At 67.9% G+C, this 55,187-nt stretch carries 60 protein-coding genes (2 of these 60 only partly in view); 36 read left to right on the forward strand and 24 right to left on the reverse strand.

The window, feature by feature from the left end; all coding sequences use genetic code 11:
• Positions 1–216: the 3' portion of a GntR family transcriptional regulator gene (locus DEJ19_RS15045; RefSeq protein WP_181441489.1), read on the forward strand. It extends 429 nt beyond the left edge of the window; only the last 216 of its 645 coding nucleotides appear in the window; its start codon lies beyond the left edge, outside the window; it ends in the stop codon at positions 214–216.
• A gap of 82 nt (positions 217–298) precedes the next feature.
• Here the strand turns inward: DEJ19_RS15045 and DEJ19_RS15050 are convergent, their stop codons facing one another.
• Positions 299–877, reverse strand: a complete 579-nt coding sequence (locus DEJ19_RS15050) for a TetR/AcrR family transcriptional regulator (RefSeq protein ID WP_111100402.1) — start codon at positions 875–877, stop codon at positions 299–301.
• Between the two features lie 146 nt (positions 878–1,023).
• Entirely contained in the window at positions 1,024–1,473 is a 450-nt protein-coding gene (locus DEJ19_RS15055; protein WP_146250632.1) for a hypothetical protein, read from the reverse strand.
• A 316-nt stretch (positions 1,474–1,789) separates the two neighbouring features.
• On the opposite strand from DEJ19_RS15055, the gene DEJ19_RS15060 reads away from it, so the two are divergent.
• The 7 genes from DEJ19_RS15060 to DEJ19_RS15090 all read left to right on the forward strand — a co-directional run bounded on the left by DEJ19_RS15060 (position 1,790) and on the right by DEJ19_RS15090 (position 7,372).
• Positions 1,790–2,689 carry an ATP-binding cassette domain-containing protein gene (locus DEJ19_RS15060; protein WP_181437976.1) on the forward strand — a complete coding sequence of 300 codons (900 nt, stop codon included), beginning with the start codon at positions 1,790–1,792 and terminating at the stop codon, positions 2,687–2,689.
• 185 nt (positions 2,690–2,874) lie between these two features.
• Entirely contained in the window at positions 2,875–3,411 is a 537-nt protein-coding gene (locus DEJ19_RS15065) for a hypothetical protein (RefSeq protein WP_146244688.1), read from the forward strand.
• Positions 3,412–3,481: 70 nt separating this feature from the next.
• On the forward strand, positions 3,482–3,637 hold the full coding sequence (locus DEJ19_RS15070; protein ID WP_181441488.1) for a hypothetical protein: 156 nt from the start codon (positions 3,482–3,484) through the stop codon (positions 3,635–3,637).
• The gene (locus DEJ19_RS15075) at positions 3,634–3,951 is read left to right on the forward strand and encodes a hypothetical protein (protein ID WP_111100405.1); all 318 of its coding nucleotides are present in this window, start codon (positions 3,634–3,636) and stop codon (positions 3,949–3,951) included. Before DEJ19_RS15070 ends, DEJ19_RS15075 begins: the two co-directional genes overlap by 4 nt.
• 208 nt (positions 3,952–4,159) lie before the next feature.
• A complete protein-coding gene (locus tag DEJ19_RS15080) occupies positions 4,160–5,626 on the forward strand; it encodes a DUF6421 family protein (RefSeq protein WP_111232871.1) in 1,467 nt (488 codons plus the stop codon).
• A gap of 11 nt (positions 5,627–5,637) precedes the next feature.
• Positions 5,638–6,294, forward strand: coding sequence for an SDR family NAD(P)-dependent oxidoreductase (locus DEJ19_RS15085; RefSeq protein ID WP_111232930.1), 657 nt, complete (start codon positions 5,638–5,640; stop codon positions 6,292–6,294).
• 4 nt (positions 6,295–6,298) lie between these two features.
• On the forward strand, positions 6,299–7,372 hold the full coding sequence (locus DEJ19_RS15090; protein ID WP_071245082.1) for a threonine aldolase family protein: 1,074 nt from the start codon (positions 6,299–6,301) through the stop codon (positions 7,370–7,372).
• Between the two features lie 65 nt (positions 7,373–7,437).
• On the opposite strand, the gene DEJ19_RS15095 is transcribed toward DEJ19_RS15090, so the two are convergent.
• Positions 7,438–8,931 carry a CitMHS family transporter gene (locus tag DEJ19_RS15095; RefSeq protein ID WP_111232870.1) on the reverse strand — a complete coding sequence of 498 codons (1,494 nt, stop codon included), beginning with the start codon at positions 8,929–8,931 and terminating at the stop codon, positions 7,438–7,440.
• A 153-nt stretch (positions 8,932–9,084) separates the two neighbouring features.
• On the opposite strand from DEJ19_RS15095, the gene DEJ19_RS15100 reads away from it, so the two are divergent.
• The 3 genes from DEJ19_RS15100 to DEJ19_RS15110 all read left to right on the forward strand — a co-directional run bounded on the left by DEJ19_RS15100 (position 9,085) and on the right by DEJ19_RS15110 (position 11,871).
• Positions 9,085–10,794, forward strand: coding sequence for a sensor histidine kinase (locus DEJ19_RS15100; RefSeq protein ID WP_111232869.1), 1,710 nt, complete (start codon positions 9,085–9,087; stop codon positions 10,792–10,794).
• Positions 10,791–11,447, forward strand: a complete 657-nt coding sequence (locus DEJ19_RS15105; RefSeq protein WP_111232868.1) for a response regulator — start codon at positions 10,791–10,793, stop codon at positions 11,445–11,447. Before DEJ19_RS15100 ends, DEJ19_RS15105 begins: the two co-directional genes overlap by 4 nt.
• Before the next feature lie 109 nt (positions 11,448–11,556).
• Entirely contained in the window at positions 11,557–11,871 is a 315-nt protein-coding gene (locus tag DEJ19_RS15110; RefSeq protein ID WP_110864167.1) for an SdpI family protein, read from the forward strand.
• Between the two features lie 143 nt (positions 11,872–12,014).
• Here the strand turns inward: DEJ19_RS15110 and DEJ19_RS15115 are convergent, their stop codons facing one another.
• The 3 genes from DEJ19_RS15115 to DEJ19_RS15125 all read right to left on the reverse strand — a co-directional run bounded on the left by DEJ19_RS15115 (position 12,015) and on the right by DEJ19_RS15125 (position 14,417).
• A complete protein-coding gene (locus DEJ19_RS15115; protein ID WP_284176498.1) occupies positions 12,015–12,452 on the reverse strand; it encodes a hypothetical protein in 438 nt (145 codons plus the stop codon).
• 158 nt (positions 12,453–12,610) lie between these two features.
• Positions 12,611–13,858, reverse strand: a complete 1,248-nt coding sequence (locus tag DEJ19_RS15120) for an endo-1,4-beta-xylanase (protein ID WP_111232866.1) — start codon at positions 13,856–13,858, stop codon at positions 12,611–12,613.
• Between the two features lie 109 nt (positions 13,859–13,967).
• Positions 13,968–14,417 carry a MarR family winged helix-turn-helix transcriptional regulator gene (locus tag DEJ19_RS15125; RefSeq protein WP_111232865.1) on the reverse strand — a complete coding sequence of 150 codons (450 nt, stop codon included), beginning with the start codon at positions 14,415–14,417 and terminating at the stop codon, positions 13,968–13,970.
• Between the two features lie 83 nt (positions 14,418–14,500).
• Here DEJ19_RS15125 and DEJ19_RS15130 point away from each other — a divergent pair, with 83 nt between their 5' ends.
• Complete coding sequence (locus DEJ19_RS15130; protein ID WP_111232864.1) at positions 14,501–15,244, forward strand: SDR family oxidoreductase; 744 nt, start codon at positions 14,501–14,503, stop codon at positions 15,242–15,244.
• Positions 15,245–15,321: 77 nt separating this feature from the next.
• Here DEJ19_RS15130 and DEJ19_RS15135 read toward each other — a convergent pair whose 3' ends face one another.
• From DEJ19_RS15135 to DEJ19_RS15155, 5 genes are all read right to left on the reverse strand, one after another.
• Positions 15,322–17,475: a beta-galactosidase gene (locus tag DEJ19_RS15135; protein WP_258377360.1), complete on the reverse strand. Its 2,154-nt coding sequence runs from the start codon at positions 17,473–17,475 to the stop codon at positions 15,322–15,324.
• Positions 17,472–18,380 carry a carbohydrate ABC transporter permease gene (locus DEJ19_RS15140; protein ID WP_111232863.1) on the reverse strand — a complete coding sequence of 303 codons (909 nt, stop codon included), beginning with the start codon at positions 18,378–18,380 and terminating at the stop codon, positions 17,472–17,474. The genes DEJ19_RS15135 and DEJ19_RS15140 overlap by 4 nt, the downstream gene beginning before the upstream one ends.
• Complete coding sequence (locus tag DEJ19_RS15145) at positions 18,377–19,330, reverse strand: carbohydrate ABC transporter permease (RefSeq protein ID WP_209136492.1); 954 nt, start codon at positions 19,328–19,330, stop codon at positions 18,377–18,379. The genes DEJ19_RS15140 and DEJ19_RS15145 overlap by 4 nt, the downstream gene beginning before the upstream one ends.
• 11 nt (positions 19,331–19,341) lie before the next feature.
• A complete protein-coding gene (locus tag DEJ19_RS15150; protein ID WP_110864172.1) occupies positions 19,342–20,679 on the reverse strand; it encodes an ABC transporter substrate-binding protein in 1,338 nt (445 codons plus the stop codon).
• Between the two features lie 147 nt (positions 20,680–20,826).
• On the reverse strand, positions 20,827–21,888 hold the full coding sequence (locus tag DEJ19_RS15155; protein ID WP_209050904.1) for a LacI family DNA-binding transcriptional regulator: 1,062 nt from the start codon (positions 21,886–21,888) through the stop codon (positions 20,827–20,829).
• A 284-nt stretch (positions 21,889–22,172) separates the two neighbouring features.
• On the opposite strand from DEJ19_RS15155, the gene DEJ19_RS15160 reads away from it, so the two are divergent.
• Together DEJ19_RS15160 and DEJ19_RS15165 are read left to right on the forward strand one after the other, a co-directional pair.
• On the forward strand, positions 22,173–22,697 hold the full coding sequence (locus DEJ19_RS15160) for a hypothetical protein (RefSeq protein WP_111100418.1): 525 nt from the start codon (positions 22,173–22,175) through the stop codon (positions 22,695–22,697).
• Between the two features lie 131 nt (positions 22,698–22,828).
• On the forward strand, positions 22,829–24,280 hold the full coding sequence (locus tag DEJ19_RS15165) for a family 20 glycosylhydrolase (RefSeq protein WP_146250631.1): 1,452 nt from the start codon (positions 22,829–22,831) through the stop codon (positions 24,278–24,280).
• A 55-nt stretch (positions 24,281–24,335) separates the two neighbouring features.
• Here DEJ19_RS15165 and DEJ19_RS15170 read toward each other — a convergent pair whose 3' ends face one another.
• The gene (locus DEJ19_RS15170; protein ID WP_017886883.1) at positions 24,336–25,277 is read right to left on the reverse strand and encodes a LysR family transcriptional regulator; all 942 of its coding nucleotides are present in this window, start codon (positions 25,275–25,277) and stop codon (positions 24,336–24,338) included.
• 119 nt (positions 25,278–25,396) lie between these two features.
• On the opposite strand from DEJ19_RS15170, the gene DEJ19_RS15175 reads away from it, so the two are divergent.
• The 11 genes from DEJ19_RS15175 (at position 25,397) to DEJ19_RS15220 (ending at position 35,091) form a co-directional block, all read left to right on the forward strand.
• Positions 25,397–26,356, forward strand: coding sequence for a putative oxygenase MesX (locus DEJ19_RS15175; protein ID WP_111232861.1), 960 nt, complete (start codon positions 25,397–25,399; stop codon positions 26,354–26,356).
• Positions 26,357–26,393: 37 nt separating this feature from the next.
• On the forward strand, positions 26,394–27,443 hold the full coding sequence (locus tag DEJ19_RS15180; RefSeq protein ID WP_111232860.1) for a methionine synthase: 1,050 nt from the start codon (positions 26,394–26,396) through the stop codon (positions 27,441–27,443).
• Positions 27,444–27,744: 301 nt separating this feature from the next.
• Positions 27,745–28,302, forward strand: a complete 558-nt coding sequence (locus DEJ19_RS15185; protein WP_111232859.1) for a sporulation delaying protein family toxin — start codon at positions 27,745–27,747, stop codon at positions 28,300–28,302.
• A gap of 27 nt (positions 28,303–28,329) precedes the next feature.
• Positions 28,330–28,875 carry a sporulation delaying protein family toxin gene (locus DEJ19_RS15190; RefSeq protein WP_111232858.1) on the forward strand — a complete coding sequence of 182 codons (546 nt, stop codon included), beginning with the start codon at positions 28,330–28,332 and terminating at the stop codon, positions 28,873–28,875.
• Positions 28,875–29,429: an SdpA family antimicrobial peptide system protein gene (locus DEJ19_RS15195; protein ID WP_111232857.1), complete on the forward strand. Its 555-nt coding sequence runs from the start codon at positions 28,875–28,877 to the stop codon at positions 29,427–29,429. Before DEJ19_RS15190 ends, DEJ19_RS15195 begins: the two co-directional genes overlap by 1 nt.
• Positions 29,420–30,382 carry a sporulation-delaying protein SdpB family protein gene (locus DEJ19_RS15200; RefSeq protein ID WP_111232856.1) on the forward strand — a complete coding sequence of 321 codons (963 nt, stop codon included), beginning with the start codon at positions 29,420–29,422 and terminating at the stop codon, positions 30,380–30,382. Before DEJ19_RS15195 ends, DEJ19_RS15200 begins: the two co-directional genes overlap by 10 nt.
• 11 nt (positions 30,383–30,393) lie before the next feature.
• Positions 30,394–30,807, forward strand: coding sequence for a DUF1648 domain-containing protein (locus tag DEJ19_RS22025; RefSeq protein ID WP_502869792.1), 414 nt, complete (start codon positions 30,394–30,396; stop codon positions 30,805–30,807).
• A complete protein-coding gene (locus tag DEJ19_RS15205) occupies positions 30,804–31,820 on the forward strand; it encodes a CPBP family intramembrane glutamic endopeptidase (RefSeq protein ID WP_111232854.1) in 1,017 nt (338 codons plus the stop codon). Before DEJ19_RS22025 ends, DEJ19_RS15205 begins: the two co-directional genes overlap by 4 nt.
• Positions 31,821–31,916: 96 nt before the next feature.
• Positions 31,917–32,342 carry a hypothetical protein gene (locus DEJ19_RS15210; protein ID WP_111232853.1) on the forward strand — a complete coding sequence of 142 codons (426 nt, stop codon included), beginning with the start codon at positions 31,917–31,919 and terminating at the stop codon, positions 32,340–32,342.
• Positions 32,343–32,758: 416 nt separating this feature from the next.
• Positions 32,759–33,994: an acyl-CoA dehydrogenase family protein gene (locus DEJ19_RS15215; RefSeq protein ID WP_111232852.1), complete on the forward strand. Its 1,236-nt coding sequence runs from the start codon at positions 32,759–32,761 to the stop codon at positions 33,992–33,994.
• Between the two features lie 122 nt (positions 33,995–34,116).
• Positions 34,117–35,091 carry a carboxypeptidase-like regulatory domain-containing protein gene (locus tag DEJ19_RS15220; RefSeq protein ID WP_111232851.1) on the forward strand — a complete coding sequence of 325 codons (975 nt, stop codon included), beginning with the start codon at positions 34,117–34,119 and terminating at the stop codon, positions 35,089–35,091.
• 170 nt (positions 35,092–35,261) lie between these two features.
• Here the strand turns inward: DEJ19_RS15220 and DEJ19_RS15225 are convergent, their stop codons facing one another.
• Entirely contained in the window at positions 35,262–35,726 is a 465-nt protein-coding gene (locus tag DEJ19_RS15225; RefSeq protein ID WP_111232850.1) for a hypothetical protein, read from the reverse strand.
• A complete protein-coding gene (locus DEJ19_RS15230) occupies positions 35,723–35,932 on the reverse strand; it encodes a hypothetical protein (protein WP_146250630.1) in 210 nt (69 codons plus the stop codon). Before DEJ19_RS15230 ends, DEJ19_RS15225 begins: the two co-directional genes overlap by 4 nt.
• 145 nt (positions 35,933–36,077) lie before the next feature.
• Between DEJ19_RS15230 and DEJ19_RS15235 the strand changes: the two genes are divergently transcribed.
• Entirely contained in the window at positions 36,078–36,716 is a 639-nt protein-coding gene (locus tag DEJ19_RS15235) for a Type 1 glutamine amidotransferase-like domain-containing protein (RefSeq protein WP_181441486.1), read from the forward strand.
• A gap of 332 nt (positions 36,717–37,048) precedes the next feature.
• Here the strand turns inward: DEJ19_RS15235 and DEJ19_RS15240 are convergent, their stop codons facing one another.
• Positions 37,049–37,885 carry a hypothetical protein gene (locus tag DEJ19_RS15240; protein ID WP_146250629.1) on the reverse strand — a complete coding sequence of 279 codons (837 nt, stop codon included), beginning with the start codon at positions 37,883–37,885 and terminating at the stop codon, positions 37,049–37,051.
• A 38-nt stretch (positions 37,886–37,923) separates the two neighbouring features.
• Positions 37,924–38,631 (reverse strand): DUF4839 domain-containing protein, encoded by a 708-nt coding sequence (locus DEJ19_RS15245; RefSeq protein ID WP_181441485.1) that lies wholly within the window; start codon positions 38,629–38,631, stop codon positions 37,924–37,926.
• Between the two features lie 410 nt (positions 38,632–39,041).
• Here DEJ19_RS15245 and DEJ19_RS15250 point away from each other — a divergent pair, with 410 nt between their 5' ends.
• Together DEJ19_RS15250 and DEJ19_RS15255 are read left to right on the forward strand one after the other, a co-directional pair.
• A complete protein-coding gene (locus tag DEJ19_RS15250) occupies positions 39,042–39,170 on the forward strand; it encodes a hypothetical protein (protein WP_258377359.1) in 129 nt (42 codons plus the stop codon).
• A 225-nt stretch (positions 39,171–39,395) separates the two neighbouring features.
• Positions 39,396–39,908: a GNAT family N-acetyltransferase gene (locus DEJ19_RS15255; protein ID WP_111039819.1), complete on the forward strand. Its 513-nt coding sequence runs from the start codon at positions 39,396–39,398 to the stop codon at positions 39,906–39,908.
• 8 nt (positions 39,909–39,916) lie between these two features.
• Here the strand turns inward: DEJ19_RS15255 and DEJ19_RS15260 are convergent, their stop codons facing one another.
• Positions 39,917–40,462 (reverse strand): cysteine hydrolase family protein, encoded by a 546-nt coding sequence (locus DEJ19_RS15260; RefSeq protein WP_111232846.1) that lies wholly within the window; start codon positions 40,460–40,462, stop codon positions 39,917–39,919.
• A 104-nt stretch (positions 40,463–40,566) separates the two neighbouring features.
• Between DEJ19_RS15260 and DEJ19_RS15265 the strand changes: the two genes are divergently transcribed.
• Complete coding sequence (locus tag DEJ19_RS15265; RefSeq protein WP_146250628.1) at positions 40,567–40,920, forward strand: hypothetical protein; 354 nt, start codon at positions 40,567–40,569, stop codon at positions 40,918–40,920.
• Between the two features lie 322 nt (positions 40,921–41,242).
• Complete coding sequence (locus tag DEJ19_RS15270; protein WP_111232845.1) at positions 41,243–43,582, forward strand: AAA family ATPase; 2,340 nt, start codon at positions 41,243–41,245, stop codon at positions 43,580–43,582.
• A 215-nt stretch (positions 43,583–43,797) separates the two neighbouring features.
• On the opposite strand, the gene DEJ19_RS15275 is transcribed toward DEJ19_RS15270, so the two are convergent.
• The 6 genes from DEJ19_RS15275 to nrdH form a co-directional block, all read right to left on the reverse strand.
• A complete protein-coding gene (locus tag DEJ19_RS15275) occupies positions 43,798–44,082 on the reverse strand; it encodes a hypothetical protein (protein WP_146250627.1) in 285 nt (94 codons plus the stop codon).
• A gap of 176 nt (positions 44,083–44,258) precedes the next feature.
• The gene (locus tag DEJ19_RS15280) at positions 44,259–46,007 is read right to left on the reverse strand and encodes an IS30 family transposase (protein ID WP_220035300.1); all 1,749 of its coding nucleotides are present in this window, start codon (positions 46,005–46,007) and stop codon (positions 44,259–44,261) included.
• Between the two features lie 141 nt (positions 46,008–46,148).
• Entirely contained in the window at positions 46,149–47,123 is a 975-nt protein-coding gene (gene nrdF / locus DEJ19_RS15285) for a class 1b ribonucleoside-diphosphate reductase subunit beta (protein WP_017886894.1), read from the reverse strand.
• A gap of 90 nt (positions 47,124–47,213) precedes the next feature.
• On the reverse strand, positions 47,214–49,319 hold the full coding sequence (gene nrdE, locus DEJ19_RS15290; protein ID WP_110864196.1) for a class 1b ribonucleoside-diphosphate reductase subunit alpha: 2,106 nt from the start codon (positions 49,317–49,319) through the stop codon (positions 47,214–47,216).
• Positions 49,320–49,336: 17 nt separating this feature from the next.
• A complete protein-coding gene (nrdI, locus tag DEJ19_RS15295; RefSeq protein ID WP_027465945.1) occupies positions 49,337–49,753 on the reverse strand; it encodes a class Ib ribonucleoside-diphosphate reductase assembly flavoprotein NrdI in 417 nt (138 codons plus the stop codon).
• A gap of 111 nt (positions 49,754–49,864) precedes the next feature.
• On the reverse strand, positions 49,865–50,098 hold the full coding sequence (gene nrdH / locus DEJ19_RS15300; RefSeq protein WP_017886897.1) for a glutaredoxin-like protein NrdH: 234 nt from the start codon (positions 50,096–50,098) through the stop codon (positions 49,865–49,867).
• Between the two features lie 355 nt (positions 50,099–50,453).
• On the opposite strand from nrdH, the gene DEJ19_RS15305 reads away from it, so the two are divergent.
• Together DEJ19_RS15305 and DEJ19_RS15310 are read left to right on the forward strand one after the other, a co-directional pair.
• Positions 50,454–51,659, forward strand: coding sequence for an MFS transporter (locus tag DEJ19_RS15305; protein WP_111232844.1), 1,206 nt, complete (start codon positions 50,454–50,456; stop codon positions 51,657–51,659).
• Between the two features lie 238 nt (positions 51,660–51,897).
• Positions 51,898–52,716: an aldo/keto reductase gene (locus tag DEJ19_RS15310; RefSeq protein WP_111232843.1), complete on the forward strand. Its 819-nt coding sequence runs from the start codon at positions 51,898–51,900 to the stop codon at positions 52,714–52,716.
• Between the two features lie 5 nt (positions 52,717–52,721).
• On the opposite strand, the gene DEJ19_RS15315 is transcribed toward DEJ19_RS15310, so the two are convergent.
• Positions 52,722–53,060, reverse strand: a complete 339-nt coding sequence (locus DEJ19_RS15315; protein ID WP_111232842.1) for a hypothetical protein — start codon at positions 53,058–53,060, stop codon at positions 52,722–52,724.
• Positions 53,061–53,178: 118 nt separating this feature from the next.
• Between DEJ19_RS15315 and DEJ19_RS15320 the strand changes: the two genes are divergently transcribed.
• The 4 genes from DEJ19_RS15320 to DEJ19_RS15335 all read left to right on the forward strand — a co-directional run.
• The gene (locus DEJ19_RS15320; RefSeq protein ID WP_146250626.1) at positions 53,179–54,009 is read left to right on the forward strand and encodes a hypothetical protein; all 831 of its coding nucleotides are present in this window, start codon (positions 53,179–53,181) and stop codon (positions 54,007–54,009) included.
• Positions 54,010–54,103: 94 nt separating this feature from the next.
• On the forward strand, positions 54,104–54,625 hold the full coding sequence (locus tag DEJ19_RS15325) for a ribonuclease H family protein (protein ID WP_111232840.1): 522 nt from the start codon (positions 54,104–54,106) through the stop codon (positions 54,623–54,625).
• A 58-nt stretch (positions 54,626–54,683) separates the two neighbouring features.
• Complete coding sequence (locus DEJ19_RS15330) at positions 54,684–54,884, forward strand: type II toxin-antitoxin system VapB family antitoxin (protein WP_111232839.1); 201 nt, start codon at positions 54,684–54,686, stop codon at positions 54,882–54,884.
• Positions 54,884–55,187 carry the 5' portion of a PIN domain-containing protein gene (locus DEJ19_RS15335; RefSeq protein WP_027465940.1) on the forward strand. Its footprint extends 101 nt past the window's final position, so the window shows 304 of its 405 coding nt (coding positions 1–304); it begins with the start codon at positions 54,884–54,886; its stop codon lies off the right edge, out of view. The genes DEJ19_RS15330 and DEJ19_RS15335 overlap by 1 nt, the downstream gene beginning before the upstream one ends.

The raw sequence follows: 55,187 nt of genomic DNA on the forward strand, positions 1-55,187 counted from the left end.
ATCCACGCTCTGATGGACGGCCTGCTCGCCGAGATGCGGCTCGCCTTCCTGACCACCGCGGACCCGGCCTCGTTCCACGCCGACTTCGTCGAACGCAACGACGCGATCGTGTCCGCGTTGCGCGGTGGCGACCAGGACGCCGCCTCGGCGCTGCTCGCCGACTACCTCGACGACGCGGAGCGGACGCTGCGGGTCGCCGCCGGCGCAGCCGACTGAGGGACGGCCAGGAGGCCCGGTGCGGCTCTGCCCCGCACGCGCAATCCGAGCGCGCTCACGCTGGCGCCCGCGGATCGCTCGGTCAGGACTTCCCGCCGAGCAGGGCCGTGACCGCGTCGACCACGACCTGGCGACGCCGCGGCGGCGTCACGGCCTGCACCAGCGGCTCGTACTCCGGAGCGGTCGCGCTCCAGAACGCAGCGGCGTGCAGGACGAGCCCGAGGAGCACCGCCGGACGGAACGCCCGCGGCAGGACCCCGGCGCGCTGGGCGTGCTCGACCTCGGCCACCGCGTCGGCGTAGCTGGTCGCGACGGACTCGAGCGGGACGTCGGCACGCTCCAGCCGGTGCCAGGTCGCGAGCCGCTGGGCCCAGGGGCGACGGACGTACGAGTCGTGCACCCGGCCGGCCCAGGCGGCGAGGTCGGCGGTGTCGAGTGGAGCCTCGGCGAACGTCTCGGTCACGGTCTCCGCGACGAGGGCGTCGAACAGCCCCTCCTTGCTGCCGAAGTAGTGGAAGACCTGCGCCTTGTTGCTCGACGCCGCGGCACCGATCCGTTCGACCCTGCCGGCGGCCAGTCCGACCGCGGCGAACTCGTCCCGCGCGGCGAGCAGGAGCCGGGCGCGCATCGCGTCAGCGGCTGGGGGCGTGAATCGGGCCATAGCGACCACCGTACCGATCGATGAGCGTGTTCGTCATATACCAAAACTTTGCACATCAGCAGGTGAAACGTTGGTAGCGTGCTGCCCGTACAGCGTGCCGGTCGACCAGGACCGGCACATACGGATCGCGAAGGAGCAATCATGTATCAGCGCAAGCGGCGGAGCTGGGCAGCGTCGACAGGAGTCGTAGCCTGCGTCACGGCAGCAGCTGTCCTCGGCACATCCGTGCCCGCGACGGCTGCGGTGGCCCCGGCATCGAGGCCGGTCTCCGCGTCGAGCAGCGCACCGACCCACGGCCCGACAACCACTCGCAGCGCGGCCGCGACCGGTGCCCCCGCTTGGGCGCGGCCCCTCTCCAACACCGCAGCACCGGCGGGGTCATCCGATCGTGTCGGCGAGACCGAGCGGAGCTGGATATCGCTCATCCGCACTGCGATCAATGCGTTGAAGAAGGTCCCCGCACTGTGGAAGAAGCTCTCGGACGGTGTCAAGAAGTCGTTCGCAACCTTCCAGCGCACTGCGTGGCCCGCGATCAAGGCTGCCGTAGGGACGATCAGCACGCTCATCACGGCCTGGGACATCTGGAAGTACTTCAACTGACCCAGCTTCGAAGGGGTGGTGGCTGCACCACCCCTTCGAAGCCCCAACGTAAGGAGGGGTTGTGGCTGCAAGGAAATCTCGTTTACGACCACTGCTCAGCGCTGGACTCGCAGCGATGGCCGTCCTGCTCGGGGCCACCTGTGTCGTCCTCGTTGCCGCCGGGTGGCCGCTCTCGGTGGCGGCCGGAGCGGCCGGCCTCAGCGCAGCGGGCTTTGCTGGAATCGTCGAACCGAGGAGCAAGGTGGCACCAGCCGCCTTCTTGGTCTGCGTCGGAGCGATCGGGGCAGCACTTCTGCTCGATCAGCTGATGTCGTGACCGATCCGATCGAACTCCGTCGGGTCGGTAAGACCTACGGCAAACGCATCGCGCTCGATGACGTCTCCTTCTCCTGTCCCGAGGGGACGATCACAGCGTTCTGTGGGCCGAACGGCGCCGGCAAGTCCACCGCCTTGAAGATCCTCACCGGAATCACCCGAGCCGATGTCGGAGCCGCGTTCGTGAACGGGCAGGAACTCCAACAGCTCTCCGATCCGGCCCGCTTCCTCGGTTGCCTGCTGGACGCGTCAGCCTTCCACCCAGGTCGATCCGTCCGCGAGACTCTTCGGCTCACAGCTTTCACGATCGGCGAGCCCTTCCGAAGGGTCGATCAGTGTCTCGAGATGGTTGGCCTGTCAGAGGTTGCCGCCAGACGAGTCGGGAAACTCTCCCTTGGCATGCGTCAGCGACTCGGTTTGGCGCACGCGCTACTCGGGCACCCGCGTGCCCTCGTGCTGGACGAACCGTCCAACGGCCTGGATCCCGAAGGAATGCGTTGGCTCGACAACCTGCTGCTCCACTTCGCGGAGCAGGGAGGAACAGTCCTCGTCTCCACTCATCAACTCGCGGCAGTGGAACGGACCGCCGACCGCCTGGTCGTGATCTCCCGCGGACGGATCGTGGATGAAACCCGACTCGATGATCTTCGGACACAAGCCGGACGCACCTTCGTCGTCGCTGAAGATCTTCCGCGCTTTGAGCAGGCACTCCGACGCGTCGGCAGCCACCCCTTCCCCACGGGAGCAGGCTTGCTCGTGGACCTTGCACCAGAGGAGGTCGGTCGTGCTGCGCGGGATGCACGAATCGCGCTCCTCGAGCTCAGGAGCGAGGACATCCGGCTCGACGCGTACCTGGCATCCCTCACCGCCACGGAGTACGAGGGGAGGATGGCGTGATCCGTTTGGTGCTCGTCGAGATGCGACGCGCTCTCGACACACGCGGCCCCCGATGGGCATTCGCAGTCGCAGCTGTCAGCGGAGTGGTGCTGTCCTTCCTTATCGGGTGGGAAACGAAGACGTTCGTCGCTTTCGTGGCGGGACTCAGCGTGGCTCTTCCCCTGCTCATGGGTCTCCTGGCTGTCATGGCGTTCACGGCCGAATGGACCACGCGTGCGGCGTTGACGACGTTCTCGATCACGCCACGACGCCAGCGGATCCTCGGCGCCCGCTACGTCGCGGTCTTGATCCTCGGCGTCTCGACGCTCGTCGTCATCCATCTCCTCGCTGCCGTGGTCTTCGCCGTCACACGGCCCACCTCAGCCGCTTCTGTCTTCGACATCGCGGTACTCCGGCAGTTCTGGGAGATGCTCGCGACGACCATCGCCGCGACGCTCACCGCGACGGCTGTGGCGGGCCTGGTGCTACGAACAGCGCCCGCACTCGTCATCGCTGTGTTCGGTCCGTTGTTCCTCACGATCGGCCTCGCGTTCACACCAGCCCTCCTCAACTGGCTGAATCCATACGCCTTCGCGTCGTGGCTCGCGGCGCCTGGTCTTGACTGGACGATCGCCTCGGAAACCCGCGTCGGCGTCGGCCCCGCAATGACGTCGTTCGTCGTTTGGACCGCGATTCCACTCGCGCTCGGGTGGTTCCGACAGCTCCGCGCAGAACCGCGGTGATGCATCTCCCGGCGGCCCACACCGGGCCAACACCCAGGAAAAGAGACTCAAAGAAGTGAGGATCAAGCGTTTGATCAACTCCCTCGGCTGCGTCACGAAGGCAGTCCGGATCATGTGGGGCGCATCCTTCAGCTGGGAGAAGATCCGGGCCCTCGGCGGGGCTGCGGCTGCGCTGGGGGCTGAGCTCCTCGGCATCGCGGCAGTGAAGCGAGGGTGCTTCCGATGAGGCGTCGGGCGCCGGCCTTCATCGTCCTCTTCGGGATCGTGTCGACGGTCGGCGCCTGGCTCTCGCTCGATCTGCTCTACGCGTGTTTGGCCGCGCTCGCGACGATCACGTACGCCGCCTTCGCTCCGAGCATCGTCGGGAGTACCCCGATCCCCCCGGGGTGCGCACCAGACCCGGCACAGGTGCGGAGTTGGCGTGAGACGCATCCGGACTCGACGGTGAGCGAAGCGATCGATGCCGTCACCAAGCGTGAGCGCATCGACTCGGAGGCCCGTGGAGACAACAGCTCCGGGCGACCCGCCCGGCGCCGCTGACTCCGACCACGCTGACCGCCCACGCAGGACCGGCGACGGTTCCATGCGCGCAGCAGTCGGATCCCCGCGCGAGCACCACGACGACGCACGATTCCACCGCAGATGGGCAACTTTGCGTCCCCCGAACTTCCCTAGGCTCGAGACGATCCGGTAACGCGCACCACTCGTCCGCAGATCCGCGGCCGACCCCGATGACGGGAGGTTCGACATGTCCCAGTTCGCCCAGAAGACCTCGCAGGACGCCATCGTCGGAGAGCCCGAGGTCGTCGAGGACCACCTGTCCGTGCGCGAGATCGCCGCCCACCCCGCCTGGCTCCGGCTCAAGCGTGCAGTCGTCGCCCTGCAGGCCCTGCAGACGCGGGACGGCTCCGTCCCCGAACCGTCCGACCACGCCGCTGCCGCCGGACACGTCGCGGTGATCGTGCCGGCCGTCGCCGAGCTTGCACCGCACTTCCCGCACGACGCCGCGTTCCTGCACGTGCTGCAGCTCGACTTCGCACGCTGGCAGGAGCAGGGCTTCGGGGTCCCCGACTTCCTCGACTCCCTCACCGCGTTCCAACCGCAGCAACACCGCGTCGACGGGCTCGGCCACCTGGTCGTGTTCCCGATGGTCACCCAGAACGGCAGCACCTCGCGCTTCGTCGAGGCGGTCCTGGTCGAGGTCATCTGGCCGGAGTTCATCGCCGAGCTCGAGGCCGGCGACCACGGCAACGCGTTGTTCGTCGCGCTGCGATTCGTCGACTTCACCCCGGGGTACGACACGAACTCGGCGGTGCTGTTCCCCGAGACCGTCGCGATGCGCACGATCCCCGCCTTCACGTGGGGCGCGATCTTCCAGGACCGCGAGGCCGCCCGCTACCGCCGGGTCGTCCGTGCCGCCGCCGACGTCACCAAGCTCGAGCTGCCGGCCGAGGCCGCTGCGATGCTCGACGACCAGCAGCTGACCGAGCGGGTCTTCGTGATGTGGGACATCATCCACGACCGCTCGCACATGCGCGGGGACCTGCCCTTCGACCCGTTCATGATCAAGCAGCGGATGCCGTTCTTCCTCTACTCGCTCGAGGAGCTCCGCTGCGACCTGACCGCGTTCCGCGAGTCCGTGCGTCTGGATCGCGAGCTGTCCGCCGGACCCGACACGGGCCTCCAGGACGCGCAGCGCGCCATCCGCGACCACGCGCGCCTGGTGCAGTACGCGGTCGTCTTCGACCGCATCTTCCGCTTCGCGATCACCGGCAGCCGCGTCCGCAACTACGACGGACTCGGCGGCCAGCTGCTGTTCGCCTGGATGCACCAGCACGGCGTCCTGCACTGGACGGACACGCAGCTGACGATCGACTGGCCCGAGGTGCCGGACGTGATCATCGCCCTGAGCGACGAGATCAACGAGCTCTACCGGCGCTCGATCGACCGGCCGAAGTCGGCGCACTGGCTCGCCGCGTACGAGATGCTGACCCGCACGCTCACGCCGCACCCGGCGTCGAAGTGGGCGCGTGGCCTGCCCGACGAGACGCTCGCCGGACCGCCGCGCGGCTACACCGATGCGGTGCTCGACGACGAGTTCCCGCTGTCGATGTTCTACGAGGCGCTCGACAAGAAGATGGCGACCGTCATCGCGTCCACGGCCGGCATCACCGGCACCACGGACGCCGAGCTCGTCGGCGAGGCCGCCGCGTGACCGACGGCTCGATGGCCGGTCGCCTGGTGCTGATCGCCGGTGCGACCAGTGCCAGCGGCGCAGCCGTCGCGCGCGCACTCACCGCCGCCGGTGCGGCCGTCGTCGCGGTCGGCACCAGACCCGACGCCCTGGAGGCCCTGCGCGCGTCCGTCCCGGGCGTCACGACACGCACGTGCGACCTGTCGGACCTCGGTGCGGTCACCGCGTTGGCCGACGACGTCCACGCGGACGCCGGCCGCGTCGACGGACTGGTCCACCTGGTCGGCGGGTGGCGCGGCGGTGGCAGCATCGTCGGCCAGTCCGACGCGGACTGGGACTTCTTCGACCGCGCCTTCCGGACCCTGCGGAACACGACCCGGGTCTTCCACGACGACCTCGTGGCGTCCCCTGCCGGGCGGCTCGCGTTCGTGTCGTCCACCGCGGTCGACTCCCCCACCGCCGGCGCCGCGAACTACGCGTCGGCGAAGGCCGCGTCCGACGCCTGGGTCCGGGCCGTCGCGCAGGGGTTCCGGAAGGAGGCACCGGAGACCGCCGCGGCCGCCGTGTTCGTCGTCGGTGCACTGTCCGGCCTCGAGGAGCGGCTCGGCACCGAGGTCGTCCGGCTCTGGGACGTCCCACCGGCCGACGTCATCCCGCTCACGGCGCCTGATCCCTCGAACCTAGGATGAACGCGTGACCCTCCGACTGCACGACCTGGACCTGCGGGGCTTCGCCTCGGACAACTACGCCGGCGTCCACCCCGAGATCCTCGCCGCCATCGCCGCGGCCAACGACGGCCACCAGATCGCCTACGGCGAGGACGTCTACACCGCACGTCTCAACGAGGTGATCCGCGAGCACTTCGGGTCGCAGGCCGAGGCGTTCCCGGTGTTCAACGGCACCGGCGCGAACGTCGTCGGCCTGCAGTCGATGCTGCCGCGGTGGGGAGCGGTCGTGTGCACCGCGACCGCGCACATCCACACCGACGAAGCCGGTGCGCCCGAGCGCGTCGCCGGCATCAAGCTCCTGCCGGTCGAGGCACCCGACGGCAAGCTGACGCCCGAGCTCATCGACCGCGAGGCCTGGGGCTGGGGCGACGAGCACCGTGCCCAGCCGCTCGTCGTGTCGATCACCCAGACCACCGAGCTCGGCACCGCCTACACGGTGGACGAGGTCCGGACGATCGCCGACCACGTCCACTCGCTCGGCATGAAGCTGCACATGGACGGCGCCCGCATCTCCAACGCCGCGGCGTCCCTCGGGGTGCCCCTGCGCGACTTCACCACCGACGCCGGTGTCGACGTGCTGAGCTTCGGCGGGACGAAGAACGGCATGCTCTACGGCGAGGCGATCGTCGTGCTGAACCCCTCGGCGTCCGAGGGGTTGCACTACCTGCGCAAGATGAACATGCAGCTCTCGTCGAAGATGCGGTTCGTCTCCGCGCAGCTCATCGCCCTGCTCAGCGACGACCTGTACCTGCGCTCCGCCGGGCACGCCAACGCCATGGCCGCCCGACTGCGCGGTGCTTTGGAGGCCGGTATCGCCGACGGCAGCATCCGGGGCGTCGGCTTCAGCCAGCAGACCCAGGCGAACGGCGTCTTCGCGACCCTGCCCGCCGGGGTGGCCGACCGGCTGCGGAAGCACTTCCGGTTCTACGACTGGGACGCCAGCCGCAACGAGGTGCGGTGGATGTGCGCGTACGACACCTCGGAGCAGGACATCGACGACTTCGTCGCGGCGCTGACGCGGGAGCTCGACGCCGCCTGAGCCGGCACCGTCCGATCCGGCCCGGCCCGGGCCGACGCGTGCCGGGCCGGGCACCGGCGCTCGGTTCACCCGAACGGGATGACCCGCACCACGATCGCCACCACGAGCATCGCCATCGCGACCACGGCCGCCCGCCACAGCACCTTCCGGTGGTGGTCGCCGAGGTTCACGTTGGCCAGCGACACCAGCAGCAGGATCGCGGGGACGAGCGGGCTCTGCATGTGCACCGGCTGCCCGACGACCGAGGCCCGCGCCATCTCGGCCGGCGTGATCCCGTACGCCGCGGCGCTCTCGGACAGCACCGGCAGGATCCCGAAGTAGAACGCGTCGTTGCTCATGAAGAACGTCAGCGGCATGCTCAGCACACCGGTGATGCCCGCCAGGTACGGGCCCATCGAGTCCGGGATCACCGCAACGAGCCAGTCGGCCATCGCCGCGACCATCCCGGTGCCGTCGAGCACCCCGATCAGCACCCCGGCGGCGAACACCATCGACACGACACCGACGATGCTGGGGGCGTGCGCGACGATCTGCGCGGTCTGCTGCTTGAGCTGCGGGAAGTTCACGAGCAGGGCGATCGCCGTGCCGATCATGAACACGAAGTGCAGCGGCAGCAGGCCCAGCACGAGCGCCACCATCACCGCGACGGTCAGCGCAAGGTTGAACCAGATCCGCTTCGGCCGCAGGGTCGGACGGTTCGGGTCGAGCATCGTCTCGGCCATGGTGCCGGTCCCCGTGCTCTCGTCCCCCGACCCGACGCCGTCCACGCCCTCGCCGTCCGCACGCCGACCGTCGGCCTTCCCGCCGCGCAGTCCGAGCGCGACCGTGGGGCTCGTGAACATCCCGCCGCCGGTCCCACCCACCGCCGCGAGCACCCGTGAACCGGCCCGGGCGTTCGCCCGTTCCGGCACCCGCGCACCCCGCGAGGCCTCGGTGAACTCGATCAGCCCGAGGCGCTTGCGCTCCCGCAGGCCCATCGTCCACGCGAACGTGAAGCACAGCAGCAGCCCGACCACGAGCGACGGCACGAGGGGCACGAAGATGTCCGTCGGGTCGATCTTCAGCGCGGCGGCGGCACGGGCGGTGGGCCCGCCCCACGGCACGATGTTGAGCGTGCCGTTCGTCAGCCCGGCCACGCACGTCATCACGACCGGGCTCATGCCGAGCTTCAGGTAGATCGGCAGCATCGCCGCCGTGACCACGATGAACGTCGTCGAGCCGTCCCCGTCGAGCGACACCGCACCGGCCAGCAGCGCCGTGCCGAGCACGATCTTCGCCGGGTCGTTGCCGGTCACCCGCAGGATGAACCGGACGAGCGGGTCGAACAGGCCGACGTCGATCATCAGCCCGAAGTACATGATCGCGAACATCAGGAGCGCGGCCGTCGGTGCCAGCGTGCCGATCGCCTCGGTGACCATGTCGCCGAGTCCCAGACCCGCCCCCGCGAACAGTCCGAACACGGTCGGCACGATGATCAGCGCGAGCATGGGCGACATGCGCTTGGTCATGATCAGGACCATGAAGGTCAGGACCATCGCGTACCCGAGGATGACGAGCATCAGGACTCCTTCGTCCGTGTCTGGCAGTCCGGGCACGCTACGACCCGGCCTGGAGGCGCGGCGCGCTTCTGCACATTGGCGCACCATCGTGCGTTGACCGCTTTCTGCGCATTGTGCGCAGGCGGGTCGGCTCGCCCTCCGTACGCTGGGGTCGTGACCGACGACCGTTCACGGCGCCCCAGGCTCCGCTTCGCCACCGAGGTGCTCGTACTGCAGCTCGCCGTGGTCGTCGCCGTCGTCGCCCTGACCAGCGCCGTGTTCGTCCGGATCGAGGTCACCCGGCTCGAGCGCGCTGCCGAGGGGACCGCACTCGCGATCGCACAGAGCGTCGCCGCGCAGTCCGACGTCCGGGCCGCGGTCGCCCGGTTGAGCGTCGACGGCACCGACCTCGACCCCGCGGTCCTCGCCGACGGCCCCGTCCAACGGGCGGCACTCGCAGCCCAGCGCCGGACCGGGGCACTCTTCGTCGTGGTCACCGACGACCGGGGCATCCGGCTGGCCCACCCCGACACCGACCGGATCGGCGAGATGGTGAGCACCTCCCCCGACGCCGCACTCGCGGGCCGCGAGACCGTGTCCTGGGCACGCGGCACGCTCGGTGAGTCGGCGCGGGCGAAGGTGCCCGTCTCCGCGCCCGCAGCCGGCGGGGCGGAGACGAGCCGGGCCTCCCGGCAGTCCGCCGTCGTCGGCGAGGTGAGCGTCGGGTTCAACCGGGCACGCGTCTACGACACCCTGGTCGAGGACAGCATGCCGGTGATCGGTGCCGGACTGGCGGCGGTCCTGCTCGCGGTGATCGCCTCGGTGCTGATCCGACGCAGGCTGGTGCGGCTGACGCTCGGGCTGCAGCCGGAGGAGCTCGTGACGCTCGTGCAGAACCAGCAGGCCGTGCTCGGCGGCGTCGGCGAAGGCGTCATCGCGATCGGCCCGTCGGGGGTCGTCACCGTCTGCAACCCCGAAGCCGTGCGACTGCTCGGGCTGGCCGATCCGGTCGGCCGTCCGGTGGCATCGCTCGATCTGCCCGCGCCGCTCGGGTCGATGCTGGACGTGACCACCGCGGCTCCGGCGAGCGCCACGATCGTCGCCGGGCACCGGGTGCTGCTCGTCGACGTCCGCACGGTGTTCCGCGACGGACGCGACCTGGGCCGGGTCGCCGTCCTGCGCGACCGCACCGACGTCGAGGCCCTGACCCGGCGACTCGACGCCGTCGGGGCGATGAGCACGGCGCTCCGCGCACAGCGCCACGAGTTCGCGAACCGGCTGCACGCGATCTCGGGGCTGCTCGACATCGGCGAGACCGCCCGGGCGCGCGCGTACCTGGCGGACGTGCAGGAGCGCGGGCCGCTGCGCTACCCGGTGCAGCACGCCGACCGGTTGACCGAGCCGTACCTGCAGGCGTTCCTCGGGGCGAAGGGTGTCGAGGCCGCCGAGCGGGGCGTGCTGCTGCGGATCGGGGCGGAGACGCTCGTGCAGGGGACGATCACCGAGCCGGGCGACGTGACCACCGTGCTCGGCAACCTGGTCGACAACGCGGTGTCGGCGGCCCTCACCGGGGACGAGCAGTCGAGGGACGGCGGATCACCGTGGGTGGAGGTCGAGGTGCTCGACGACGGCGCGACCCTGCACCTGTCCGTGATGGACTCCGGGCCGGGGGTGCCGGACGATGCCGCGGACTCGCTGTTCGTGCGCGGTCCGGCGGCGGCTCCCGCGTCGGAGGACGTCTCACAGGTGCACGGGCTCGGGATCGGGCTGCCGTTGTCGCGGGAGATCGCCCGGCGGCACGGTGGTGACGTGTGGCTCGCCTCCCCCGGCGGTGACGACCACGGCGCGGTCTTCTGCGCCCGACTGGAAGGAGTGGTGTCGTGAGTTCCGTGTTCACCGTGCTGGTGGTCGACGACGACTTCCACGTCGCCGACCTGCACCGGCGGCAGGTCGACGAGGTACCGGGGTTCCGGGCACTCGAGCCCGTCGGGACCCTCGCGGCCGCCCGCTCCGCGCTGTCGAGTGGGACCGTGGACCTGGTGCTCGTCGACGTGTACCTGCCCGACGGCAGCGGCCTCGAGCTGCTGCGGTCGATCGACACCGATGCCTTCGTGTTGAGCGCTGCTTCGGACTCGGGCACCGTGCGGCGGGCGATGCGGTGCGGGGCACTCGCCTACCTGATCAAGCCCTTCGTAGCCGGGGTGCTGGCCGAGCGGCTGCAGGCGTACGCGCGCTCGCGGAACGTGCTCGACGAGCGCTCGACACTCGATCAAGAGGCCGTCGAGCGGGCGTTCCGGATCCTGCACGCCGGGGACAGCGGTGGGGCGTCGCCGTCCCGGGCGGCCACGGCGGCGCTGGTGCTCGAGCAGCTCGTCGCCGGTGAGGAACGATCGGCCGCCGAGGTGGCTGCGGCGATCGGGGTCTCGCGGGCGACGGCGCAGCGGTACCTGGCGCAGCTCACGGCGGACGGGACGGTGGCGATGCAGTTGCGGTACGGGGCTGCGGGGCGGCCGGAGCACCGGTACGTGCGGCGGTGACGGGCCCTGCTGCCCTTGCGTATTTCACCGGATACCGGCAGGTTTGGTCTGACGCGCTCCGATCCCAGCCACACACGCGAGCGCCGTGACCGAACCAGAAGGAGATCACGTGATCGCGATCGAGATGGCAGCCGCCGTCCTGACCATCGTCTTCGTCGTCCTGCCGGCGCGGGGCACCATCGGCAGGAACGGGCTCGTCGGCATCCGTACCCGGGCGACCATGCGCAGCGACGAGAGCTGGATCATCGGCCACCGAGCAGCGATCGTCCCGACGAGCATCGCCGGCGGCGCGACGGTTGCAGTGAGCCTGGTCTACATCGCGCTCGGACGCGCCGACGACATCCCCGCGTTCGTCGCGTGCGCCGCGATCCTCGTCGGCGGAGCCTTCTGGGGTGTGGTGGCCGCAGGACGCGCGACCAGGTGACGGCGGACGCGGGGGCCCGGGCGTGGTTCAGCGCTGACGCCGTCGAGCTGCTCGAGATGGTCGGCCCGTACCTCCAGGTCGTCGCGGTGCCGCACACCCACGCTGACGCCTGGCCCTTCCGGCCGCCTCGGGAGGGGCGCGCCCTAGCCCTGTCCCTGGTCCGCGAGGCGCCAGCCGGACGCCGTCTTCGTGAAGCAGAAGCTCCACGTGCGCGTCCCGTTCATCGGCTCCGATTCCTCCGACGCTCGACTCGTCACCGTTGTGTCGACGCAGGACTCCGCCTTGTGGCCAGGGTTGAACGGCACCGATTCCGCCTTGTCCGCGACGGTGTACTTCCGCAGCGTCGGGTTCCGGCACCACGCCCACGTGCTGTCGAGCGTCAACGCCTTCGTCACGTCACACCGCTGCGCCTTCGCCGCAGCCAGGTACACCTTCGTCACCTCGACGGCGGTTGCGGACGACGGCGGCAGGCGGGGCGAACTGCACCCGGCCACCAGTGCGAGCCCCGACGCCAGCACGGCGGTCACGAGGACCGAGCGTTGCACGAGCAGGAGCCGTCCGTGCGGTCTGCTCATACGCATCAAGTCCACCCCTCACGGTGCCGCGGACGGTCCGCTGGTCTCGCCCAGCAAAGCGCACCACCCCGATCAGAGCCATGAGCACCCCCACAGCCAGGTCCGCCACTGACGGACTGGAGGCGCGGGGCGGGGCCGCACCGGGCCTCCAGTCCGTCAGGTGGTCACGCGACGATCTGCACCTGCGTGGGCACGTCGGTGACGGCGAACGGGGCGGACGTGCCACGCACGTCGACGCGGTAGTCGCCGCGGAAGCCGCGGACCTGCACCCGACCGCGGTCGTCGGTGCGCAGCACCGTCGGGCCGAGCCACCACTCCTCCTTGACCAGGCGGCGGAGCGCGTCGTAGGACGGCTTCGGGGTGCCGTCGGCGCGGACGAGTCCGATCGGGGCGCCGAGCCAGGCGCCGGCGTCGGTGATGCCCCAGTAGGTGATCGCCTCGACGGAAGGGTGGCCGACCAGGCTCCGGTAGTGCCGTTCGATGTCGTCGGCCTGGCGCGCCTCACCCTCGGGCGTCGACGGCCACGAAGCGACCTGGTGGTCGTTGAGGTCGACGATGTGCGCGGGCATGAGGTCGCCGGAGACGAGCGAGGTCTCGGTCAGGTGCAGCGGCAGGCCGTAGCGGGCGAACCGGTCGACCATCGCGAGCATCGCGTCCTCGCCCCAGTAGCCCTGGTGCATGTGGGTCTGCAGCCCGATGGCGTCGATCTGCACGCCGGCCTCGAGCACGCCCTCGATCAGGCACTCGTACGCACTCGACAGGTCGAAGTCGTTGAGCAGCAGGGTGGCGTGTGGATTGGCGGCGCGGGCCTCCTCGAAGGCCATCCGGATCATCGGGATGCGACCCTTGGCCCGAGCGAGCGGGGTGATCGCGTTGTCGCCGTTGTCGAACACCGGCATGATGACGACCTCGTTGATGGCGTCCCAGGTGTCGATCGTGCCGGCGAAAGCGGAGACCTCGCGGCGGATGCGCTCGCGCTGGAGCCGCTCGACCTCGTCCAGCGGGAGCCCCAGCAGCCAGTCGGGCTGCACGGTGTGCCAGACGAGCGGGTGACCCTTGAGGGCGATGCCCCGGTCGCGGAACCACTGCGCCGTCGTCAGGAGTCTGGCGGTCTCCGGGGCTCCGCGCTCGGGCTCGAAGCGGCCCCAGTAGAACGGGAGCGTCGCGGTGTTGAAGACGTCGGTGTAGAGGTCGGCGAGGTGCTCGGTGTCTGCTTCGTCTTGCGCTTCGGCGTTGGCTTCGCCGGACGCTTCGCCGTTGGCCAGTTCGATGAAGTCGAAGCCGATGTTGCCGAAGGCGAAGGCATGGCCGGTCTGCTCGACGGTGATGTCGGCATCGGGGATGGGATTGCCTTCGGCATCGACGGCCGTCAGGGTCGTCTCGCCGAAGCGGTGATCTGGTGCGTGCGTCATCGCGCGTCCTCCGACATCGTCGTCCGGGATTTGTTGTGCGCGCAAACATAGCAGCGAGGATCGTCGCCGTCACCCCTGGGCGGTCGGCCCTGCGGAGTCGTCCGCGGGGTCAGGCGGACTGGCCACCGTGAACGGAGAGAACCCGGTCGAGCAGGTGGATGAGGTCCTTCCGCTCCTTCGTGGACAACGCGGCGAGCAGTTCGTCCTGCACGGCATCCGCGAGCACCTGGATCTCGGCGAGCCTGACCCGACCAGCGGCCGTGATCGTGACGACGTTCCGACGGCGATCCGACGGGTCGGGCTCTCGAGTCACGGCCTCGTCTCCTTCGAGCCGGACGACGATGCCGTTGACGTTGTTGCGGTCCAGACCCAGCGCCCGACCGATCTCAGCCTGACTCAGCGCGCCGTTCTCGTCGAGCGCTGCCAGCACCGCGAAGTCGGACCGCGCTTCGAGGGGCATCCGGGCGCTGGTCAGGCGCGCACCGATCGTGGCGAGTCGCCCGGCCTGCCAGCTCACGAGCGTCCGGAGCGCCTGGGGTGGAGTGGGGTCGTCGGCCATGCCCGAAGACTATCAGTTGGTGCGACCAACCAATTGCGCGTATCGTTGGTTGAACCAACATTGGTCTCACCAAGGAGTCGAACATGTCCACAGATCCCATCAACCCTGACCTCTCAGGTCGTCGCGTCCTCGTGCCGGGCGGCACAGGCGGTGTCGGGGAGGGCATCGTCAGCGCCTACCTCAACGCCGGTGCCGACGTCGTCGTCCCCACCCGTTCGGATGCGCGCGGCACAGAACTCCGCGCCGCGCTCGGCGCGATCGGCACCTCCCAGCTGCTGCACCTGCCGACGCACGACTACACGTCCTTCGCCGGGGCGGAAGCACTCGGTGCCGAGATGACCGAACGACTCGGCGGCATCGACGACGTGGTCGTCCCCGTGGGCGGATGGTGGCAGGGCGGGCCCCTGACCACCATCGACGAGGACGACTGGGCGGGAGCGTTCACCGGGCTCGCCACGGCGCACATGGCACTGGCGCGGGCGATCGTCCCGCGGCTCAGTGGCGTCGGCGCGTACACGGTGGTCGTCGGGCAGTCCGCCGAGTTCCCGGTGCCGGGCAGCGGGCTGGTGAGCATGGAGCAGGCCGCGGTGCTCATGATGCAGCGGGTCCTCGCGGCGGAGTCGCCGGACGAGCGTGTCCACGCGCTCGTGCTCGGGCCGGTGCGGACCCGGTTCGTCGACGGCGAGCCGGAGTGGGTCTCGGCGTCCGAGGTCGGTGCCGCCGCCGTCGCGCTGTCCCTGGCGACGGGCATCGGCAGCCGCTCCGTCTCACTCGCGTCGTCAACGGAAGCCCGAACGGCGTTGGAGGCGTTCCGGGCCGCGGCCTGACCACTGTCCGAGTGCCGCTGTTGCACAGAAGGAGCAGGCGGACCGTCCGACCCGACGGCCCGCCTGCTCCGGTCTCGCTATGCGACGACGACCACCCGGACGTCCCACGGCCCGAGCTCGAGCACGGCATCCGCGGCGAGCGCCGTGCCCTCGAACAGGTCCTCCGCGGCGACCGGCACCGCGTACGTGCTCGGTTCCCACGACCAGTTGTGGATGACGTGCACCGTTTCTCCGCGACCGTTGACCGAGCTCGCAACCGACTGCGTGTCGGCCTGCGGCTGCCAGCTCGGCGACCCGCTGCCCTGGCCGACCGCCCACTCCGTGATCGCTGCGGCGAGCGCCGGATCCGGGACGGTCCCGACGTAGGTGACCCGACCGGCACCGTGCGACCGTGTCGTCACCGCGGCGAACCGACCGTGGTGTGGGTGGTCGTACCCGACGAGCACGTCGGCGTCGTCGACGAGCAGGCCGTCCGCCCACCGGGTGGCCGTCGCACCGGCCGGCACGGTGAACCCGTGCTCAGCGGCAGCGGCTCCGGCGGACACCGGGATGCGTCGGCCGAGGTTGCTGAACTCGTCGTAGTGCACGCCGGCGGGCACGTCGAGGAACGCGGGCTTCCGTTCGAGCCGCGCACGGGCTTCTTCGTCCTCGTACCCGGTGCGGATGCCGACGACCAGGTGACCGCCTGCCTCGGCGTAGGCGGCGAGCCACTGCAGCTGGGCGTCGGTCGCGATGGTGAACGCGGCAGCGACGAGCACCGGACGCTCCGCGGCGAAGGACGCCGGCTCACGGTCGAAGACCTGCGACGGGTGCACGGTGTTCGCCTGCAGTCCCGCATCGAAGACGCCTCGGGCGTAGGCGTCGTAGATCGTCTGCCACGAGCGCCGGTCGGGCTCCATGCCGTCGCCGAGCGCCGGGTGCTCGTTCAGCGCCCACTTCGACTCGTTCGAGAACAGCAGGGCGACGTCGGCGTGGGGGCGGAGGCCGGCGACCCGGTCCCCGGCGTGCGCGAACTCCGCTCCGATCCGGGCGATCTCCTCGTACGTGCGACCGGGCTGCTGCGAGTGCGGCAGGACGCCACCCCAGTACGTCTCGACGCCGTAGTGCAGCGTGTGCCAGTGCCAGTACTCGATCATCGACGCGCCTCGGGACACGAGCGCCCAGGCGGCCTGGCGCCACTGCCCTTCGTAGGCCGGTTCGTTCATCCACGAGAACCCGATGGCCTGCGCGTTGGTCTCGGTGACCAGGAACGGTGCCTGCTTCGACCCGTACATGCGGTCGCCTGAGGCGAAGATCGACCAGGCACCGGACGAGGTCCAGAACTGTGCGGGTTCCTCGGCACTCGGCAGCTCGAGGGCGTCCTGCATCCGGTAGTACGGGTTGCCGGCGGTGACGTCGAGCGTCCGGGTGAGCACCTCGTCCTCGACGGTCGGCCGCTCGTAGGCGATGCACGTGGTCACGAACTGGTCCGGACGCGAGTACTCCCGCACGACCGATGCCTGCCAGGCGATGAAGTCCGTCGTGATCGAGGCCTGGAACCGGCGCCAGGCAAGGTCGTACTGCGGCTGCGCGTTGCCGTCCGGCGTCCACAGGTCCGCCCAGGTGGACAGCCGGTGGGACCAGTAGGTCAGGCCCCACTCCTCGTCCAGCCGCTCGACGCTGCCGTAGGTGTGGCGCAGGTGGTCGACGAAGCGTTGGAACACCTCGGGGTTCGCGATGAGCTCGTTGCCCGGTTCGTTGTCGACCTGGTAGCCGATCACGGCTGGGTGCTCGGCGTAGCGGGCGACGATCTTCCGGATGACCCGCTCGGCGTGGAACAGGAACGCCGGGTGGGCGTAGTCGATCTCCTGCCGGGCACCCCAGCCCATCGCCTCGCCGTCGGTGCGGCGGCGGACGTTGATCTCCGGCACGATGCGGGCGAGCCACATCGGCACGGCGTACGTGGGTGTACCGAGGATCACCCGGATGCCGTGTTCGTGGGCGGCGTCGAGCACCGGTGCGAGCCACTCCAGGTCGAAGCGGCCGTTCTCCGGCTCCCAGGTGCTCCAGACGGACTCACCGACGCGGATGACCGAGAAGCCGGCCTCCTGCATCAGGCGCATGTCCTCGTCGAGCCGAGGGGTCGGCTGGTACTCGTGGTAGTAGGCGGCGCCGAAGAGGACGCGGTCGTGCTGCATGGTGCTGGGTGCTCCGTTCGAGAAGGATCGGTGGTGGGTGCGGGTGTCGGTCATCCCTTGACCGCCCCCGCGGTCAGCCCGTCGAGCAGCTGCTTGCGGAGGAGCAGGAACACGAGGATCGTCGGCACGCTCGCCAGCACGGCCCCGGCGAGCACCAGGTCGTACGACCGGTTCTCCGACGCGAAGATCGCGTTGAGGCCGAGGGGCAACGTGTACTGGCTCGAGTCGGACAGCAGGACCAACGGCCACTGGAAGGAGTTGTAGCTCTGCAGGAAGCTCCACACCGCCAGGGCGCCGAGCGACGGTCGGAGCAGCGGGAGCACGACCCGGCGGAACGTGCCGAACTCGGAGTTGCCGTCGATGCGGGCCGCCTCGATGAGTTCGTCGGGGATCGCCTGCACGATGAACTGCTGCATCATGAAGATGCCGAACGCCGGCGCCACCCACGGGACGACGAGCGAGAACCAGGGGTTCGTCAGCCCGGACTTCACCACCAGGATGAAGAGCGGCACGAGGATCACCGCGAACGGCACCGAGAGCGACGAGAACATCACGGCGAACAGGATCCGCTTGCCCCGGAACCGGAACTTCGCGAAGCCGTACCCGGCCATCGCGCAGACGAACACGGACACGACGGTCGCGATCAGGGCGGTGCCGACGCTGATGCCGAACCAGGCCCAGAACGGCTGGGTGGCGAGCAGCTTCGTGTAGTTCTCCCCCGTCGCCGGGCTCGGGATGAGCGTGGGCGGTGTCGCGAAGATGTCGCCACGCTGCTTGAACGAGCCGGAAAGCGCCCAGAGCAGCGGGAACACGAAGACCAGCAGCAACGCCACGAGTGTGGCGTAGAGCAGGCCGCGGCGAGCGATCCAGCCCCTGGTGCGGGGCGGCCCGGACCGGGGCGCCCGGCTTCCGGCGGTCGTGACGGCCCGGGTGTCCGGGCGGTCGGTGGTGGCGGTCATGCGTCCCTCCCGATGGCGAGTGCGCGGTTGAGGATCTGGCTGACGCCGAACACGACGACGAACAGCACGACACCGGCGGCTGCCGCGTACCCGAACTGCTGCCGTTCGAAGGCGGCGCGGTAGATGAACATGGCGACGGAGAGCGTTGCTTCGCCCGGGCCGCCCTTGGTGAGCAGGTAGGGCTCGTCGAACAGCTGCGCGGCACTGATGAAGCTCGTCACCACAACGAACGCCGTGACCGGTCGGATCGCCGGGAGCGTCACGTTGGTGAACTTCCGGAAGGTGCCTGCCCCGTCGAGCGACGCGGCCTCGTACTGCTCGGGCGACACGTTCTGCAGTGCTGCCAGGAAGAAGATCGTCAGGTACCCGACCGTGCGCCACAGGAGCACGAAGCCGATGGCGACCTTCGCGAGGGTCGGGTCGCCGAGCCAGTCGGTGTTCGGCAGTCCGAACAACGCCTTGAGCGTGGCGTTGAGCAGTCCGTAGTTCGTGTCGAACACCAGGCTGTAGATGAGCGCGATGACGATCGGCGACAGCACCATCGGGATGAAGAACGTCACCCGGAACAGGTCTCGGGCGCGGAGTCCCTTGGCGTTGAGCGCCTGCGCGACCAGGAGCGAGCACGGCACGATGACGAACACGGCGATGAGTGTGTAGATCAACGAGTTGACCAGGGCTGTGCCGAAGCTGGTGTCCCGGAACAGGTTCGCGTAGTTGGACAGGCCGATCCAGTTCGGCGTGCCGAGGCCGACCCACTCGGTGAGTGACAGGTACACGGCGGCGAGCACCGGCACGATCATGAACAGGCCGTACAGCACGTAGAACGGCGCGATGAAGAGGTACGGCGCGCTGCCACCGTTCGTGTTCAGGCGGCGGCGACGGCGATCGGGTGGATCGGTGGTGGTCGTGGTGGCGGACACCGGGATTCCGGTGGCGGTTGATGTGGACAACGTCGTCCTCCTCAGGCGCGGGTCTGGCCGCGGAAGTCGGCCGCAGCGGCGTCGAGCGCCTGCTTCGGGGAGATCTGGCCCTTGTAGGCCTTGATGAGGTAGCCGCTCAGGACGGTCTGCAGGATCGAGGCATCGGCGCTCTGGTGCTGCGAGGGCACGTCGTCGACGACCGACTTGTAGACGCCGAACAGCTGCTGCCCGCCGAAGTACGGGTCGCTCAGCGCCGCGAGCCGCGGGTCGTCGTAGACCGAGCGGAGCGTCGGCAGGTAACCGAGGTCCTGGTAGCGCTTCACCTGCTGGTCCGGGTCGAGGTACGCGGCGAGCACCAGGTCGATCCCGGCCTTCGTGAGCGGCTTGTCGCGGAGCACCGAGAACCCGGTGCCGCCGCCGACGCTCGTCGTGCTGCCACCACCCGCGAACCGGGGCAGGTTCCGCACCTTCCACTTGCCCTTCTGCTCGGGCACGTTCGGCTTGATGCCGTAGCTGGCGTACCAGGAGGGCATGTCGACGGCCAGGATCGTGCCGCCCTTCAGCCCGGACTGCAGGCTCGGTCCGTACATGTCAGCGACCGTCGCGATGGCCCCGGACTGCACACCGTCGACCAGGAACTGCAGGGTGCGTTCGGCCTCCGGCGTCTGGATGGCGATGCCGCCGTCCTCGTCGTACAGGTCGCCGCCCCGCTGGAGCAGCAGGATCTGGTAGCTCTGCAGCGTGCCGCCCGGATCGGTGACCGCCACGGCGTGCAGCGAGACGCCCTTGCTCTTGTTGAGCTTCGCGCCGACGTCCATGTACTCCTCCCACGTCGTCAGGTCGTCGGGGATGCCGAGGGCCTCGAACTGGTCGGCTCGGTGGTAGTAGACGCACAACGGGGTGTCCGAATCGAGCGCGTAGAGGTGCCCGTCCTTCGAGAACGGCGTGAGTCGTGCAGCGATCAGGTCGTCCTTGCGCGACGCCACCGACGGCGAGAGGTCGCTCAGCAGTTCGGCAGCGATGTCCCCGCGGAGCATCCGGCAGAACGCCCCGATCTCGAGCCCGGCGACGTCCGGCGTCCCCGTGCCGGCGACGGCCTGCGCGATGAGCTTGGTCGGGATGTCCGCCGCCGCGATCGTGGTGATGTCGAGCGCGAAGTCGAAGTCCGACTTCCGGTCGGCGACCGGCAACGCCTCGGTGAAGAACTTCTCGTAGCCGGGGTCGTGGGTCCAGAAGGACAGGTCGGCGCGTCCGGAACGGACGGCGGCCGTCGACTGCGGGGAGCAGCCGGCGAGCAGCGCGCCGAGGGCGATGCTGCCGCCAGCGGCGGCGCCCCACCGGAGCAGGTCGCGTCGGCTCGGCCCACGGCCTGGAGGCACGGGTGGCGCAGGTGGGGAAAGTCGCCTGGGTACTGGGGTCACGGAGGTCTCCTGACGTCGTCGTCGAGGTGCGTGCGGAAGTGGCGGTGAGCGCGCGTGAGCGCTCACTCACGGGACGGACGCGGGCCGCGCCTCCCGTCCGGGGGTTCAGTCGGCGGGGCGGAGGTGACGCCGCTCAGCGGACGGCGGCGCGCTGGTGGCGCGCGTGATCAGCTGGCCGGGCAGCATCCGGTGGCGCTCGGCGGGCGGGTGGCCGTCGAGGGTGCGGAAGAGGCGGTGCATCGCGAGGCGGGTGGCCTCGTCGAAGTCCTGACGGATGGTCGTGAGCGGCGTCGGCAGGTACGCCGAGATCGGCATGTCGTCGAAGCCGACGATGCTGACGTCACCCGGCACGGACAACCCGTGCTGCTGGATGGCGGACATCGCGCCGATCGCCATCTGGTCGTTCGCGACGAAGACCGCTGTCAGGTCCGGGCGGCCGAGCAACGAGCGCATGGCCTCGTAGCCGCTCTGCGGCGACCAGTCCCCCTCGACCGGCGCGTGCTCGGCGACGCCGGCGTCCTGCAGCGCCGCCCGCCACCCCGCCAGCCGGCGCGAACTCGAGGTCCAGTCCGCCGGACCCGCGATGTGCCACACGGTCTCGTGCCCGAGGGCCAGCAGGTGATCGGTGGCCGCGAACGCAGCGCCGCTCTCGTCCAGACCGACCGCCAGGGTGTTCTCGCGGTCGGCGACGTCCGGCGGCCCGAGCGTCAGCACCGTCACGCCCTGGGGCAGGCGGAGCTGGTCCATCTGGTTCTCGACCGGCTCGGAGAAGACGATCGCCTCGACGTCCTGGCCGACGAGCGAGTCGACCGCCGGCTGGAGCTCGGATGCGGTCGCGGCGACGGTCCGGACGATGGCCAGGCTGTACCCGTTCGTGCGGCACGCCTGCTCGACGCCGGTGAGCATGGCGGTCGGGCCGTACAGGTTCGTGCCGATGGTGATGAGACCGATCCGGCGGGAGCGCTGCGACTTGAGGGAGCGGGCGGCTGCGTTCGGGCGGAAGCCCAGTTCGTCGATCGCCTTGAGGACCCGGGCGCGGACCGCCTCGGTGACGTGCGGTTCGTCGTTCACCACGCGGGAGACGGTCTTCTGGGAGACGCCGGCCAGGGTCGCGACGTCGGTCATGGAGGCCGGACGGAGGCGATGAACCGATGCGTTGCCGCTCATCGTCAGCTCCTTCGCTGCTCCGTGGGACCGGCCAGGACCGGATGTGGGAGCAAGACAACCACGGGATTGTCTACGTAGTCAAGAGCGATTCCGCGGTGCCACCGCGGGTGCGAGGTTGTGGCTTGTACTGATGTGCAGCATTCTGGATCGATTGGCCGTGCCGTGGCGCGAACCGAGAGGAAGAACATGAAGAAGATCCGGGTCGCATGCCACGCGGGCGGAGACAGGCGGTGAGGGCGTCAAGCACCCGACCCTCCACTCGCAGAGCTGCCACCGCCGCCCTGATGGTCACCACCACCGGCGCCTCGCTGCTGGCGGTCGACAACCTGCTCGGCTTCATCGGAACGCATCTGGTCGCAGCAGGGCAAGTGTTGATGGTCGCTGCTATTTCCGTGTCAGCAGGAGTCGTCGCCGCTGCCGGTGCTGCGCTCGCTCGCGACGCCGTGCACCTCGTCATCGCGGCCGCCACCGTCGTCTTCGTGACCACCCTGTCGCCGGCGACCAGCAGCCAGCTGTGGCTCCCCATCGCGGTCGTCCTGCAGGCGCTCGTCCCGTTGACCTTCGCTGCCGGCGGGCTGCTGGTCCTTCGCGGTCCACAGAACTTCGCCGCCGTGCGGGTCCTCGCGGTGATGCTCGTGGGGTTCGCCGCCGCCTGGATCGTCACCGCGTTCATCCCGGTGGCGCTCGTGGCGTTCCTCCTCGCGCAGGCCGGCACGCTGGTCGTCGGGGCTGCCCTCAGCCTGCAGCCGGTTCTTCGCCGCGCCCGGAGTCTTGTGCGTGCGCTGTGGGCGAGTGCGGAGGTCCGCTGAGGAGCCCCGCTGCACGTCGCTGGGCAATGTGCGTTCGACGCGGTGCGGATACGATCGTGCGCGCATCCTGATCCAACGAGGGCAACGGGGTGTTCGAGGGGGAGAACGTCGTGGTGCGTCAACAGGGGCACGTGGGTCCCGGATCGTCTGCCAGACGCGCGCTCGCGGTCGGCCTGGCGATCGCCCTGTCGGCCGCAGCTCTGGTCGGCATCCGTGCAACGGCAGGATCAGCGGACACCGCAGCCTCGGCGGTGACGGTCACGAAGGTCACCGCGACGACGACCGTCACCTCGACCGGCACCGCCGTTCGCACCACGCTCAAGGTCAAGAACACCGCCTCGGTGCGGAAGCCGGCCTCCTCCGCGTGGCTGTACCTGTCCGCCGGCACGAAGAAGTACACGCTCGGCCGGGTCGCGGTGAAAGCACTCGCCGCTGGGTCGAGCACCTCGGTCACCGCAGTTCGCGGGACACCTTCCCGTGCCGAAGCCGGCAAGTACTCCGTCCTCGCCTGCGTGGGTGCGTACTCCGCGAAGCAGTGCCGCACGTCTTCTGCGACCGTCACCACCAAGCCCACGAAGCGCGCGCGTCCGGAGACGGGCGTGATGCTCGACGTCGCTCGCGCCTACTACCCCGTGGCGTTGCTCAAGCGGTACATCGACCTCCTGGCCGACGACGGCGGGCGCTTCCTGCACCTGCACCTCACCGATGACCAGAACGTCGGGATCGAGAGCACGGTCCTCGGCCAGACCCCCGCGAACGCTGATCTCGACGACGGCGTCTACACGAGCCGCGTGACCCATCACCCGTTCCTGAGCGTCGCGCAGGCACGCGGGATCTCCGACTACGCGGCGAAGCGGAGTGTCGCGATCGTGCCCGAGATCGATACTCCTGGACACATGGCTGCGGCATTCGACCTGCTCGAGGCGCAGCACGGCACGAAGTGGGTCGACCGCATCCGTTCGGGCGAGAACGAGCTCGACACGTCGGCGCCCGCGAGTCTCGCGCTGGCGAAGAAGCTGTACGCAGAGGTGCAGCAGACCTTCCCCTCCAGCCGAACCGTGCACATCGGCGGGGATGAATGGGGCGACGACGTCACCGCCGCCCAACGCGTCGCCTGGATGAACGCGATGGCGGCCACGGTCGGCAACCGCGAAGTCTGGGCGTGGAACGACGGGATCGATCGGGTCGCGGTCGGGCGGCTGGACCCGCGCATCCACGTCACGTACTGGAGCTTCGACGGCGACACCGAGGACGCAGCCGAGCGGCGCGAACGGCGAGCACGGCGGGCGAGTGCGGTCGACCTGCAGCAGGCCGGGGTCGACCTGCTCAACTACAACTCGTACTACCTCTACGAGGTGCCGACGGACCTCGACCCGGCCGACAGCGAGTACACCGTCGCCGACCTCCGCGAGAACTGGTCACTCCGGACGTGGGACGGCGACTCCGGTTCGCTGCTCGCGGCTCCGATGTCGGGCGCCGCCGTCGCGATCTGGGGTGAGGACCTCGAGGACCCGCCATCTGACGCGCTCCTGCGGTGGAGCGCGCCGCACGTGACGGCGATGCTCGAGACCGCAGCCTCCTGACGGACGCGTGTCGGGCCTCCAGGCCGATCGCTGGAACCGCCGGACCGACGCCTGCCTACCCGAGCGGCTCCACGCCGTAGCTGGTGACCACCGCACGCAACTCGTCCAGGTAGGCCTGCGCCTGCACGGTGAGGGGAACCGACGCGTGCGCGATCCAGCCGATCTCGATGCGCTCGTCGACGTCGAGCGGGATGGCGACGATCTCGGGGTCCAGGTCGTCGCTGATCAGCCCGGTCGAGATCGTGTACCCGCCCAGGCCGATCATGAGGTTGAAGATCGTCGCCCGGTCCGACACCCGGATCTCCCGCTTGCTCGACATCGTCGACAGGATCTCCTCGGCCAGGTAGAAGGAGTTGTTCGCACCCTGGTCGAACGTGAGCCGCGGCAGGTCCGCGAGGTCCTCGAGGGTCGCACGCTCCCGCGACGCGAGCGGGTTCCGCTTGGCCACGAAGATGTGGGGCTGTGCGACGAACAGCGGTGTGAACACGACGCCGGCGTCCCGCAGCAGCTTGCCGAGCACCTGCTTGTTGAAGTCGTTGCGGTAGAGGATGCCCACCTCGCTGCGCAGCGTGCGGACGTCCTCGATGATGTCCCAGGTGCGCGTCTCGCGCAGCGAGAACTCGTACTCGTCCGCAGCAGCAGCTTCGACCATGCGCACGAAGGCCTCCACCGCGAACGAGTAGTGCTGGGCGGACACCCCGAGCAGCCGACGCGACCGCTGTCCACCGACGTAGCGCTGCTCGAGCAGGGAGACCTGCTCGACGACCTGCCGGGCGTACCCGAGGAACTCGACGCCGTCGACGGTGAGGACGACCCCCCTGGCCGATCGGGTGAAGAGCGGGCGTCCGATCCGCGTCTCGAGGTCCTTCATCGCCGCGGACATCGTCGGCTGCGATACGTAGAGCAGGTCGGCCGCTGCGCTGATCGAGCCCTCCGTCGCGACCTCGATGAAGTACCGGAGCTGCTGCAGGGTGATGTCGTTCGAGACACGGGCCATAGGCCGAGGCTATACCGGTGCATAGCGTCTCGGTATTACCTGATGGCCTGGGAATCCCGCCATGATCGAGGCACCCCTTCCCCAGCGCCCGCGGGCGCTCGACGAACAGATTGCCGACCATGGCGAACGACCTCACCTTCCGCATCACCCGGACCCGGTTCGACGAGGACTACTCCCCCGCCGACAGCTCCCGGCTGACCACGAACTTCGCCAACCTGGCGCGCGGCGAGCGCCGTCAGCAGAACCTCCGCGCTGCGCTGGCGATGATCGACGGGCGAGCGAACGAGCTGGCCGCGGCGGCGCACGACCGCTACCGTCTGCAGCTCGACATCGTCTCGGTGGCGCTGGAGTTCTCAGACGGCGGTTCGGACGCCGAGTTCCCGTTGCTCGAGATGCTCGACGTCACGATCGTCGACCAGCACACCGGCGAGCACCACCAGGGGATCCTCGGCAACAACTTCTCGTCGTACCTGCGCGACTACGACTTCTCGGTGCTGCTGCCGTCGTCGCCGTCGCTGCCGTCCGACTTCGGCCAGCTGCACGGGGCGCTCTTCCAGCGCTTCCTGGAGTCAGACGTGTTCGGGTCGCAGTTCGGTGCCGAGCCCGTCGTCTGCATCAGCGTCTCGACGAGCCAGACCTACCGCCGGAACGGGTACGTCCACCCGGTGCTCGGCGCCGAGTACGAGCACGAGCGCTCCTCGCTCACCGACGACTACTTCGGCCGGATGGGCATGCGGGTCCGGTACTTCCAGCCCGCCGGAGCGGCTGCCCCGCTCGCGTTCTACACGCGCGGCGACCTGACCGGCGACTACACGGACCTCCAGCTCATCGGCACGATCGCCACCATGGAGACGTTCCAGAAGATCTACCGCCCGGAGGTCTACGCAGCGAACACCCCGGCCGGCAGCACCTACCGCCCCACCCTCGACCACACCGACTTCACGCCCACCCCGGTGACCTACGACCGCGAGGAGCGCAGCCGCCTCGGGATCACGCAGGGCCGGTGGACCGAGGAGCACCTGGTGCGGCCGCACCACGCACTCCTCGCCCGGTGGGCTGACCCCGCCCTCGCGCGCTGACTTCCTCTGCCCTTCGACTGACTGGACCGTCACACCCATGCGTTCTCTCCTCCCCACCTCGATCGTCGGCAGCCTGCCGAAGCCGTCCTGGCTCGCCGAGCCCGAGCGACTCTGGTCCCCCTGGGAGCTGCAAGGAGCAGCACTGACCGAGGGCAAGCAGGACGCCCTGCGCTCCGCCGTGCACGAGCAGGAGCGCCGCGGCATCGACATCGTCAGCGACGGCGAGCAGACCCGCCAGCACTTCGTCACGACGTTCATCGAGCACCTGGACGGCGTCGACCTCGACCGCAAGGAGACCGTCCGGATCCGTGACCGGTACGACGCGGCCGTCCCGACCGTGGTCGGTGCCGTGAGCCGCCGGGCGCCGGTCTTCGTGGACGACGCTCGCTTCCTGCGCGCCCAGACCGACCGGCCGATCAAGTGGGCGCTGCCCGGCCCGATGACGATGATCGACACCCTCTCGGATCAGTACTACAAGAGCCGCGAGAAGCTGGCGTGGGAGTTCGCGACGATCCTCAACCAGGAAGCCCGGGAGCTCCAGGACGCCGGCGTCGACATCATCCAGTTCGACGAGCCCGCCTTCACCGTCTTCCACGACGAGGTGCAGGACTGGGGCGTGGCCGCACTCGAACGCGCCACCGAGGGCCTGCACGCTGAGACCGCCGTGCACATCTGTTACGGCTACGGCATCGAGGCGAACAACAAGTGGAAGGAGACGCTCGGGGCCGAGTGGCGGCAGTACGAGCAGTCCTTCCCGCTCCTGCAGCAGTCGTCGATCGACATCGTCTCGCTGGAGTGCATCCACTCCCACGTTCCCCTCGAGCTCGTCGAGCTGATCCGCGGCAAGAAGGTCATGCTCGGGGCGATCGACGTCGCGACCGAGACCGTGGAGACCCCGGAGGAGGTCGCGGAGGTGCTCCGTCGGGCGCTCGAGTTCGTCGACGCGGACAAGCTCATCCCGAGCTCCAACTGCGGGATGGCTCCCCTGGCGCGGGGTGCGGCGCTGGACAAGCTCGGCGCACTGTCGGCTGGTGCGGACATCGTGCGGGCCGAGCTCGTCGGCACGGCGGTCCCGTCGGCCCACTGATCACCGCGAGACGGCGGCTCTCCTCCGGAAGGAGGAGGGCCGCCGTTCCCGTTGCGTCCGCCGCGTGCGCGGCTCTCGATCCGGCCTGGAGGCGCGGCTTCCGGCCGGTCGACTGGGCGCGTTGGTACTGGTGTCGCGACCAGAACCCGAACCCGAACCCGAACCCGAACCCGAACCCGAACAGCGTTAGCGGGGTTCTGCGAGCGCCGCATTTCCAATCGGTCGATATGTTGCGGTTCAAACTTCACATCATGTACGTTCATACCCGTGCGCGGAGGGGCCGCGCGAGAAGGGGGCTTCGATGTCGAAGTTCATGATTACGGCTGCGGCCGTGATGGTCACCGTTTCCGCTGCAGCCACAGTGCCGGCGCTACCGGCCCACGCAACGTCACCGACAACGCAGCATCAGGTCGCTGCCGAGCGGGCTGCGCTCTCTGACCGCAACGTGATCGAGCTGTTCACCGGCCAGGGACGGATCATCGCCGAGCACCCGGAGCTTGCAAAGTACGTACCAAGCGGCGAGCAGAAGCTGACAGTTGCGCAGATCTCCGCCGTGACTGCGGAGTATCAGAACGCCTACCCGCAGTTTCACGAGAACATCACCGTCCCACTGCAGAGCGGCGACCCGTACCGAGTTCTCGACGCGCTGCACGCATTCGAAACCGCAACCGAACGCATCGCAACCTCGGAATCCGCCACCATCACCGGCGACGGCAAGTGCGCCCTGCTGGTCGCCGTTGCTGTCGCTGCAACGCTGTGGTTGGGCGTCCTTGTCTGGGTCGCGGGCCGATCCGGCTCCGCCCTGACCGAGGAACAGTTCGCGGCCGAGCTGACGGCTGCTTTGCCGTCGAGCAACTGACAAGAACCTCGAGAGGAAAAACCTTCGATGTCGAAGATCATGATCGCGGCTGCGGCCGTGATGGTCACCGTTTCCGCTGCAATCACGGTGCCGGCGCTGCCTGCCCAGGCAGCAACACCGACGACGCATCACCTCGCCGCCGAGCGAGCCCCGCTCTCCGATCGGAACGTGATCGAGCTGTTCACCGGGCAGGGGCGGGTCATCGCTGAGCACCCAGAGCTTGTCAAGTACGTACCGAGCGGCGAGCAGAAGCTGACAGCTGCGCAGATCTCCGCCGTAACCACGGAGTACCAGAACGCCTACCCGCAGTTTCACGACAACATCACCGTCCCGCTGCAGAGCGGCGACCCGTACCGGGTGCTCGATGCGCTGCACGCATTTGAAACCGCGACCAACCTCATCGCCACCTCGGACTCTGCCACCATTACCGGCGACGGCAAGTGCCTCGTCGTCGTCGCAGTCGGCGTCCTGGTCTGGGCGGCTGTTTCCGTGAAGGTGAAGTTGTGGCCGAAGTCAGGAAACCGCGATTCGAGTGCTGCCTTTGCCTCGGAGCTAACTCTCGCCCTGCGGTGATGAGTTCGGAACGAGTGCTCTGGCCGTTCGCCACGACGGTCGTGGTGCTGATGAGTTGGACGGCGCTCACCATCGTGCAGTCGCTGTCCCCACACGCGTTGTCGAGTCGTGAACCTGTCGCCGTGGCGGTCCGAGATGCTGTGCTGACGATAGCGCCACAGCGCTGGGAGTTCTTCACTGCGTCGTCAAAGGGCCGGCAGTACGTCGCCTACCGCACGCAGACAAGCGAATCGGCGCTTTCGCTGCCGCAAGGCAAAGAAGCGAACATGTTCGGCGTCTCGCGCGCGCAGCGTGCGCAGGGTCCTGAGCTAGCAGCGCTGCATCAGCAGGTGGCGAACTGGAAGAAGTGCGTGGACAAGTCTGCGTCTCAGAAGTGCATCCGGCAGGCAGCCGAAGAGCGACCGCAGGCTCTGAGGAATGGGGCGAAGCGGAAGACTCTCTGCGGAGATCTCCTCCTCGCTCAGGAGAAGGCGACTCCGTTCGAGTTCCGTAGCTTCGATCTCCCGAATTTCCGGGTGCTGCAGGCTGCACGTGTGGAGGTGTCGTGCAACTGATCTTCGCTGAGGTGAGCGCTCCCCGACTGCGGCGCACTCTCCGCGGGTTGGACCTTCAGACGCTCCGCTTCAGCGGCTTTCGCGGGACGCTCGTGCTGGCTCAACTCACGATCCTCGTGGCAACGCCGTACGACGCGTTGATGCAGACTCTGGTGGGAAGCGGAGCCGGACCGGTTTGTGATGGGCTTCGAAACGCTTCGACATACTGCCTTGGACGATCCTTGCCCGATGCGCTCGTCACATCCGCCATGGTCATGATCCTCATCGGGGTTGCGGCTGGGGTTGCGCCGACCGTGATGGCGATCCTGCACGCGTGGGTTGCGTTCTCGATCGCTGGGTCGATCTCGCTCCCCGACGGGGGCGACCAAGCGGCCGCGGTGTGCACCCTGCTCCTCGTCGCCGTCAGTTTCGCCGACCGACGTCGCTGGCTGCTCGGTCCGCCGCATACCGTCGCGAACTGGCGCCGACAAGTGGCGCTCGCAGGTCTCATGGTCATGCGAGTGCAGGTCACTGCGATCTACTTCAACGCCGCGATCGCCAAGCTGTTCGCGCCCGAATGGGTCAACGGCACAGCCGAGTACTACGTCCTTCGGGACCCGTTCTTCGGGGCGAGCGGACCGCTTGCTCCTGTCCTACAAGCTGCAACAACGCTGCCCGCTGTGACGGTGGGCGTGACCTGGGGTGCGGTGATAGCGGAGATCGCGATCGGTGTGCTGATTCTGTGTGGCCCGCGAAGTCGTTCGATTGCCTTGGTCCTGTGCGTGGTGCTGCACGGGGCGATCATCATCACGATGGGGCTCTGGAGCTTCGGGCTGATCATGATTGCGATCGTCGGCATCGCCGCGATGCCGTACACGCCGCATGAGCAGACGCACCAGTTCTGGTCCCGCCTCGGCAGAAGGCAGCACGGTACCGTGCACAGCCCTAGCGTGAATGGCGCTGGGGTCCGGTGAGCGCGCAGCACGTGCGTAGCGCGTCTCTTGGCTCCCTCGCCGCGGCCGTCCCCGTCTTCATCGAGATCGCAGTCACGAGTGTGTGGTGGAACCGACTCCCCGATCGGATCGCTACGACCTTCGGTCCTGACGGCAGCCCAGGCGGATACGGGACCCCGTTGGGGACGGTGAGCCTTCTCGCTGCCGTGCAGACCCTCTTTCTCGTCGCTGCGGTCGGATCTGCCTTCGCTCGAGAGCGGCGGAAAGGTCGGATCGCCTGCGCGGTCACCGCTGGATTCATCGCCGCTGTGGCGATCAGTTGGCTGATCATCGCGGGAGTCGCGGCCTCGACCGTGGCACCAGAAGCTTGGTGGGCAATCCTGGCGGGCCCGGCGTGGGCAGTCGTTCCGTACTGGCTGCTACGACTCGACAAGGAGGCACCATGAGCGAGATCAGGGCGCGAAAGAACGAGAGCGAGACCGCAGCTGGGAGGTCGCGGGGCACTCGGTGGGGTGCGGTCAGCGTGTTCATGTGCCTGGCCTACGGTGCGGCGTGGGTGTTGCTCTGGCCAGCAATTCAGGCGAGCGCGGACCTCTCGGACCCCGTCGGGAACCCTGGTGCGTACATCGCGACCGTGGCGATGATGTTCACACCGGGCCTCGCAGCGCTGCTGGTCGCGGTCACGCTCGAACGTCGCCGCGGGAAAGCGATCCTGGTTGCGCTCGGGCTGGCTGGCTTCTTCACGCGTCGAGGCTGGCGCTTCGCTCTCGCAGGCATCGCCGGAGCTGCTGTGCTGATCTCCGGCAGCTGGGGCCTCGGGATGCTGTTCGGGTGGGTGCAGCTCGACCCCGAACACTCCATGGCGAAAGAACTCATCGTTCGAGTCACGGGCGAGCAACCGCCGATGCCGATGGCGCTCCTGGCGCTGCTGCAACTGCTGAACCTCCCGATCGGGATTGCCATCACCGCGATCGCTGCGACCGGCGAAGAAGTCGGTTGGCGCGGCTGGCTCCTCCCGAAACTGCTGCCGCTCGGCACTGGATGGGCGCTGTGCGTGAGCGGCGCGATCTGGGGTCTCTGGCACGCTCCCGCGATCCTGCTCGGCCTGAACTACGAGGAACGCAATCCCCTCGGGATCATCATGATGATGATCGGCTGTGTCGGCGCGGGCGTGCTGATCGGCTGGCTTCGGCTTGCGAGTGGATCGCTTCTGCCCTGCGTGCTCGCCCATGCGGCACTCAACAGCTTCGCCTCGTACCAGTCCATGCTCTTCCCGCCTTTCGACGAACGCCTTGTCGGGCCGCTCGCCATCACCGGATGGGTCGTCATGGCGCTCTTGATCGCGGCGTGCGTGTTGCGGGCAACTCGACTTCGCCAGCGACACGGCTCGCAACTGGGCAGGCCCGAGGTCCGCAACACCGAACTGTTCCAGTCGCCGGGCGAACGCCTGAGGGACTGAACGGACCACCGCAGCCTCGGACCCGGAGGGTCGGGTCCCTCCGGCCTGAAGGTCGGCGTCTGCGAGGCGTCAGACTCGAGGGCGTTGACTACGGTCATGATCACCAAGGGTGTCATCCACCAGGTCGAGAGTGCGACTGTCCGCGATCGCAACGGCGTATCAGTGGGCAAGGTCGTGCAGGTGTTCCCCTCCGACGAGGACGGTAGTGCGGCCTACGTCTGTGTCGCGACGGGACTGCTCGGGCGTCACCAGGCGCTCGTCCCCGCCGACGACGCCACGTTCGACGGAACCGACGTGCACGTCGGGTACACGAAGGACGCGATCAAGGACGCGCCGTCCCTCGGAGCCGGACGCACCTTGTCCCCCGCCGAGGCGAACGCCGTCCGCAAACACTTCGGGCTGTCCCGCACCGGCGCTGCGACCGGAGACATGGGTGACCCCCACGAGAACCTCGATCAGGCCGGGACAGGTCTTGCGGGTGCCGACGACACCGAGGGCGCAGGGACGACACCGCCGTCCTGAACCTCACCGGAGTGAACGGCGCCGAGACCACGGCTATCGCCCACACCAAGCAAGGCAGCGGCCGGTCCTCTGGCGGGTGCGCGCTCGCTCGATGATGCGCGCTCCTGTGAGCGTGGCCGACGCGGGTCTCTCGGAGGAGCATTCCCGTCTTCGTCCGACCGGCTCCGCGGCCATCGCACACGCGCAGCACCGCGAAACGGCTGCTGCGAACGCTCACGGCGTCGCAGCGTGGTCACGTGTCATGGGAAGTCACCCTCCGACACACATCGACACAACCCTTCTCGCGGGCGTTCGGCGATGCCACAGTCTCGCGATGGCGCACATCTGGTCGGGCTGTCCGCCCACACCGGACGAATCGACACCAGACGGCGCCACACCACGCGACAGGTAGCAACCCAGAGCACGAAGGAGTCCTCGTGACCATCAGCAACCAGACCGCCGACAGCACGATCGACGAGGGCGCCAACGACGAGCTCCTCGCCCGTTTCCGTCCGATCTTCGACCGCATCGCTGCCGGCGCCTCCGAGCGCGAACGCGACCACCGCCTCCCGTTCGAGGAGATCCGCGAACTCGCCGCCGCAGGATTCGGCGCCGTCCGCGTCCCCGTCGCCCACGGCGGAGCCGGGGCGACCCTGCCCCAGCTGTTCCGCCTGCTGACCGAACTCGCCGCCGCTGACAGCAACATCCCCCAGGCGCTCCGCGGCCACTTCGCACTGGTGGAGGACCGGCTGGTCGCCCGGACCGGGGAACGCGAGGGGTGGCTGGACCGCTTCGGCCGCGGTGAGATCGCCGGCAACTCGTGGACCGAGGTCGGGTCAGTGCAGGTCGGCGATGTGATCACGAAAGTGACCCCGCAGCCGGACGGCACGTTCCGGATCACCGGGCAGAAGTACTACTCGACCGGCAGCATCTTCGCCGACTGGATCGACACCTACGCCGAGCGCACGGACACCGGCGAGCGGATCATCGCGATCGTCGACGCGCACCAGCCCGGGGTCACCCACACGGACGACTGGGACGGGTTCGGGCAGCGCACCACCGGCTCCGGCACCAGCACCTTCGACGACGCCGTCGTGCAGGCCGACGCGGTGATCCCCTTCGACGAGCGGTTCAAGTACCAGACGGCGTTCTACCAGGGCGTGCTGTTGAGCGTCCTCGCCGGGTCCGTCCTCGCAGCCGAGCGGGAGATCGCGCGCGAGGTCCGGAACCGCACCCGCGTCTTCTCGCACGGCAACGCCGACACGATCGCAGCCGACCCGCAGATCCTCCAGGTCGTCGGCGAGGTGTCGGCGGCCGGGTTCGCCGCCACTGCGATCGTCGACCGGGCCGCCGCGGCCCTGCAGGGTGCGTACGAGGGAGCCGGGCTCGACACAGCCGAGGACGAGCGCCGCAACGACCGCGCCGAACTCGCGACCGCACAGGCGCAGGTGGCGCTGACCACCCTGGCGACGACGGCGACCTCGCATCTGTTCGACGCGCTCGCGGCGTCCGGGGTGAGCACGACGAAGAACCTCGACCGGCACTGGCGGAACGCTCGCACCGCGGGCAGCCACAACCCGTGGGTGTTCAAGGCACGGATCATCGGTGACCACGCGGTCAACGGTGCCGAACCGCCCCGCGTCTGGGCGATCGGCGCGACCCGCACCTCGTGACGCTTGTCGAAGCCGGGACGGCTTCCGCGTGACCGCTGCTGCGATGTGCCTGCCTCACCGCCCGCCCGCCGTGCGCGTACAGTCCCTGGCAACGCACGGCTGGCCAACGACCGGGGAACGCGATGCGACTGATCACGGGGATGACACTGGCCGTTGCGCTGGCAGCAGGCGCGCTGATCGGCCTCGCGCCACCAGCGACTGCGGCCGGATCCGGAACGATCACCGCGCAGCTCGCAATGCCGGACGGCACCGCGATCCGGCTGGCGGACGTCGAACTCGCAGCGATCGGCACGGACGTCGTCGTCGGGAACGCCACCACCGACGATGACGGCACCGCCACGTTCACCGGCATCCCCGCACCGGACACCATCACGGTGACGACGCGGCAGCTCCCGCCGCACGGAACGGAGACCTACGCACCCAGACTCCGCTCGGGCATCGCCGTCCGCGGCGGCTCGACAGTCGCGGTCACCGTGCCGCTCGTGATCGGCGCCACCGTGCAGGGCGGTGTGGTCGGCCCCACGGGACCCGCCGCCGGTCGCCTGATGTACGCCTGGAACGAGGACACCTCGCAGGTGTTCCGGACGACCTCGGACAGGGCGGGCCAGTACCAGTTCGTCGGGTTGAGCACCGGGAAGTACCGCATCGAGGCCTACGCCAGTGGAACGGCGTCGCCCGCCGTCTGGAAGACCAGGGTGTACCAGCAGCGAGGGACCCTCCCGGCGTCGCGGGTCACGTTGTCACAGCACTACGCCCACAGCGACTACGACCTGGTCGTCTACGCGGCCTCGGCATCCCGCAGCCCGTCGGCGCAGCTGAGCGGCGCGCGCGTCACCGTGACGAACACGACGACCGGTGCGTCGTTCTCGACACGGTTCTCAACGCTGCTCGACAGCGAGCAGACGGCGCAGTTCCAGATCCCCTCCGGTCAGTACGTGGTGGAGCTCCGGACCGTGGCGACGGCCGCAACGACCGCGCAGGTGCTGTGGCTCGGACGTCCGGGCGGCGTGTACCGGTACGTGGCCGACCGAGCGCAGGCCGTGCCGGTGAAGGTCGTGTTCGGCGGTGGCAACTTCTGGGGCGGCGCCCTCGGGTGATCCGGACCCAGCACCATTCCCAGCCCAGCCCAGGGCTGGCCGGACGCGGTTGGCTGCGCGACTGCACGCGGTCGCGTGAGCAGCAACGGACAGGAGGCACGGTGCCAGCTGGCACCGCGCCTCCTGTCCGGCACACGGTCGCGGACACGCGACGGTGGCGTCGCCACCTTCTACATGTCGTCGATGAGACGGAGCGTGTAGCCGTCGGGCACCGTCTGGTGTTCGACGTAGTGCATGAACACCGGCGCAGCCTGGTCGGCCGTGAACAGCTCGGCAGGATGCCGAGGCTCGTGCGCTGCCTGAACGTCGATGGTCTCCGTGAGCGGTTCGGTGAGGTCGTGGTCACGGCCGACGATGTAGAAGCGGTACTCCCCGTCGTCCTCGCGACGGCGCAGCTCCACGCTCATCTTCTCCGCGGTGCCACCGGCCTGCAGGTAGGAGTTGCCGTACTCGTCGATGACCGACTGCGGGCCGGCGCGCCAGGTCTGGTCGTCGATCGGCGCGGAGAAGACGAGCCACGCGAAGTGGTCGTCGTTGTCGAGGAGGCCGAGGCTGCGTCGCACCTGGTCCGGGAGCGGGCGGAACGTGTCGTTCAGCACACTGCTGACTGACCCGTTGGACTTCATGATGATCAAGGCGGGCTACTCCATGTGCTCGTAGGCGACAGACGCAAGCTTTTCAAGCCCGCGGAAAGCGGCCACGGCATGAGCACCATCAACAGAAGCCACGACCCGGGGCGGGTGGTGTTGATGATGAGGTTTAGCAGTCCGAGCGCGAGCAGAAGACTGGCTGCGATCACCACGAACCACGCAAACGGGCGCGGATACTTCGGCGGCTTCACCAGCTCAACGTAACCGCGGACACATTGTCTCGCATGACGATCGGCTATTGAGACGGGGCCGCCAGCACCTGGCGCGCTTCGCCGACGGGCGCTGCTCTTCCGTGGCGGGCAACGGTGTCGGTGGGCCTCTCTAGGGTCACGTTCCGTGAAGATCCTGCTGCTATCCCGTAACACCGGGGCGATCCTGCCCTTCCTGACCGGATCGAACCGCGCGAAGGCGCCGCTCGACGGGTTCCGAATTGCCTACATCGACGACGCGCAGCAATCGTTCGCGGGCGCTGCCTTCGTCGAAGTGGAACGTGCAGCCCTCGAGGAGCTTGCGGGCCACATCGTCCCCGTCACCGCGCGAGGAACCGCGACCCACCGGTTCGACCAGATCCTCGCTGACGTCGACGCCGTGTACGTGGCCAGCGGAAGCACCTTTGCCCTCCTGGAAGCGCTGCGCGAGAGTGGGAATGCCGCCGTGCTGGTCGAGCGCGTTTGGGCTGGTCTGCCGTACATCGGTGCGAGCGCCGGCTCGATCATCGCCGTACCAGACGTAACCCCGGCATCCTTGATGGACGATCCCGCTGACGGGCCCGCGCTCACCAACTACGCCGGACTCGCGCTGATCGACCAAACGGTCATCCCGCACGCGGACGGCCTCCTGCCCCCGTACCCACCGGAACTCGTCCAGAAGACTATCGACACATACCGCGGCGCCTACGCCCTGACACCACTGAACGATGACCAGGCTCTGCTCATGGACAACGGTCGCATGAGCGTGATCCGATCTGAACCCTGACCAATATTGGCTTACCGGCCCTTGTCCCGGTTGAGGATCGTCAATCGTAGCGGCGCCACGCCTGCGCCGCGTGAGGCGCTTGCGCGCCTCGACGGTGAGGGAGGCGACCAGCAGGGCAGCGGAGGCGACGAACGCTCGGGCTGCGACCGGCCATCCGGCGCTGAGCAGTAGCACGAACCCGGCGACAACCGCGACCGCGGGCCCGAGGGCCCGAGGGCGAGGACGACGGCGTTGACACCGGCCGAGGGCCGGGTGCCGGTGACGCGGGTGACGATGCTGTTGCTGCTCATGTCAGAGGTATGCGCGGACGAAGCAAGAAGTTCGCGTGCCGGTCAGGTTGTCGGCGCGGACTTCGCGTCCATGTCCTTCAACCACTTGTCCGTGGGAGCCCAACCGCCGGTCCGACTCACTGCGTACCGCAGGAGCACGTCCCGGCGAACGGATGGCTTCCATTTCGCGCGCTGCCACTCGGGCAGTTCGTGGAGGTCGGAGATGAACACCTTCGCGCTGTTGTCGAGGAGCGCGTACGCGGATCGCCACTCCTCAGCAACCCGCTGCGGTGCCCACCGCAATGCGTACTCAGCGCCGACGTCGTTTCTCGACTCCATCCGGCTGCGGATGAACGCTTCAACGACCGGTTTCCTCGACATCGGCTTCGCGGCCCTGACCCCGGCATCTTCGATGGCCGCCTGGATGAGTTGCTGCGCCCGCGCCAACCGTTCACGTCGTTCCCGGTCGCGTTTCTCGTCCGCGTCTTCCTGCCATTCCTCGAGCTCGGCGGTCAGCTCCTGCGACCAGTCGACGGCCGCCCACCATGCGTAGGACACGCCCGCGCCGATGAACTGGAGGTCCATCCCCTCCAGGTCGCCGTCGTGACTCGCGGCGTTGTTCCGGAGGCTGGCGGGCACCCCTTCAGCGTCGCCGAGGAACTCCGCCAGGTCGAACGTCCGCTCTCCGAGGGTGACGAACGCCGCGCCGACATGGCTTGCGATGTCGAGCGCGTCGTCGAGGGTGACCTCGGGAGCAGCGAACAGCACGTCGGTGTTCTTCACGACCATCGCCGGCAGCAGCCGTAGGTTTCGGCCCGCCGCTTCCAACGGAGCCCGCTCGAGCATCGCCCGCAGTTCTGCAGGGGTGACGGTCGAGGGAACCTCGTCATCATCGGGCATGGCTTGACCGTATCGGATGGACGCGACAGCGCAGATGATTACCGGAAGGAGGTCGCCACTGGCCTCAGGCGGAACAGGCACTGGTCGGCGTTGTAGTCCGCCACCTCCGCGCTGATGCCGAGGTTCGTGCCGACACCGATGTGACCGGGCCCCTCATTCTTATAGTGCATGTCGTACGTCGTGTTCACGTCATTGAACTGGAACGCCGGGCCCGGCGCGGATGTCTCGCTGAAGTCCCCCGCGCCGATGAGGATGTCGTACCTGGTCTTCGCCGAGCCATGCGGAGCCATCGCTCCAATAGAGCCGTCGAAGCGGACGATCCGTCCTTTGTTCCCGTCGGCGAACGCTGCGAGCGAGGCGTCGCAGGTGTCGGTTAGTTGCAGCAGCGCTGCGAACTGGGGCGAGTTCTCGGCCGTGATGACCGCCGGGGCGTCCGTGGTCGGGCTCGGCGCCGCGACCTTCGACGGGCGTACGGCGGTAGTCGTGGCTGACGTGGCGGAGGTGGTTGGTGCCTTCGCCTCGGCTGGTGCGTCCTCGCCGCTTCCGAACCCTCCGGTGGCGCCGAGGACGATGACGACGACCAGCGCTGCGGCTCCAGCTCCGGTGGCGATGAGAGTGGGCCGGCCGACCCGCTTGTTCGGCCGACGGAACTCCAGCTGCGACTGCAGCCGTCCCTGCGTCATCGTGACCAGTTCCCAGCCGTCCTGCTCCCACCTGGTCTGCGTCCGGGATTCCAGGCCGCGCACCGACTTCACTGTCCGTGTCTCGTATTTCGGCTGTTCCCCGGTCATCTCGGCCCTTCAGTCCTCGTCGACAGTCTGTCGAGCGTCTCTCAGAGTAAGGGCGGAGTCACGTCTTTTCGGCTTCTGGAAGCGTCGCTCCCCGCACGGTGCGGTTTCGCTGCGGAGAGCCGCCGCCGTCCATGCTGATAGGTACCGGCCGACGGCCACTGACGAGCCTCGTCAAGCGCCTCGTACCGCTGTTGCTGCCGCTGCTGCTGATCGGGCTGTGGATTTGGCTTGAAGCCGTGCAGCCGATGCCCGCTCCCGCGCACGCCATCGGCTGGGTTTTGCTGCTTGGGCTACTAGTCGCCGTAGTTCGACCGCTCTAGGTTCGACGACAGGAAATCCCGATTGGGCCGGGACACCGGATCCGGATGGAGTCTCGAGCGCAGACGGTTGCTCGTCGTGCCGACAAGAATAAGAACGTCAAGGTCGCAGCGATCACCACGATCGTGACGGTTCCCCTTGTCCTGACGAACCTCTTCGGGCTCGTGTTCCGCTGACTTGTTTGATTGAGACAAGGTCGGCTATCGGCACGAAGGAGTGCGCGGCCAAGCTACGTTCCGCGACGGCCATTTCCATGACGAGGTGATCATGTCGGCACTTGTCCGCGACTGGCCCGCCGGGTCGTAGCGTCCCGTCCGTCACCGTAGCGGGCTCTGCCCGCCGCTCGTGCCCGGTAGTCGATCGTTCACCGAGACGTCCTTCGGGACTCCTACGCTTGCGGCATGGCACGACTGATCCGATTCGCCCAGGCAAGCGACGCGCATGCTGTCGAGCGGATTGAGAACGACGCGGACCAGCTGCTGATTGATTTCCTGCACGCCGACGTGTGGTCTCCAGCCCCTCCCGGGATCACGCGACTCTCCGAGCCCGGCTTCCTGCTCGCCGTCGACGTCGACGCCGAAGTCGCTGGATTCGTGCACGTGCTCGAGGTGGACGGCATCTGCCACCTCGAGCAGCTGTCGGTAGCGCCGGGGCTGGCGCGGCAGGGCCTGGGTCGAGCGCTCGTCGAAGCTGCAAAGGACCAATCGCGCGAGCGTGGCTACGAGCACATCTCTCTCCGCACGTACGCAGGAGTGCCTTGGAACGCGCCGTTCTACGCAACAGCCGGCTTCGCTGAGGAAGACCCAGTCACCTCGTTCCATCGGTCACTACTCGCAGTCGAGGCCGAGCATGGCCTCGACCGGTACGGACGACGAGTACAGATGGGCGCGCCCTTGACGATCATGCGACCGTAGACGATCGCTCACCGATCGGGCTGCAGCTGCACCTGGTCATACCGCTCGGCCGAATACCTGTGGCCGGGGTAGCGCAGGCTGTCGAAGAACATGTTCGTGTGCGCGATGATCTGCTCGCCGGTAATGAGGACGCCGTCGTGCTCGGCGTCCGTCGTCGTGTGCGCGTCGGACACCAGCGTGACATCAAACCCACGCGCGGCCGCTGCTTGCGTGGTCGTCCGGATGCAGTAGTCGCTCTGGGCGCCGGCAACGACGAGGTGTTCCACGCCCAAGGAGTCCAGGACGTCGGCGAGGTCAGTGTCTGCAAAGGAGTCGCGGTACTCCTTCCGGACGAGCGGCTCGTTCCCCGCTCTTTCGAGCGGTGCCGCGAGTGCCCACTCATCAGTGCCTTCTGCGAAGCTGCCGTGATCCTGCACCCAGACCACAGGCACGCTTGTCGATCGCGCGCGCTCGACGAGCTGCGCAGTACGACCGAGCACGCCGGCGACGTCGAAGCAGCCCTGGACGACGCCACGCTGAAGGTCGATGACGAGAAGCGCAGTCGTATCGGGCACACCCCATCGTCTCAGCTAATGCGTCCGGTGGCAGATCGGCTAACGGACGCGTCTGGCGCAGCATGCACCGACCAGCCATCGGCTGGACATGGCAGGCTCGAGGCATGGGGTGGATGAAGCAGGTGCCGACGTGGATGGCGGGCGTCATCATGGCCGTCATGTTTGCCGGCGCATGGTTTGGAGCGACCTTCATCACGACGCCGGAACTAGGCGTCGGACCTCGAGCGCTTCTGTCTATCATCGTCGGCGCGTTCTACGGCATCTTCATGGGAATCTGGGTCGGCCGGACACGACGTGCTCATGGGCGGGTAGGCAGCGTCCCGAGTTCAGCAAGGCTGTCCGTCGGGGCACCGTTCCATCCGACGTTGACATCGCCGATTGGCGGCGAGCATTGCAATCTCGCCAACAGCAGTACCGGCCGCTCCGATGGTTGGCACCGGTGTTCTACCTGCCGATAACGGCTCTCGCCATCTGGCTCGCCTCGCGATATTCGTCATCACCGTCGTGACCACGCCACGGGTGCTCCGCAACACGACGACGATGCTCACCGAGCTCGATCGACGCGAAGCAACGCAGCACTCCGCGCAGTGACGTGCAGCGCGGACTACTGCGCATCAGGACTTCGGGCCGGGGAACAAGGTTCCGGACCTTGGGGGTTCACGTGATCGAAGCTTGGCCACTAGGAAGTTGGACGACGGGACGGCAAGTCGTCGAAGGAGTCCAGTGAGCAACCCTTAGATTGCTGTCGCTCCGAGTTGGGACACGGCAAAGAAGCGGGACATGTTCAAGCAGTTCAGACACATCGGCGACTATCAGATTTACCGGAACTGGTCGGGCAGCAGAGGTGCCGCACCGTTCGAGCAGGTGAACCTCATCTTCGGGACGAACGGCTCCGGGAAGTCCACGTTGGCGCAGCTCCTGCAGGACTGCGTCGATGGGGTGCTTCCCGCCGCGACCGACATCAGGTTCGAATGGCAAGCCGACGGGCTACCACTCGAATACATTGTCGACGACCGACACGACGCTTGGCGCCGCGTGCACGTGTTCAACAAGAGCTACGTCAGTAGAAGCCTCCGCTTCGAAGGGCCCGACGGACCATCTCCCGACGCGCTGCTGACGCTCGGCGAAGCAAACGTGAACGCACAAGCCGAGCTCGAAGAGAAGCGGGCGCGCTCAAAGGACCTCACGTCATCGCGAGCAGATCTCCGGAACCGGATCGTACAGACGAGAAAGCACCGAGACGACAAGATGCGCAGCGCCGCGCAGGACGTCGTCAACCGACTCTCGGGCACCGATAGGCGCTACCGCGCGTCGAACGTGTACAACATCACTCAAGTCCGAGCGTTGCTGGAACACGCGTCAACGCTCGCAGGCGCGTCGACAGACGCTCGTGCCGACCAGATGGTCGTGGACTCGGCTCCGTTGGCCGCGATCGAACGTCCGAATCGCCCGAACCTCGCGGCGCAGGCCGACATGACCGCGATCGTCGAGCTGCTCGACGAAAGAGTCACCGCGACTGCAATTGACGCTCTCACCGAACATGGCGATCGGGCGGAGTGGGTCCAAACCGGGCTGGAGCTACACGACGGCCTCGCGAGATGCCTCTTCTGTGACGGCGAGCTTGGCCCGGAGCGCCGAGACGCCCTCGAGGCGCACTTCGATTCGGCGGTCGAGGATCTACAACGACGAATCGACCTCGCGATACGTCGGCTCGCCACGTCGGTCGCGGATGCCGCTCAGTACGCGCTCGCCCTTCCGCGCAGGCAAGAACTCTACGAAGATGCCGCCGAAGCGTTCGACCTAGCAAGAGATGACTACCACAGTGACCTGGCGACGTACCAAGACGCTGTGCAGAACCTCGACGAGCTCCTCCGTGCGAAGCGCTCAAATCCTTTCGGCACCCCGTTCCTGCCGAAAGACCTCTGTCTTGAGCCACCAACGACAGAGCACATCGAAGCCGCTCTAGGCGTCCACGGGAGCCGAAGTCGTTCCCACTCGGAGAACGTTCGCGGAGCTGCGCGGCGGCTCGAGCTACACATCGTCGCCGGCGTCGCTGACGAGGTCCACATCGCCGCGTCCGAAATCGAGGCAGCAGAGCTCGAACTCGCTCAACTTGATCAAGAGCAACGCGAGACCGATGGCCGCATCGTCGCACTGACGGACCTCGAGGCGGACCCGACTCCACTCGCCGCCGAACTTACGGCGTCGATCGCCCGTCTCCTCGGTCGCGACGAGCTTCTGTTCGCGCCTGGTCCGGACCGGCGGACGTACCGCCTCGAACGTGCCGGGGCGCCTGCAACCGCGCTCAGCGAAGGCGAACGGACCTGCATCGCACTGATTCACTTCCTCGCCCGCCTGCGCAGCAGCGAAGTCGTCGATACCCTCCCGATCGTGGTCGTCGACGATCCGGTGTCGAGTCTCGATCACAACGTGATGTTTGGCGTCTCCTCCCATCTATGGGCAGAACTTGTCTCTCGGCCGGCGATCGCGCAGACCTTCGTCCTGACCCACAGCTTCGAGATGTTCCGGCAGTGGCTAATCCAGCTGGACAGCGCCGGCCGATTCGCTCCACGCAGCTCGGTGCACGAACTCCATATCCGAAACCGCGAAGTTGACGGAGAACCGCGCCGGGTCCCGACCTTCGTCAAATGGCCGCACAAGGACAATCGGAAGGCCAAGACGCTCCGGTCGCAATACCACTACCTCTTCGGTCACGTTGGACAGGCGGTATCCGACGCTGCAAATGGCGGTGGCCTCATGGCGCAGCTTGACGCACTCGCACTCGCCCCGAATTCGGCCCGACGAATGCTCGAGGCGTTCCTCGCGTTCCGCTACCCGGCGAAGGTTGGAAGCTTCGACGGTGCGTTGCGCGAGGCGCTCGCGAACATCGAGGACGGGCCTGTCCGCACCCGAGTCCTCAGATACCTACATTCGTATTCCCACAACGAGGACGCCGACATTAGTCGGCCGCTTGAACCAGGGGAAGCGATCGCCGTCCTCCAAGCCGTGTTTGCGCTGATGCAAACGCTAGATCCGCAGCACTACGCCGCGATGTGCGAGGTTCTTGGGCTCGATGCCAGCGTACTCTGCGGGATCGCGACCCCCAGCTTCGCAGCGTAGCGCGCGTTCTTCGGGAGGGGCCTAGCTCCGGGCGGGATGACTGTCTCGCCCAGCGTCGTGTTGCCGGTGATCGGGCCATTGATCACCGCGACGTTCTCGTACCGGTGCTGGCAATCGTGGACGAGGCGCTCGACCTCTGTCTTACCATCGCCTCCGCTGGCCAAAGCGTCGAGCCGCGTCGGCGAATGCAATGGATCAGCATGATTCGAGTGGCGCTAAACGAGAACATCCCAGATGCTTGCTGAAGCTCCGCAGATCAGGCCGCCCCCGATGAGCAGAAGATCGACGAGTCTGGCTTTGCGGTCCTCTGTCAGAAGTTCAGCTGACCACGATGCAACAAAGGCATCGAAGTCCCCAAAGGTCGCTTCTACGGAACCGCGCCGATCGACTTCAGCTTGTCGTTCGATGGACGCGGCGCGTGCCGCTCGATAGAGACGAACCAGGCCCGCGACGGGCAAACTCGCGGAGGCTGAGAAGAGGACGATGAGGGCAACAGTCACATCGCGACGCTACCGGCTCATTCCATCGTCCGAAATCGGGTCCTCAGCGGGGACGGCCTCCCGCGGCTTGCACATGACGACGTTCGCGTCTCACATAGCCCATCCGAAACGAATCTCGATGAGCGACCGGCGGATTCTGATGGTCGACGCAACAGATGGTCAATTTGGGGCTGGTTTCAGGGTAGCTGGAGGGCAGTGATGCGGCGCTTCTCGGCGTTGAATCGTTGGGTTGGAGTGTCGTAGTCGAGGCGCTTTCGCGGGCGGTTGTTGAAATCGTTCATCACCGCGGTGACGTGGCTGCTGCTGTGGAGGGCAAGGTTCGTGCCCTTGGGGAAGTACTGCCGGAGGAGCCCGTTGAAGTTCTCGTTCGCGCCGCGCTGCCAGGGGCTGGAACGGTCGGCGAAGAACACGGGGACACCGGTCGTGGCAGTGAGTTGTTCGTGGGCAGCCATCTCGACGCCCTGATCCCAGGTCAGCGACCGTTTCAGGTGCTTGGGGATCGCAGCGAACGCTTCCGTGATCGCGGCGTTGACGCTGCGCGCAGTGTGATCGTTCGGGAGGTTCACGACGATGCCGTAGTGGGTGGTGCGTTCACGGAGGGTGGCCATCGCGGACACGGAGCCGACACCGACGATGAGGTCGCCTTCCCAGTGGCCGGCGGTCTGCTTGTCGGCTGCTTCCGCGGGGCGCTCGGTGATGCTGGCCATGTTCCGGATCCGGGATCCTCGACCGATGGGGTTGTTCCACCTGGTGCGTCGGACTCGACGTCCGGTGCGGAGTTTGCCCGTGTAGCGCTTGTGCAGGCCGGCATCGTCCCGGAGGAGCAGGGCTCGATAGATGGTCTCGTGGCAGATGCGCCTTGCCGCGTCGGTGGGGTAGGTCTTTCGTAGCCAGCCGCTGATCTCTTCCGGTGACCAGAACCGGTTCAGCTTCCGCTGCACCAGCCGTCGAAGCGCGGCATCGGCGACGAGGCGGTGCGGTTTCGGACGGGCGCGTTGGCGCCTGGCGTCATCGTCAGCAAGATGCGGCAAGTAGTCCCCGCTTCCTGTCCGGTGCCGACGGAGCTCGCGACTGATCGTTGACGGGTGCCGGCCCAGACGGACGCTGATCTGGCGAATCGAGAGCCCCAGTCGGTGGAGGTCGGCGATCTGGAGTCGTTCCCGCAGCGCCAGGTAACGTCCCGACGACGCCGGCTCGATAGGGCTCGCTGGCGGGACGCGGTAGCCGGCTCGTTGGCGAATCAGGGTGCCGGAGCGTCGAGACATGCCAAGCAGTCTGCAGGCGTCGGTGTTGCTCATGCCCTGCCGCATCAGCTTCCAGTACTCGTCCTCAACGCCAACGGCTTTTCGCCCTCCCCGCGTCGTCGTCAGTGACAGCTCAGCAACGCGCGCCGAAGCAGCCAACGCCTTGCGCAGCGCCGCCGTGGCGGCGCTCTGGTCGCTGCGGAGTCTGCTCCGCCGTTCCCGCTCGAGCAGGTCAGCGCGCTTCCCGCTCAACCGAAGCGTGACGGCGGCAGATGCGACGGAGCTTCCTTCCCGGAGCTCGTCGAATCGACGTCGTAGAAGCCGGTAGCCGGTCGCGCGGCCCAGCCCGGCTCCGGCCGCGGCAGCATCGACGGATGCGCCTGCGTTGAACGCCGACCAGAACCGGTCCTCGACACTCAGCTCGACGCGCAGATGGTGCCGTCCGTCGAGGTTCAGGCGCGCTTCCCAGGACGCTGCACGGCTGCTCGTCACCCCGACCGTTTCCAGCGCCGCCGCGGGATCATGACCGGAACGGCGCAGCTGCAGATACCGCTCGCGCAGGAACCGGTACCCGGTCTCCTTGCCGATGCCAGCGATTCGGGCGGAAGGTTTGAGACCTCGCCCCTCCGCAATCAGCGCGAGGAACCGGACAGCTTGCGGTGATGACAGAGACAGGTACACGCGGAACACCTCCGAGGAAGGTGTTGCGTCGACCAAGTGAATCCGGGGACCGCTATCCGGCCGCACCGGCGACGGTGCCCGTCAACTGAGAACGCCCCGCCGGCCGAAGCCAGCGGGGCGTTCCCACGAGTCAGACCAGGATCAGAAGTCCCAGTCCTCGTCCTCAGTGTTCACGGCCTTGCCGATGACGTACGACGAGCCGGACCCCGAGAAGAAGTCGTGGTTCTCGTCCGCGTTCGGCGACAGGGCGGAGAGGATGGCCGGGTTCACGTCGGTGATGTTCTTCGGGAACATCGGCTCGTAGCCCAGGTTCATCAGCGCCTTGTTGGCGTTGTAGTGCAGGAACTTCTTGACGTCCTCGGTCAGACCGACCTCGTCGTAGAGGTCCTGCGTGTACTGCACCTCGTTCTCGTACATCTCGAACAGCAGCGAGAACGTGTAGTCCTTGAGCTCGTCGCGCTCGGCCTGCGTGAGGGTCTCGAGGCCCTTCTGGTACTTGTAGCCGATGTAGTACCCGTGGACGGCTTCGTCGCGGATGATCAGGCGGATCAGGTCAGCAGTGTTCGTGAGCTTGGCGCGCGACGACCAGTGCATCGGCAGGTAGAAGCCCGAGTAGAACAGGAACGACTCGAGCAGCGTCGAGGCGACCTTGCGCTTCAGCGGGTTGTCGCCCTGGTAGTAGTCCATCACGATGGACGCCTTCTTCTGCAGGTTCGGGTTCTCCTCGGACCAGCGGAAGGCTTCATCGATCTCACGCGTCGACGCGAGGGTCGAGAAGATCGACGAGTAGGACTTGGCGTGCACCGACTCCATGAACGCGATGTTCGTGTAGACGGCTTCCTCGTGCGGGGTGATCGCGTCGGGGATGAGCGACACGGCGCCGACGGTGCCCTGGATGGTGTCGAGCAGGGTGAGACCGGTGAACACACGCATGGTCAGGGTCTGCTCGGCCGGCGTCAGCGTGTTCCACGACTGCACGTCGTTCGACAGCGGCACCTTCTCGGGCAGCCAGAAGTTGTTGACGAGACGGTTCCAGACCTCGACGTCCTTGTCGTCCTGGATGCGGTTCCAGTTGATGGCCTGGACCCGATCAATGAGCTTCAGCTTCTCGACCAACGTGTGTTCCTTACAGAGATGGTGACTAAGTGACGGACTGGAGGCGCGGTGCGGGTTGGCACCGCGCCTCCAGGGAGCAGAGCGGCAGCTCTACAGCATGCAGCTGACGCAGCCCTCGACCTCCGTGCCCTCCAGCGCGAGCTGGCGGAGACGGATGTAGTAGATCGTCTTGATGCCCTTGCGCCATGCGTAGATCTGCGCCTTGTTGATGTCACGCGTGGTGGCGGTGTCCTTGAAGAACAGCGTCAGGGACAGGCCCTGGTCCACGTGCTGCGTCGCCGCGGCGTACGTGTCGATGATCTTCTCGGCACCGATCTCGTACGCGTCCTGGTAGTAGTCCAGGTTGTCGTTCGTCATGAAGGGCGCCGGGTAGTAGACGCGGCCGAGCTTGCCTTCCTTGCGGATCTCGATCTTCGACGCGATCGGGTGGATCGACGACGTCGAGTGGTTGATGTACGAGATCGAACCGGTCGGCGGGACGGCCTGCAGGTTCTGGTTGTAGATGCCGTGCTCCTGGACGGACGCCTTCAGCGCCTTCCAGTCGTCCTGCGTCGGGATCGTGATGTTCGCATTGTCGAACAGCGAGGCAACACGAGCGGTCGCGGGGGTCCACGTCTGGTCGGTGTACTTGTCGAAGAACTCACCCGACGCGTACTTGGAGTCGCGGAAGCCGTCGAAGGTCTCACCGGTCTCGATCGCGATCTTATTCGACGCACGCAGGGCGTGGAACAGCACCGTGTAGAAGTAGATGTTCGTGAAGTCGATGCCCTCTTCGGAGCCGTAGTAGACGCGCTCACGAGCGAGGTAGCCGTGCAGGTTCATCTGGCCGAGGCCGATGGCGTGCGACTTGTCGTTGCCGTCCTCGACGGAACGCACCGAGGTGATGTGCGACATCTGCGAGACCGAGGTCAGGCCGCGGATGGCGGTCTCGATGGTCTTGCCGAAGTCCGGCGAGTCCATCGTCAGCGCGATGTTCAGCGAGCCGAGGTTGCAGGAGATGTCCTTGCCGATCTCCTTGTAGGACAGGTCCTCGTTGAAGGTCGTCGGGGTGTTGACCTGCAGGATCTCCGAGCACAGGTTGGACATGTTGATCCGGCCCTTGATCGGGTTGGCCTTGTTCACCGTGTCCTCGAACACGATGTACGGGTAGCCCGACTCGAACTGGATCTCGGCGATGGTCGTGAAGAAGTCACGCGCCTTGATCTTCGTCTTCTTGATGCGCGAGTCGTCGACCATCGCGCGGTAGTTCTCGGAGATCGGGACGTCGCCGAAGGGGACGCCGTAGACCTTCTCGACGTCGTACGGCGAGAACAGGTACATGTCCTCGTTGTTCTTCGCGAGCTCGAACGTGATGTCCGGCACGACGACGCCGAGCGACAGCGTCTTGATGCGGATCTTCTCGTCGGCGTTCTCGCGCTTGGTGTCGAGGAACTTCATGATGTCCGGGTGGTGGGCGCTGAGGTAGACCGCGCCGGCACCCTGACGCGCACCGAGCTGGTTCGCGTAGGAGAAGGAGTCTTCCAGCAGCTTCATCACGGGGATGATGCCCGAGGACTGGTTCTCGATCTGCTTGATCGGGGCGCCGGCCTCGCGGATGTTGGAGAGGAGCAGGGCCACGCCGCCGCCGCGCTTCGAGAGCTGCAGCGAGGAGTTGATGCCGCGCGAGATCGACTCCATGTTGTCCTCGATGCGGAGCAGGAAGCAGGAGACAAGCTCGCCGCGCTGTGCCTTCGCAGTGTTGAGGAACGTGGGGGTCGCGGGCTGGAAGCGGCCGGCGACGATCTCTTCGACCAGGTCGATGGCGAGCTGCTCGTTGCCCTGGGCCAGGCCGAGGGCGGTCATGACGACGCGGTCCTCGAAGCGCTCGAGGTAGCGCTTGCCGTCGAACGTCTTGAGCGTGTAGCTCGTGTAGTACTTGAACGCGCCGAGGAACGTCTGGAACCGGAACTTCTTCGAGTACGCCAGGTCGTTGAGTCGCTGGATGAAGTCCAGCGAGTACATGTCGATCGTGGCTTTTTCGTAGTACTCGTTCTCGACCAGGTAGTCGAGCCGCTCCTTCAGGTTGTGGAAGAAGACGGTGTTCTGGTTGACGTGCTGCAGGAAGAACTGCTTGGCGGCCTCACGATCCTTGTCGAACTGGATGTTCCCGTCCGCGTCGTAGAGGTTGAGCATCGCGTTGAGGGAGTGGTAGTCCATCCCCGTCTGCGGCGACGTCAGATCGACGTCTGCAACTGCTGCGTCCAAAATGCATCCAATCCTGAGTTGACCGCCGACACGTCGTCAGGGGTCCCGAAGAGTTCGAATCTGTAGAGAAGGGGGACGTTGCACTTCTGCGCGATGACGTCCCCTGCGAGGCCGTACGCCTCGCCGAAGTTCGTGTTGCCACCCACCACCACGCCGCGGATGAGCGAGCGGTTGTGGGCGTCGTTGAGGAACTTGATGACCTGCTTGGGGACTGCACCCTCGCCGTTGCCGCCACCGTAGGTGGGCAGGACCAGGACGTAGGGCTCGTCGACGTGCAGGAACGGTTCGCTCGGGTAGAGCGGGATCCGGTCCGCGTCGCGGCCGAGCTTCTCGACGAAGCGCGCGGTGTACCCGGACACGCTCGAGAAGTAGACCAATCGGCTCATGGTGCGCTCCTCGTGGAAAGGTGCGGACAGGCGGACCGGACGGGCCAGGAGAGGCGAGTCGCGCCTCCCGAGATGCCCTGCCTGCGGGCCCCTTCGGGGCCCGCAGAACGACTACGCCAGTTCGGCGCTGAGGGTTGCGATCTTGTCGGGGCGGAAGCCCGACCAGTGGTCGTCGTCCGTGACGACGACGGGGGCCTGCATGTAGCCCAGGCTCTTGACGTGCTCGAGCGCTGCTTCGTCCGTGGAGACGTCGTGCACTTCGTACTCGATGCCCTTGTTGTCGAGGGCCCGGTACGTCGCGGTGCACTGGACGCAGGACGGCTTGGTGTAGACGGTGACGGCCATGTTCTCCCCTGGTTCCTACTGGTTTCTGCTGTGCTGTGGAGGTGGTGCTGATGTCTGTCCGCAGTCGTGTCCGGGAGGGGCCGCTGCGATGCCTCCACACTACATCTAGTGGCTAGCCGCAGCACCGACCACTAGAGGAAGTGTTACAGCCGTGTAGTTCTCCACAACGTCCTCCACAGTCTGTGGATTCCCGGGAGGCCCGAGTTTCCGCCAGTCTGCGCCCGACCACCGACACTTCCCCACACCGGTGGACAGTCCCGATCCACAGATGTGGAATCAACGCGTCGGCGTGTCGCGAACCGCCCCTCCCCAGGACGGGGGACACCCCCGTCCGGCCGGTCCGTACACTCGTCTCGTGAGTACGTACGGGCCCCTCCTGAAGACCCCTGGCGTGGGTCGTGTCATCGCCGCACAGCTCACCGCGCGGTTCCCGTTCGGCATGCTGTCGCTGGCCTACCTGCTGCACGTCGAGCACGTGTTCGACTCCTACGGCGCGGCCGGTCTGGTGCTCGCGACGACGAGCATCGGGCAGGCGCTGGCCGGCCCCCTGACGAGCCGGTGGATGGGCAGCTGGGGCATGCGCCCCGTCCTCATCCTGACGAGCATCGTCGCGCTGGTCAGCATGGTGGTCATCGCGTTCGTGGTCATGCCGCTCTGGGGCTACGTGGTGGTCGGGTTCCTCGGCGGCCTGGCGGTCCCGCCCGTGCAGCCGGCGGTGCGCACCATCTACCCGAAGATGGTGACGTCGGCGCAGCTCACACCCCTCTTCTCCCTCGACGCCAGCGCGCAGGAGCTCATCTGGGTCGCCGGCCCGGTCATCACCACCTTCGTCGCCACCCAGGTCGGCACGGTCGAGGCGATCGTCGTCGCGATGGTCTTCCTGGTCGTCGGCGGCGCGTGGTTCATCGCCTCCCCCGAGCTCGGCCGCGTCCGCATCCCCCGTTCGAAGCGCGCCTTCGGTGTCGTGCTGAAGCGCCCCGCGGTCGTCGTCGCCACCCTGACCGGTCTGCTGCTGATCGGAGCGTGCGCCGCGGTCGAGGCGAGCGTCACCAGCGTCTTCGGCGAGGGCAGCCCGAACGCCGGCATCGTCCTCGCGGTGTTCGCGGTCGGTTCGCTCGCCGGCGGCCTGGCGTTCGGCCACCGCCCCATCTCCCGCAACACCCTGTGGACGCGCATGGCCGTCGTCTTCGTCGGCCTCACCCTGGCCCTCGGCGGCACGGGCTTCTGGTGGCTCTGCCTGGCCCTGGTCATCGCGGGTGTGGGCATCGCGCCGGCCCTCGCGGTGATGTTCGGTTCGGTCTCCGCCACCGTCAAGTTCTCCGACACGGCCGAGGCCTACGGCTGGATGGGCACCGGCCAGCTGATCGGTGCCGCCGGCGGTTCGGCGATCGCCGGCTTCCTGATCGACGGCAGCGGCCCCGTCGGCGGCTTCACCGTCGGCGCCGTGATGGCCGGCCTGGGCGTGCTGCTCCCCCTGGCGATGCGCAGCTGGCTGCCCGACCTGCGCGGCCGCGACGCCAGCCCCCTCCCCGACACCGAGCCGGTGCACCTGCCGACTTGAGCGGGCGGCGTGGGCGCGCGGCGGCGGGTGTCGGCGGGCGCGCGGCGGCGGCGGGCAGTTTCGGGCGTACCTGGTCGAATCGGGCGTACCTGGTCGGAAGTTCTGACCAGGTACGCCCGTTTCCACTCGCCATCGCGGCCGGTACGGGAAGGAACGTGCGCCCGGCGTACGGGTCGCGTTCTCCACTGATGGCCTGGAGGCCCGGCGCGCGCCCGCCAGGCACCGGCAGGATGGGTGCATGGTCACCTCAGTTCCCCTGCGCGACGGCCGCTCGATCCCCGCGATCGGCTTCGGCGTCTACAAGGTCGACGACACCCAGGCAGAGACGGCGGTCCGCCTCGCGCTGGACGCCGGCTACCGGCACGTCGACACCGCCGAGATGTACGGCAACGAGACCGGCGTCGGCAAGGCGATCCGGGCCTCCGGGCTGGACCGTGACGACGTCTTCGTGACGACCAAGGTGTGGAACGACCACCAGGGGCGCGACGCGACCCTGGCTGCGTTCGACGGCAGCCTCGAGCGGCTGGGGCTCGACGCCGTCGACCTCTACCTGATCCACTGGCCGGCCGCCGCCAACGACCGCTACGTCGAGACCTGGCGCGCTCTGGTGGAACTGCGTGAGTCAGGGCGGGCACGGAGCATCGGTGTCTCGAACTTCCAGGTGCCGCACCTGCAGCGGCTCATCGACGAGACCGGCGAGGTGCCGGCGCTGAACCAGGTCGAACGGCACCCGTGGCTGCCGCAGCGCGAACTCATCGCGTTCCACGAGCAGCACGACATCGTGACCGGGGCGTGGTCGCCGCTCGGTCGTGGGCGCCTGATCGACGAGCCGGTGCTGACCGGCATCGCGGATGCGCACGGCGTGAGCGTGGCGCAGGTGCTCGTGCGGTGGAACGTGCAGCAGGGCGTGGTGGTGCTGCCGAAGTCGGTCACGCCGTCACGGATCCAGTCGAACCTCGACGTCGACGGCTTCGTGCTGACCAACGACGAGCTCGCGGCGATCGCGACGCTCGAGTCCGGGCAGCGGACGGGCTCCCACCCGGACTCGGTGTCGTAGCCGAGCTAGCCTCGGCGGTCCTCCTCGGACTGCCACGGCAGGTGCAGGTCGCCCGGTTCGGGCTCGACGTCGCCGGCGTCGTCCGCGCCACCCGTCCCGGGGGCCGCGATGACCTTGGACGGGTCGATGCCGTCCTCACGCAGGTCGGCGTCGTCGCGCTGCTTCGTTTGGGACGCGTCCATCTCGCGCTCGCTCGACGGGCTGTACGACGTGTCCGCTGCTCGCTGCTCGCGTCCGCTGACCCCGTCGACGTCGTCGCTGTGCGCGGCGTCGCGGAGCGCGTCGTTCCGTGCTCGGTCGTCGGACGGCTCGGGGCCGGGGGAGTTCGGGATGCTGTCGCTCATGGTGTTTCCTCCTGCAGCGGACGGTAGTCCTCGGCCCCGTGTAACGAGTCTGGCTCGGTCCGCTCCCCGCACTCGATGACGTCCCTGGCCCCCGCTACGCTGCCGACGAGGGGGAACGATGGGACGAACACGGACCGCGACGACCACAGTGATCGGCTCGGCGCTGGTGGGGCTGCTGCTCGCCGGGTGCACGGCGTCCGGCGGCGACGACGCGATCCCGGTGCCGACGCGACAGGCATCACTCGACGGAACGAGCCGGAGCCCGGGAGCCGACCCGACTTCCGCCGCACAACAGGTCAGCACGCCGCAGGTCCTGGCGCCCGGCACGGTCGCCGCCGAGACCGATGTCGTCTCGGCGAGCGGCGACACCCGGATCCACGTGCGGGTCGTCGCGAACGAGACCGGCACCTTCGACGCCGAGTTGTCCGGCTACCGCACGACGAACCCGCAGTGGATGAGCTTGGAGTTCCGCGGGGGTGACGCTGACGGTGCCGGCGACGCCAGCGGACACCGTGCCGGGGTCGTCATCTGGGACCCCGAGACCGGCGCCCCGGACTCGGTCGGACTGTCCGAGGCTGGGTCCACTCCGGACTTCCTGCACAGCGTGGCGCTCGTGCCGGCACCGTCTGATGACGGGGACGATTCCGGACGCACCGGCATCGGCTCCGTGCTCGCAGTCGCTCCGTTGCACTGGACGATCCCCGACCCGTACCCGCACCTGCAGGTCGACGTGGGCGCAGCGCGGCCCGGGGCGAACGGTTGGGTGCACGAACGTCACGGTGTGCCGGTGTCGTACCAGGTGTCGAGCGACGACGCGCAGGTGACGGTCGCCGAACGCTTGGGCATCACCGTCGCGCAACTCCGCTGGCTGAACCCGTCGCTGCAGACCGGCGCGGGCGACCAGCTCATCACGGACACCGATCTCAACCTCGATCCCGCAGCGCGCTGATCCGGTCGCCGCCCCGCCGCGCGGAGCCCGTCCGTACGGTCGGTTACGGTTGACCAGCACTCGCGAGCACTCGGCACCACCAGGAGGTCCCATCGTGACGATCGTCGCCGCCGCAGACGGCTCAGCCCTCGGCAACCCCGGCCCTGCCGGGTGGGCCTGGTACGTCGACGACGACCGGTGGGCGGCCGGCGGCTGGCCCCGCGCGACGAACAACATCGGCGAGCTCACCGCCGTGCTGCAGCTGCTCCGCGCCACGAAGGACACCGGCGAGCCGCTGCACATCCTGTGCGACAGCCAGTACGCCATCAAGGCCTGCACCGAGTGGCTCGCCGGCTGGAAGCGCAAGGGCTGGCGGAAGGCCGACGGCAACCCGGTGCTCAACGTCGAGATCATCAAGGAACTCGACGCGGAACTGCAGGGCCGCAAGGTCACGTTCGAGTGGGTCCGCGGCCACGTCGGTCACGAGATGAACGAGGCCGCCGATGTGCGTGCCCGCGGTGCTGCCACCGCGTTCCAGAACGGCACCGACGTGCCGCACGGTCCGGGTTGGCCCGGCGCCGAGGTCCCCGAGCCGTCCGCGCTGCCCGACGCGACCCCGCCCGCGACCCTCTTCTGACCCTTCCGCCAGCAGCCCGCCCGGTTATATACTCCTCTGTATAACGGAGGTGATCGGTATGGCAGTGACGACGATCGATCTTGATCCACGCGTGCTCGATGATGCGAAGCAGCTGACCGGCGCGCGCTCCAACCGCGAGGTCGTGCAGAGAGCACTCGAAACCCTCATCGCGGTGCGGCGACAGCCCGCCGCCGTCGAACGCATCATCGCGCGGGACTTCAGCGCCGACCCTTCCGCGGCTGACGAGCTCCATCCCTGATGGCGACGTACATCGTCGACAACTCCGTCTGGTGGAAGGCGCACCGTTCCGCGGGGATCGCACGACGCCTTCGCGAGATCGCGACGCAAGACTTGATCATGACCTGCCCGCCGCAGGTCCTCGAGTACTGCCATTCAGCACGCACCGGGCCCGACCACCAGGGACACCGCGATGACATGGACGCCTTCCTCGAAGCATCAGAACACCCGGACGTCCAGGATGTGACGAGCATCCAGAACGCTCTCTGGAACAACGGCCACGTCCGCGGAGCCGGACCGATCGACGTCCACATCGCTGCTTACG

This window comes from Curtobacterium sp. MCSS17_016, assembly GCF_003234255.2.
Lineage (GTDB): Bacteria > Actinomycetota > Actinomycetes > Actinomycetales > Microbacteriaceae > Curtobacterium > Curtobacterium flaccumfaciens.

What these genes read in the sequence shown, in the direction of transcription:
- DEJ19_RS15120 (WP_111232866.1), bottom strand. Translation starts at nt 13,858, where the DNA reads ATGACGCACGCACCAGATCACCGCTTCGGCGAGACGACCCTGACGGCC.
- DEJ19_RS15085 (WP_111232930.1), top strand. Translation starts at nt 5,638, where the DNA reads ATGGCCGGTCGCCTGGTGCTGATCGCCGGTGCGACCAGTGCCAGCGGC.
- DEJ19_RS15315 (WP_111232842.1), bottom strand. Translation starts at nt 53,060, where the DNA reads ATGAGCGACAGCATCCCGAACTCCCCCGGCCCCGAGCCGTCCGACGAC.
- DEJ19_RS15255 (WP_111039819.1), top strand. Translation starts at nt 39,396, where the DNA reads ATGGCACGACTGATCCGATTCGCCCAGGCAAGCGACGCGCATGCTGTC.
- DEJ19_RS15310 (WP_111232843.1), top strand. Translation starts at nt 51,898, where the DNA reads ATGGTCACCTCAGTTCCCCTGCGCGACGGCCGCTCGATCCCCGCGATC.
- DEJ19_RS15205 (WP_111232854.1), top strand. Translation starts at nt 30,804, where the DNA reads ATGAGCGAGATCAGGGCGCGAAAGAACGAGAGCGAGACCGCAGCTGGG.
- DEJ19_RS15190 (WP_111232858.1), top strand. Translation starts at nt 28,330, where the DNA reads ATGTCGAAGATCATGATCGCGGCTGCGGCCGTGATGGTCACCGTTTCC.
- nrdH (WP_017886897.1), bottom strand. Translation starts at nt 50,098, where the DNA reads ATGGCCGTCACCGTCTACACCAAGCCGTCCTGCGTCCAGTGCACCGCG.
- DEJ19_RS15065 (WP_146244688.1), top strand. Translation starts at nt 2,875, where the DNA reads ATGGCGTTCACGGCCGAATGGACCACGCGTGCGGCGTTGACGACGTTC.
- DEJ19_RS15115 (WP_284176498.1), bottom strand. Translation starts at nt 12,452, where the DNA reads ATGCGTATGAGCAGACCGCACGGACGGCTCCTGCTCGTGCAACGCTCG.
- DEJ19_RS15095 (WP_111232870.1), bottom strand. Translation starts at nt 8,931, where the DNA reads ATGCTCGTCATCCTCGGGTACGCGATGGTCCTGACCTTCATGGTCCTG.
- DEJ19_RS15080 (WP_111232871.1), top strand. Translation starts at nt 4,160, where the DNA reads ATGTCCCAGTTCGCCCAGAAGACCTCGCAGGACGCCATCGTCGGAGAG.
- DEJ19_RS15160 (WP_111100418.1), top strand. Translation starts at nt 22,173, where the DNA reads ATGGTCACCACCACCGGCGCCTCGCTGCTGGCGGTCGACAACCTGCTC.
- DEJ19_RS15220 (WP_111232851.1), top strand. Translation starts at nt 34,117, where the DNA reads ATGCGACTGATCACGGGGATGACACTGGCCGTTGCGCTGGCAGCAGGC.
- nrdI (WP_027465945.1), bottom strand. Translation starts at nt 49,753, where the DNA reads ATGAGCCGATTGGTCTACTTCTCGAGCGTGTCCGGGTACACCGCGCGC.
- DEJ19_RS15210 (WP_111232853.1), top strand. Translation starts at nt 31,917, where the DNA reads ATGATCACCAAGGGTGTCATCCACCAGGTCGAGAGTGCGACTGTCCGC.
- DEJ19_RS15185 (WP_111232859.1), top strand. Translation starts at nt 27,745, where the DNA reads ATGTCGAAGTTCATGATTACGGCTGCGGCCGTGATGGTCACCGTTTCC.
- DEJ19_RS15180 (WP_111232860.1), top strand. Translation starts at nt 26,394, where the DNA reads ATGCGTTCTCTCCTCCCCACCTCGATCGTCGGCAGCCTGCCGAAGCCG.
- DEJ19_RS15195 (WP_111232857.1), top strand. Translation starts at nt 28,875, where the DNA reads ATGAGTTCGGAACGAGTGCTCTGGCCGTTCGCCACGACGGTCGTGGTG.
- DEJ19_RS15265 (WP_146250628.1), top strand. Translation starts at nt 40,567, where the DNA reads ATGGGGTGGATGAAGCAGGTGCCGACGTGGATGGCGGGCGTCATCATG.
- DEJ19_RS15140 (WP_111232863.1), bottom strand. Translation starts at nt 18,380, where the DNA reads ATGACCGCCACCACCGACCGCCCGGACACCCGGGCCGTCACGACCGCC.
- DEJ19_RS15155 (WP_209050904.1), bottom strand. Translation starts at nt 21,888, where the DNA reads ATGAGCGGCAACGCATCGGTTCATCGCCTCCGTCCGGCCTCCATGACC.
- nrdE (WP_110864196.1), bottom strand. Translation starts at nt 49,319, where the DNA reads ATGGACTACCACTCCCTCAACGCGATGCTCAACCTCTACGACGCGGAC.
- DEJ19_RS15130 (WP_111232864.1), top strand. Translation starts at nt 14,501, where the DNA reads ATGTCCACAGATCCCATCAACCCTGACCTCTCAGGTCGTCGCGTCCTC.
- DEJ19_RS15240 (WP_146250629.1), bottom strand. Translation starts at nt 37,885, where the DNA reads ATGCCCGATGATGACGAGGTTCCCTCGACCGTCACCCCTGCAGAACTG.
- DEJ19_RS15270 (WP_111232845.1), top strand. Translation starts at nt 41,243, where the DNA reads ATGTTCAAGCAGTTCAGACACATCGGCGACTATCAGATTTACCGGAAC.
- DEJ19_RS15175 (WP_111232861.1), top strand. Translation starts at nt 25,397, where the DNA reads ATGGCGAACGACCTCACCTTCCGCATCACCCGGACCCGGTTCGACGAG.
- DEJ19_RS15320 (WP_146250626.1), top strand. Translation starts at nt 53,179, where the DNA reads ATGGGACGAACACGGACCGCGACGACCACAGTGATCGGCTCGGCGCTG.
- DEJ19_RS15250 (WP_258377359.1), top strand. Translation starts at nt 39,042, where the DNA reads ATGGAGTCTCGAGCGCAGACGGTTGCTCGTCGTGCCGACAAGAATAAG.
- DEJ19_RS15050 (WP_111100402.1), bottom strand. Translation starts at nt 877, where the DNA reads ATGGCCCGATTCACGCCCCCAGCCGCTGACGCGATGCGCGCCCGGCTC.
- DEJ19_RS15125 (WP_111232865.1), bottom strand. Translation starts at nt 14,417, where the DNA reads ATGGCCGACGACCCCACTCCACCCCAGGCGCTCCGGACGCTCGTGAGC.
- DEJ19_RS15330 (WP_111232839.1), top strand. Translation starts at nt 54,684, where the DNA reads ATGGCAGTGACGACGATCGATCTTGATCCACGCGTGCTCGATGATGCG.
- DEJ19_RS15075 (WP_111100405.1), top strand. Translation starts at nt 3,634, where the DNA reads ATGAGGCGTCGGGCGCCGGCCTTCATCGTCCTCTTCGGGATCGTGTCG.
- DEJ19_RS15170 (WP_017886883.1), bottom strand. Translation starts at nt 25,277, where the DNA reads ATGGCCCGTGTCTCGAACGACATCACCCTGCAGCAGCTCCGGTACTTC.
- DEJ19_RS15135 (WP_258377360.1), bottom strand. Translation starts at nt 17,475, where the DNA reads ATGACCGACACCCGCACCCACCACCGATCCTTCTCGAACGGAGCACCC.